The organism is Hymenobacter actinosclerus, from assembly GCF_900111515.1.
In the GTDB taxonomy this organism is placed as follows: Bacteria; Bacteroidota; Bacteroidia; order Cytophagales; family Hymenobacteraceae; genus Hymenobacter; species Hymenobacter actinosclerus.
In genome coordinates, this window is sequence record NZ_FOHS01000003.1 from 628061 (window position 1) to 683885 (window position 55825).

Genomic DNA, 55825 nt, shown 5'->3' on the forward strand with positions numbered 1-55825 from the left:
CGTGCTCAAGCGCGACGAGCTGGGCCGCGAGCGGTGCACCGCCTGCGGCCTGTGCGCCGTATCGTGCCCCGCCGAAGCCATTACCATGGTGGCCGGCGAGCGGAAAAAGGGCGAAGAGGGCCTCTACCGCGAGGAGAAGTACGCCATCAGCTACGAAATCAACATGCTGCGGTGCATCTTCTGCGGCCTGTGCGAGGAAGCCTGCCCCAAAGCCGCCATCTACCTCCAGCCCGACAAAATGGCGCCGCCGCGCTACGAGCGCGACGAGTTCGTGTACGGCAAGGACCGCCTTGTCGAGCCCGTGTCGCCCGACGAGCGAAGTGTAAAGGGCATCCAGCTCACGCCCGAGCAAGCCGATAAGCTGCGGGCGCGCATTGTATAGTTGTTCGTTTTTAGTTGTCAGTTGCTAGCCCTAACGGACTACTCTTGACTGCTAAATCATCACTAACAACTGCCAACCAAAAACTGACAACCACCAATGCATCCCTTATTCCTCTTCCTTTCGTTCGTGGCGCTGCTGAGCGCGCTGGGCGTGGTTTTCGCCAAGAACCCGGTGCACAGCGTGCTGTTCCTGATTCTGACATTCTTCTCGCTCTCGGGCCACTACCTGCTGCTGAATGCGCAGTTTCTGGCGGCCGTCAACATCATCGTGTACGCCGGCGCTATTATGGTGCTGTTCCTGTTCGTGATTATGTTCCTGAACCTGAACGTGGATACGGAACCCCACAAGCCGGCCCTGGCCAGGATTGCCGCCGCCGTGGCTGGCGGCTCGCTGCTGCTCATTCTGGTGGCTGCCCTCAAGGATATCGTGCCCACCGGCGTTGCCACTGGCACGCCCTTCAACTCGCAAATCGGCATGGTCGACCAACTCGGCCTCAAGCTCTACACCGACTTCCTGCTGCCCTTTGAGCTGGCCTCGGTGCTGTTCCTGATAGCGATGGTAGGCGCCGTGATGCTCGGCAAGCGCGAAACCGGCGAACGAAACTTCTAGCGTTTCTCTGCTGAGTTCAGCAAATAAAAAACGCGGCGGCTGATTCTTCAGCCGCCGCGTTTTTTATGTCTAACAAGTAAGAAAGTACGATGCATACTATAACCACCGATTTGGGCCGAATCAGTTTTCACGACTCATCTATCGAGAATACAAGTCGCAATTCTAATGAACTGACATTACACTTCGACTGGGCTAAGATTCAGGACTACGAGAAAGATTTCTACCCTATAGACATAGTTGTTGGCGAGTGCTACCTACTTCTGTCTGGAGTAACATCCGAGGTATTCCTAAAACACCAAGATACGCTTGGTCCGGGCCAAGCCGTAGGCCCGCCACAACTGCACGTTCCCACAGATGTTGAAACAGCCTTCAGCCTGATAAGCCTCAATAAGTTCAGTACAACTTACTCTGGCCAAATACTATCATTGGGTGGTGTATATGAAGGTATAGAGGGCGTATATTGGCTGGAGCAAATAATTCACTTTCAGACCGGTTACTTCTATTGGAACAATCATGTTACAGTTGCGGAGTGGCGGCAAGGCACCATCCCAGAATAAAGGCAGCAGCGGCACCTGATTTCTCAGATGCCGCTGCTGCCTTTATTCTGGCTCAACTGACAATGACCAGCCGCCCCTACTCGAAGTGGTAGAGGAAGGTGATAACGCCGGTATAGGCGGGCTTCTTGTTGCCTTCGATTTCCATTTTCACGCCGATGTTGGCCTTGGCAATGCCGCGCAGGTCCTTTACGGCCAGCAGCGTGGCGTGCAGGCGCACGGGTGTGTTCACGAGCACGGCCTGGTTGAAGCGGAATTCACTGATTTCGTAGTTCACCTGCATCTTCAGGTTTTCTACCTGCACCAGCTGGTTCCAGAAGTAGGGCAAGAGCGACAGCGTGAGGTAGCCGTGGGCAATGGTGCCGCCGAACGGCGACTCGGCCGCGGCCCGCTCGGGGTCGGTGTGAATCCACTGGAAGTCGAGGGTGGCGGCGGCGAACTGGTTGATTTGCTCCTGGGTGATGGTGTGCCAGGGCGTGATGCCCAGCTCCTGGCCCTCGTGCTGCTGAAGCTCGGCCAGGCTGCCAATGGTAATGCTCATAGGAAAAGGTAAACGGGGAAGAGAGGCCCGAAGATACAGTTTCGGGCCCGAAGCGCCAGTGCCTCCGGCTCCCCGGCGCGGGCCGGCGCCCCGCAGCACGGCTGTTACGCCGGCGCTTCGGGGCGGCTCGTTGCGGCCGCACCGCATAACAAAGAGTAACACGGCCCAAAGAACCCGCCTAAACAGTGGCCTTTTCCGATTTTCAGGATACCTTTGCCCTCCATTGCCCCGGTTGGCTCGCCGCCGGGGCCTTTGCTTGCCGTTAGCCCCTCCGCATGGACCAGAACATACCGCAGGTTATCCAGACGGTTCCCCTCCAGTACTACGTCTTCTTCGCCACCGCCCTCTTCAGCATCGGCGTGCTGGGCGTGCTTACCCGGCGCAACGCCATCATCATCTTCATGAGTGTCGAGCTGATGCTCAACGCCGTGAACGTGCTGCTGACGGCCTTTTCGGCCTTCCGCGCCGACCCCAACGGGCAGGTGTTCGTGTTCTTCATCATGGCCGTGGCCGCTGCCGAAGTGGCTGTGGGCCTGGCCATCATCGTGATGATTTACCGCAACATCCAGAGCACCGACGTAAATCTTTTGAGTCGCCTTAAGTTCTAGTCCCACCCCAACCCCTCCCCTGCGGGGGAGGGGCTTTAACTTTTAGCTTCTAGAATAACTAGAAAACTAGAAATTAAAGCTCCTCCCCCGCAGGGGAGGGGTTGGGGTGGGGCTCAGCCACCACACCATGCAAGAAACCGTTCTACCCGCCGCCGGCGCCCCGTACCCGACGCTGCTGTACGTGCTGATTCCGCTGCTGCCGTTTCTGGGCTTCCTGCTTAACGGCCTGCTCAACCGCCGGCTCTCGGCTACGGTGGCGGGCCTGATTGGCTCGGCCGCCGTGCTGGGCTCGTTCGCCATTTCGGTGTTTCTGTTCCTGAATTTTCAGTACCAGTACACCGTGCCGCTGTTCGACTGGATTTCGGTGGGCACCATGCAGATTCCGTTCAGCTACCAGATTGACCAGCTGAGCTTGATTATGCTGCTGCTGGTTACGGGCGTGGGCTTCCTGATTCACGTGTACAGCATCGGCTACATGGCTCACGACGAGAACGTGGGCAAGTTTTTCAGCTTCCTGAACCTGTTCGTGTTTTCGATGCTGGTGCTGGTGCTCGGCTCCAACTTCCTGATTCTGTTCATCGGCTGGGAAGGCGTGGGGCTGTGCTCCTACCTGCTCATCGGCTTCTGGAACAAGAACACCGCCTACAACAACGCCGCCAAAAAGGCCTTCATCATCAACCGCGTCGGCGACCTGGGCTTTCTGCTCGGCATCTTCCTGATATACCTCACCTTCAACTCGGTGCAGTTCGGCGAGGTGTTCCAGAAGGCCGCCCTGGGCCAGTTCGGCACCTACGGGCCGGGCGTGGTTACCGTCATTACGCTGCTGCTGTTCGTGGGCGCCACCGGCAAGTCGGCGCAGCTGCCGCTCTACACTTGGCTGCCTGATGCCATGGCCGGTCCCACCCCCGTTTCGGCCCTGATTCACGCCGCCACGATGGTTACGGCGGGCATCTACATGATTCTCCGGGCCAACGTGCTCTTCACCCTGGCCCCCGATACGCTCGAAGTTATTGCCATTATCGGCGCGGCTACGGCGTTGTTTGCGGCCACCATCGGACTGGCGCAGAACGACATCAAGAAGGTGCTGGCCTACTCCACCGTCTCGCAGCTGGGCTATATGTTTCTGGCGCTGGGCGTGCTGGGCTACAGCACTTCGCTGTTCCACGTGCTCACCCACGCCTTCTTCAAGGCTCTGATGTTCCTGGGCGCGGGCTCCGTGATTCATGCCATGAGCAACGAGCAGGACATGCGCCGCATGGGCGGCTTGCGCAAGACCCTGCCCATCACGTTCATCACCTTTCTGGTGGGCTGCCTGGCCATTGCCGGCATCCCGCCCTTCGCGGGCTTCTTCTCCAAGGATGAAATCCTGCTCCACGCCTTTCAGCATAGCAAAGTGCTCTACGGCGTGGGCTTGTTCACGGCGTTCCTGACGGCCTTCTACATGTTCCGGCTGCTGTTTCTCACGTTCTTCGGCGAGTTCCGGGGCACCGAGCAGCAGCGCCAGCACCTGCACGAGTCGCCCGCCTCTATGACGCTGCCGCTCATCGTGCTGGCCATCCTGGCGGCCGTGGGGGGCTTTATGAACGCGCCCTTCTTCCTGGGCGAGGACAACGCCTACCTCTCCAACTACCTCGCGCCGCTGTTCACCTACTCGCAGAAGATTAACCCGGCCGCTTTCGAGTTGGCCGTTGACCACGGCACCGAACTAATGCTCATCGGCCTCTCGGTGGGTGCGGGTGTGCTGGGCATCGTCTTCGCCTACGTGATGTACGTGAGCCGCGGCGTGCGCCCGGCCGAGGAAGATGCGCCCCGCGGCTTCCTCGACAACCTGGTGTACCACAAGTACTACATCGACGAGTTGTACAACGCCTTGCTGGTGCGCCCCGTCATGTGGCTCTCGCGCGGCCTCTACCGCTTCGTCGAAAACGGCGTCATCGACCCCATCGTCAACGGTTTCGGCCGCGTAACGCTCGGCGGCGGGCAGCTGCTCCGCGCCGTGCAAACCGGCTCCGTAGAAGTCTACCTCCTGCTGATGGTCGTAGCCATCGTGCTGGTCATGGCGCTGAACTTCGGGAAGTTTTAGATTATGTATTCCCTTAACAAACTATCATTTGCGGCATTTTTCATCCTACTCATTTCTTCTTGTTCTAATAAGGAAAAATATATTGGAGCGTGGAAAAAGGATAATATTATTGGCTCAGATAGCAAGATGACAATAGTTGAAGGGGATGATAATTATATAATTAACTACCCTGGAATGAATCTTATGCCTGCTTTTTTTGACGAGAAGTGTAATTGCTTATTGGTAGAATCACAGACCGAAAGAAACATGCATATTATGTATATAAGAAATGAAGACAAGTTATTAGTTACTCCAATGGGTACAACATTTATCCGAATAAAATAGGCAGACCTTTCGCCTTTGACATTCTTTAGGGAAACTCTCATTTACTGATGCTGACTGTCCTTCTTCTACTCTGGCCCGTAACGGCTGCCCTGCTGCTGCACTTCTTCAAGGGGAAGTCGGCGCGGGTGGCGGCGCTGGGCGCGGCCCTTCTCGAATTTGCGCTGGCCCTGTACGCCGCCGGCCTCTCCGGTGCCAACCTGACCCAAGGCGGCGACATCAGTCCCAAGTTCGAGGCCAACTACAGCTGGATTCCCTCGGCCGGCATCAGCTTCCACGTGGGCATGGATGGGCTCAGTTTGCTGCTGGTGCTGCTCACCACGCTGCTGGTGCCCATCATTCTGCTCAGCGCCTTCCGCCGCAATTTTGAGAACGAGTCGGTGTTTTACGCGCTGGTGCTGTTCATGCAGACCGGCCTGATTGGCGTGTTCACGGCCCAGGATGCCTTCCTGTTCTACTTTATGTGGGAGGTGGCCCTGATTCCGATTTACTTCCTGGCCGGCGTGTGGGGCGGGGTCGAGCGGGCGCGCATCACCTTCAAGTTTTTCCTCTACACCATCATCGGCTCGCTGTTTATGCTGGCCGGCTTCGTGTACCTGTACTTCCAGACCGGCCCCACGGTCGATGGCCTGTCGGCCCACAACGCCTCGCTCAGCGCCTTCTACAACCTCAACCTGCCCGCCGAAACCCAGCTGTGGGTGTTCTGGCTGATTTTCGCGGCCTTCGCCGTGAAGATGCCCCTCTTCCCCTTCCACACCTGGCAGCCCGATACCTACACCGATGCCCCCGCCCCGGCTACCATGCTGCTGGCCGGCATCATGCTGAAAATGGGCATCTACGGCTGCATGCGCTGGCTGCTGCCCGTCGTGCCCCTGGGGGTAGATTACTGGCAGAACCTGATTCTGATTCTGGCCGTCATCGGCATCATCTACGGGGCCATCATCGCCATCCGCCAGCCCGACATGAAGCGGCTCATCGCCTTCTCCTCGCTCTCGCACGTGGGTTTGATGATTGCCGGCGTGTTCTCGCTCACCCAGCTCGGCCTCCAGGGTGCCAGCATCCAGATGCTGGCCCACGGCATCAACGTAGTCGGCTTGTTCTTCATTGCCGACGCCATTGAGCGCCGCACCGGCACCCGTAATATTGCTGATTTGGGGGGGCTTACCCGCCAGGCCCCGGTGCTCACGGTGTGCTTTCTGGTGCTGCTGCTGGGTACGGTGGCGCTGCCGCTCACCAACGGTTTCGTGGGCGAGTTTCTGCTGCTGGCCGGCGTCTACCAGCACAACGCCTGGCTGGGCGCGGTGGCCGGCCTCACCATCATTCTGAGCGCCGTGTACCTGCTCCGCATGTTCCAGCGCGTCATGCTCGGCCCCGATTCGGCCCACTCGGCCACCTTCACCGACCTGAGCGGGGCCGAGCTGGCCGTGCTCGTGCCGCTCATCGTGCTCGTGTTCTGGATTGGCGTGTTCCCTAATATGTTCCTGCACCTGTCGGAAGGCAGCGTGCTGGGGATTCTGGGGGAAGTGGTGAAACGCTGACCCCACCCCAACCCCTCCCCTCCGGGGGAGGGGCTCTAGTTTTTAGTTTTCTAGCTTATAGTATCGGTTTGCCGGTTGAGAGCTTAAAACCCGTAGCTTCAAAAAAGAGCCCCGTTCGCCTTCGTCTGGCTCCCCCTCCCCACCGGGGAGGGGGCCGGGGGGTGGGGTCCCGATGATATGAATTCAATCATTCTGCTTTCTGCTTTGGGCCTGGGCAACCTGTTTCTGGGTTTCCGCCGCTCCAACCGGCTGCTGCTGCCCGTGATGATGCTCATCCTGGGCCTGGTGCTGACGGTGAACTTCCTCGACTGGAACCAGGGCCCGCAGTCGTTTTTCAGCGGCATGCTCACCATCGACAACTTCTCGGTGGCCTTCACCGGCATCGTGCTCCTGACGGCGCTGGTGCTCGTGCCCTTCTCGCAGAAGTACGTGCTCGACGAGGAGGCTAACCTGGCCGAGTACTACTCGCTGCTGCTGTTTTCGATGGTGGGCGCCATCATGCTGGTGAGCTACAACCACCTGCTGATGCTGTTTCTGGGCATTGAAATCCTGAGCGTGGCCATGTACGTGCTGGCGGGGTCCGACAAGCGCAACGTGCGCTCGAACGAGGCGGCCCTGAAGTACTTCCTGATGGGTGCTTTCTTCACCGGCATCCTGCTCTTCGGCATGGCCCTGGTGTACGGCGCCACCGGCACCTTCGAGCTGAGCAGCATCAGCTTCGCGGCCCAGAACCCCGTTAATGCCACCCTGCGGCCCATGCTCTACATCGGCATGCTGCTGATGCTGCTGGGCATGGCCTTCAAAGTCGGTGCCGCGCCGTTCCACTTCTGGACGCCCGACGTGTACGAGGGCACGCCGACGTTCTTCACGGCCTTCATGAGCACTGTCGTGAAGGTGGCCGGTTTTGCCGCCTGGCTGAAGCTGCTGGTGCAGGCCTTCCCGGCTGCTTCGGCCCAGGGCGTGTGGCTGCCTACGCTCACGGCTATGTGCGTACTCACGCTGCTGGTGGGCAACGTGGGCGCCGTGGCCCAGACCAGCGTCAAGCGCATGCTGGCCTACTCCAGCATCTCGCACGCCGGCTACCTGCTGGTGGCCCTGGTGGCCTTCAATGGCGCGCTCGAAGGTCCTACGGCTAATGGCATTATGTTCTACTTATTGGCCTACTCGGTGGCCACGGTAACCGCTTTTGCGGTGCTGAAGCTGGTAGCCGATGCCCGCCACCGCGAGGATTACGCCGGCTTCAACGGCCTGGCCAAAACCAATCCGCTGCTGGCCTTCTGCCTTACGATTTCCATGCTGAGCCTGGCCGGCATTCCGCTCACGGGCGGCTTCTTCGGCAAGTTCTTCGTGTTCATGGCCGCCGTCGAAAACGGCTACATCGGCCTCGTAGTCTTCGCCGTCGTTATGTCGATGGTGAGCATCTACTACTACCTGCGCCCCATCATCGCGATGTACATGCGCGACGCCGACGAAGAAACTGCCGTGCCCGTGCCGGTGACCACCTTCCAGTCGGGCGCGCTGCTGGTGCTGGCGCTGCTGACGGTGCTGCTGGGCGTGCTGCCGGGCCTGCTGGCCGGGGTACTGTAGCACGAGGTATCACGTTGGTTTTGAAGCGCCCCTGCCAGTTGGTAGGGGCGTTTCGCTTTACGGCTGTAGAGACGCATATTTGCGTCTCGGCGTTGAACGAACGGAACCGCATATCACAAGCGGCGCCGTTCAACGCCGAGACGCGAATATGCGTCTCTACAGCTTCTGCCAATGAAACTACCTGCTATACTGACGGCCACGCTGCTGAGCCTCTCGCTGGCCGGCAACGCCCAAACACCGGCTCCGCTCAGTTTGCCCGAGCAAAGCTTTGAGCTTTTCTGGCAGGCTTTCCGCGACAACTACGCTTTCTTTCCCCTCAAAAAAGTAGACTGGGATTCCACCTACCGCGTGTTTCGCCCGCAGGTAACGGCCCAGACACCGCCGGATTCGTTGGTAGCCGTGTTTGGCCGCATGGTGGCGCCGCTGCGCGATGGACACATTTCCATCTCCCGCGGAGAAACCATTCTGTTCAAGGGCGAGAGTGCCCGCAACTCGTTCAAGCAGCACTTTCGGGCGGTGCAGCCGGCGTTCTGGCAGGTGGCCTACGCACAGCTGCGGGCGGCCAGCTTCTCCCCTATTAAAGCCAGCGGCCCGCAGATCAAAGACAAGCAGTTGCTCTACGTCAGCCGTAATGGCCCCATCGGCTACCTGCACCTCAGCCGCAGCTTCGCCGATATTACCGGTGCCATTGGCACCGAGGAGCAGGAGCAAGCCGACCACCAGAAGCTGGAGAGGCTGTTCGCCAAAGCCCTCGGGCAGCTGGCCGGCTGCCAGGTGCTGCTGCTGGATTTGCGCGACAACGGCGGCGGCCACAGTGGCGTGGCGCTGGCCGGTCATTTTGCCCCGGCACGCTACCTGGCTAACTACAAAGCGCTACGCCAGCCCGGCGGCTACCAGCAGTTCACGGCCTCCGAACCCATCTACGTAACTCCTTCTGAAGGCCCGCGCTTTCTCGGCTCACTGGTACTCCTGACCTCCGACCAGACGGCCAGCGCCGCCGAGGACCTGACGCTTTCCCTGGCCCAACGGCCGGCAGTAACCCTGGTGGGCACTGCCACCAAGGGCATGCTCTCCGATATGTACGCCGTGCATCTGCCCAACGGCCTCGACGTTACGCTTTCCAACCAGCGCTACACCACGCCCCCCGGGCAGCTATTGGAAGATGTAGGCGTACAGCCGAACATAGCCGTAGAAAACACCCCCGCCGCCCTGAGCCAGGGCCACGACCCGGTGTTAAGCAGGGCGCTGGAAATAGCCCGCCAGCAAATCCGGCGGTGAGTAACCTGGAGCAAATTTCGAGTTCATAAGCAGGATGTAGAGACGCAACCTCTTGCGTCTCTACATCCTATACCGCAACCTGACAATTGCTGTAGAGCCGTTTTCAGGTAGTTGTACATGTAGCGCGAACTTGGTAGTTCGCGTCCTTGCACCGGTAGGGCTGCCCGAACAGCGCAGGGGCACGAACGACCAAGTTCGCGCTACTGCCGGCCGGCCCCACCAGCTGTATAATGACCTGAAAACCGGTGTCCAGGCAGTCGGGTAGTCTTCTTCCTGTTGATTGGGACGGGCTACCCGGTCGATAACCACAGAAAAGAAGCGCCGACCCAATGACTGGGTCGGCACTTCTTTTTACTGAGGAGCAGATTACTTCTTGGTTACCCGCACATCGACCCGGCGGTTCTGGGCCCGGCCTTCGGGGGTGTCGTTGGTGGTGAGCGGGTGCTCCTGGCCGTAGCCCTCGGCGGCCACGCGGCCGGCATCTACGCCATTGTCCATGAGCATTTTGCGGGCGGCATTGGCCCGGTCGGCGCTGAGGGTGAGGTTCGTATCAGCCTTGCCTACGTTGTCGGTGTAACCGCCAAACTTGATGGCCGAACCGGGGAAGGCTTTCATAATGGCGGCGATGTTGCGCAGCTGGGCCTGCGACTCGGCCGTGAGGTTGGCTTTGCCGGTTTCAAAATACACCCGGTCGAGGCTCATCCAGCCCTGGGTTTTGTCGTCGCTGACCGTGGCGTTGGCATCGTTGAGGAAGTTGAACAGGCGGCTTTCCACCGAGTTGGCTCCTACGTTGATGCTGGTGCCGTCGGGCAGGCTAATGTCGCTCAGCGCGCCCACATCGTACACGTAGTTGCCGGTGGCGTCGTCGTAGCGGCCGGTAGCGGCCATCGGTGCCGGGGCAGCGGCCACGTTGTTGTCGGCGGCGGGCATTTCGGTGGTCGTTGGCATAGCCGCGTCGGGCGTTTTGTCGCAGCTGCGCATAAAGTACCACACCGCCGCCAGGGCCGCTACCAGCAGCAGCAGCCAGGGCCAGCGGCTGGGCGCGGCAGCCACTGGCGCGGTGGCGCGGGCCGCCGTAGTGCCGGCCGACGCTGCCGTTTCGGCCACCTGGGCCTTGGCGTTGCTGATGGTGCTGCCCAGGCCGGTGGCGCCCAGGCCCGACAGGATGGCACCCAGGCCGCTTGGCAGGTTGCCCATGGCGCTCATCACGTTGCTGCGCTGGCCGCTCAGGTAGCTACCGAAGCCGTTGGCGTCAAGGTTGTTGGTGGCGGCGTGCTTGCCCAGCAGGCCCAGCACCACGGGCACGGCCATGCGCATCAGGTTGCCCACCAGCGACGAGCTGACGTTGGCCTGCTGGCTCACGCCCTCCACGGCCGGGGTATATTGGTTGCCGAAGATGGATTGCAGCAGGTCGGAACCCTTGCTGAGCAGGCTTTGGTCGGCGCCCGGAGTGGCGGTGCTGGCCCCCGTCAGGCCACCGAGCAGGCCGCCCAGGTTGCTCAGGATGCCGCTGCTGTGGGCCTGCTGAGCCATGCCGAACAGTTCGGAAGTGCCGCCCGGCTGCTGCGCCCGGCTGAACAGGCCGCCCAGCACCAGGGGCACCACGCTGCGCAGGGCGCTGCTAACGTTGCTTTCACTTTCGCCCAGCGACTCGCTGGTCTGGCGCATGGTGTCGCCGCCGAAAAAGTCCTGGACGTTCTCAAAGATATTCTGGCTCATGGGATTAGGGAGTTGGGTGAGAGATGAAAACGCTTACGGCATATTTTTACCGGCGTATAGCCAAACCGCTATTTATTTTCCCTACATATCCCCAAACTCTCTCGGCAGTCCGCCAAGCGGCCGCAACACCGGCTGCAACTGCCATAACATCTACTGCTAAACTACCACGGCGGCCCCTGATTCCTCAGAGGCCGCCGTGGTGGTTTTCGAAAACCGGGCTTGCTTATTTTCCAGCCGTTACGTCCGTCCTGATGCTCAGCTCCTTCAACTGCGCCTCCGAAATCGGCGAGGGCGAGTCAATCATCACATCACGCCCCGAGTTGTTTTTGGGGAAGGCAATGAAGTCGCGGATGGAGTCGGCGCCGCCGAAGAGGCTACAGAGGCGGTCGAAGCCGAAGGCGATGCCGCCGTGGGGCGGGGCGCCGTACTCGAAGGCATCGAGCAGGAAGCCGAACTGGGCCTGGGCTTCCGCATCCGAGAAACCGAGCAGGTTGAACATGCGGGCCTGCACGGCGCGGTCGTGGATGCGGATGGAGCCGCCCCCTACTTCCACGCCGTTTATCACCATATCGTAGGCGTTGGCGCGGGCCTGGCCGATGGTTTCGGGGTTGTCGAGCAGGGCCATGTCCTCGGGCTTGGGCGAGGTGAAGGGGTGGTGCATGGCGAAGTAACGGCCTTCCTCCTCCAGGTATTCGAGCAGCGGGAAATCGACCACCCACAGCGCCGAAAACGTGTCTTTGTCGCGCAGGCCGAGGCGCTGGCCCATTTCGAGGCGCAGTTCCGAGAGAGCCTTGCGTGTTTTGTCAGCCGGGCCGGCCAGCAGCAGCAGCAGGTCGCCGGGCTGGGCGTTGAAGGCGGCTTTCCACCGTTGCAGCGCCTCCTGGTCGTAGAACTTATCGACCGACGACTTCACGTTGCCATCAGCTTCGACGCGGGCGTACACGAGGCCGGTGGCCCCAATCTGGGGGCGCTTGACGTACTCGGTCAGCTCGTCGAGCTGCTTGCGGGTGTAGCTGGCGGCCCCGGTGGCGCAGATGCCTACCACCAGCTCGGCGGCCTCGAACACCGGGAAGTTGTGGCCCTTGGCCACGTCGTTCAACTCCACGAACTTCATTTCGAAGCGCGTGTCGGGCTTGTCGTTGCCGTAGAAGCGCATGGCGTCGGCGTAGGTCATGCGGGGCAGCCGGCCGATTTCCAGGTTTTTCACCTCTTTAAACAGGTACTGCACCAGGCCCTCGAAGGTGCTCAGGATGTCCTCCTGCTCCACGAACGACATTTCGCAGTCGATCTGGGTGAATTCGGGCTGGCGGTCGGCGCGCAGGTCTTCGTCGCGGAAGCACTTCACAATCTGGAAATACCTATCGAAGCCCGATACCATGAGCAGCTGCTTGAAGGTCTGGGGGCTCTGGGGCAGGGCGTAGAACTCGCCGGGGTTCATGCGCGAGGGCACCACGAAGTCGCGCGCGCCTTCGGGCGTGCTTTTGATGAGCACGGGCGTTTCCACTTCGATAAAGTCCTGACCGTCGAGGAAGCGGCGGGTAGCCTGGGCCACGCGGTGGCGCAGCATCAGGTTCTGGCGAACGGGGTTGCGGCGCAAATCCAAGTAGCGGTACTTCAGGCGCAGGTCGTCGCCGCCGTCGGTGTCGTCCTCAATCAGGAAGGGCGGCAGCTTGGCCGGGTTGAGCACTTCGAGGCTTTCCACCCGGATTTCGATGCCGCCGGTGGGCATTTTGTCGTTTTTGGAGTGGCGCTCGGCTACGGTGCCGGTCACGCAGAGCACGAACTCGCGGCCCAGCTGGCGGGCCTGTTCGCGCACTTCGGCGGTTTCCACGCCTTCTTCAAGGGCCAGCTGGGTCAGGCCGTACCGGTCGCGCAAATCCACCCACAAAATGCCGCCTTTGTCGCGGGTGCGCTGTACCCAGCCGCAGAGCGTAACCGTTTGGCCAATGTGTTCGGGGCGCAATTCGCCGCAGGTGTGGGTCCGGAGCATAAATCTAATTTTTGGCGAAGATACGACTTGGAAGGCGTCGTTTCCCGCAGAGGCGCGCAGAGAATGACGCAGAGGCACGCAGAGAACGACCTCCGCGAACCTCTGCGTCATCCTCTGCGCGCCTCTGCGGGAAATGCTACTTGCCCGACCCGTTAACCGCCACCAAGGCCCGGTTCGTTGAAAAGCCGCTCCCAATCACGCGGGTTTCTCTATGTTTGCTAAAACCCCTATCCCTATGGAATTACGCATCGAGCACCTTTCGAAAACCTACGCCAACGGCACCCAGGCCCTGCGCGACGTCAACCTCACCATCCCGACCGGCATGTTCGGGCTGCTGGGCCCCAACGGGGCGGGCAAATCGAGTTTGATGCGCACGATTTCTACGCTGCAGGAGGCCGACAGTGGCAGCATCAGGCTGGGCGATTTGGACGTGCTGCACGACAAGGATGCCGTGCGGCGGGTGCTGGGCTACCTGCCCCAGGAGTTCGGGGTGTACCCCAAGATTTCGGCCGAGCAGCTGCTCGACCATTTCGCGGTGCTCAAGGGCATCTCCGACAGCCGGCAGCGGCGCGAGGTGGTGGCGGGCCTCTTGCAGCGCACCAACCTCTACGAAGTGCGCAAGAAGAACCTGGGCGGCTACTCGGGCGGCATGAAACAGCGCTTCGGCATTGCCCAGGCCCTTTTGGGCAACCCCCGCCTGATTATCGTGGACGAGCCCACCGCCGGCCTCGACCCGGCCGAGCGCAACCGGTTCCACAACCTGCTGGCTGAAATCGGCGAGAACATCATCGTGATTCTGAGTACCCACATCGTGGGCGACGTGAGTGATTTGTGCCGCAACATGGCCATCATAAACAAGGGCCAGGTGCTGCTCACCGGCGACCCGCTGGTGGTGATGCAGGAGCTGCGCGGCCAGGTGTGGAGGCGCGAAGTCGACAAGGAGCAACTGCCCGCGCTGCTGCAGGAGCAGCAGGTGATTTCGACCCGCCTGTTCGCCGGCCGCACCATTGTGCACGTGGTGGCCCCCACCCAGCCCGGCTCCGACTACGACGCCGTGGAACCGACGCTGGAAGACGTGTATTTCGCCCGCATCGCCCAGGCCGAGCAGGCGGTGGGGGTAGAGGGCTAGCAACTAGCTCCCCTCCTTGGAAAGGAGGGGTTGGGGGTGGTTGAATACGCCGACACGATTGCTAAATCTAAAACCAGCTTCTAGTTGCTGTTCAACAATTGTCAACCACCCCCAGCCCCTTCTTTCCAAGGAGGGGAGCTAGTTGCTAGTTTCTCAAACCCCTCCCGCCTTCTAACTCCTAGCTTCCTCAGCTCCTAGCTCCTAGCTCCTCAAAAAATGTTTCTACAGATATTCAAGTTTGAAATCTGGTACCGGCTGCGGCGGCCGGCTACCTACATTTACTTCGGCATTCTTCTGGCGCTTTCGTTGCTGATTACCCTCATGACGGGCGGCTTTTTCGAGAGCCTGACGGCCGTGGTGGGCGTCGGCAAGGTGCATCTGAACTCGCCTTACACCATTAACAGCCTCACCAACGCCCTGGTGCTGCTGCCAGGCATTCTGCTGGTGTCGGCCATGTTCGGGCCGGCGGTACTGCGCGACTTCGATTCGCAGATGCACCCGCTGCTCTATACCTCGCCCATCAGCAAGTGGGGCTACCTGGGCGGGCGGTTTTTTGGTACGCTGGTCGTTACGCTGCTGCTGATGAGCGGCATTGCGCTGGGCCAAATCATCGGGGCCCTGTTTCCGGGCATTCCGGCCGACCGGCTGGGGCCGTTTCAGCTCAGTTACTACCTGGTTCCCTACCTGACGTTTGTGCTGCCCAACGTGCTGCTGACGGGCGCTATTTTCTTTGCGCTGGCCACCCTTACGCGGCAGGCGCTGAGCACTTACGTGGGCAGCATCGTGTTTCTGGTGCTCTACATAATGGCCCAGAGCCAGCTCTCCGACCTCGATAACCAGACCGTGGCGTCGCTGCTCGACCCGCTGGGCAGCGGCGCAACCCAGCTGCTGACCAAGTACTGGACGCCCGTGGAGAAAAACGTGCGCCTCATCTGGCCTACCGGGCTGCTGGGCCTCAACCGGCTGCTTTGGCTGGGCGTGGGTTTGCTGCTGGTGGGCTTCTGCTACGTGCGCTTCCGCTTCGAGCAGGGCGCTACGGGCAGCGCGGCCCCGCGGCGGGCCAGGCCGGGCGGGGCGGCGCTGGGCGTAGTGGCCCCGGCCCCGGTGGCCGTGGCCCTGCCGGCCGTCGACCAGCACTTTGGCTTCGCCCAGTATTTCAACCAGTACCTGCGCCTGACCTGGCTGAGTTTGCGCGACGTGCTGCGGAGCCCCTACTTTATTGCCATTGTAGTGGCCGGACTGGCGTTTTTGCTGGCGGCGGCGCTGCAAATCGGCAAGATCTTCGACACCACCACGTTCCCGATTACGGCCCAGGTAATTGAGATTCTGTCGGGCTCGTTCTCGCTGTTCGTGCTGGCCATCGTTACGTTTTACGCCGGCGAGCTGGTGTGGAAAGAGCGCGATGCCCGCCTCAATCAGATGCACGACGCGCTGCCCATTCCGAACTGGGTGCCGTTTTCCAGCAAGCTCACGGCCCTGCTGCTGGTGCCGGTGGTGCTGCTGCTGGTGGTGATGATGTTTGGCATCATCACCCAGCTTTCCAGCGGCTATACCAACCTCGAAATCGGGCTGTACGTGCGCTGGCTGTTTGGGCTGAAGCTCATCGACTATTGGCTGCTGGTGGTGCTGGCCGTGGTGGTGCAGGTCGTGGTGAACAACAAGTACCTGGGCCATTTCGTGATGGTGCTTTACTACGTGTTCAGCCTGTTTGCCGGGCAGCTGGGGCTGGAGCACAACCTGCTCATTTACGGCGGCGACTCCGGCATCCGCTACTCCGACATGAACGGCTTCGGCCATTTCGTGGGGCCTTACCTGTGGTTTAAACTGTACTGGGCGCTGCTGGCCGTGGCGTTGGCCGTAGGGGCCAACCTGCTGTGGGTGCGTGGCACCGAAACCGACTGGCGCACCCGGCAGCACCTGGCGGGCCGCCGCTTTTCGGGTCCGGCCCGCGCGGCGCTGGCTCTGGCGCTGCTGGGCTTCGTGGCTGTGGGCGGCTGGATTTTCTACAACACCAACGTGCTCAACCACTACCGCGGCAGCAAGGCCCGGCAGCAGCTCACCGTCGATTACGAAAAGAACTACGGCCGCTTCCGCCATACGCCCCAGCCCCGCATTGTGGCCGTAGATGTGAACGTGGATTTGTACCCGACCCGGCAGGAAGCCCGGGTGCGGGGCCAGTACTGGCTGCGCAACAAAACGGGCCAGCCGCTCGACACCATAATTCTCAACCTGCCCTCCAACGAGGACGTGCGCATCCGCAAGATGCAGCTCGGCCCGGGCGGCGCCACCACCGTGCTGGCCGACTCGCTCATGGGCTTCTACGTGCAGCGCCTGCCCCGGCCCCTGGCCCCCGGCGATTCGCTGCCGCTGGCGTTTGATATGTACTACGCCGCGCCCGGCTTCGAGCAAAGCACCGGCCGCACCAGCATTGTGGCCAACGGCACGTTCATCAACAACGGCAACCTGCCCCACCTCGGCTACAGCGAAAATGCCGAACTGAGTGAGCCCAGCGCCCGCAAGAAGTTTGGCCTCAAGCCCAAGCCCCGCGTGGCCCGCCTCGAAGACACTACCGCCCGCGCCAACACCTACATTGCCTCCGATGCCGACTGGGTCCGCTTTGCCGCCACCGTAAGCACCGTGCCCGACCAGATTGCCCTGGCGCCCGGCTACCTGCAAAAGGAGTGGACCGAAAACGGCCGCCGCTACTTCCGCTACGCCATGGACGCCCCGATTCTGGATTTCTACTCGTTCCAGTCGGCGCGCTACGCCGAGCGCCACGCCAAGTGGAACGATGTGGACATTACGATTTACTACCAGCCGGGCCACGAGTACAACCTGGGCCGCATGGTGCGCGGCGTGCAGGATGCCCTCAGCTACTACACCAAGAACTTCGGGCCCTACCAGCACCGGCAGGTGCGCATCGTGGAGTTTCCGGGCTACTCGGCTTTTGCCCAGGCCTTTCCGAACACCATTCCGTTCTCCGAAAACATCGGTTTCATTGCCAAAGTCGACACCACCGACCCCAAGGACGTGGACTACCCCTACTACGTGACGGCCCACGAGGTGGCGCACCAGTGGTGGGCCCACCAGGTAATCGGGGCGGCGGCCCAGGGCGGCACGCTGCTTTCCGAAACCCTGTCGCAATACTCGGCCCTGATGGTGATGAAGCAGAAATATGGCCCCGAGCGCATGCGCAAGTTCCTCAAGTACGAGCTGGATGCCTACCTGCGCGGCCGGGCCACCGAGCGCATTGCCGAGCAGCCGCTCTACCGCGTCGAGAACCAGCAGTACATCCACTACCGCAAGGGTTCGGTGGTGATGTACGCGCTGGCCAACTACCTGGGCGAAGACAAGGTGAACCAAGCACTGAGCCAGTATCTGCAGGAAGTGAAGTTCCAGCAGCCGCCCTACACCACCTCGCTCGACCTGCTGCGCGACCTGCGCCAGGCCACACCCGACTCGCTGCAATACTTGCTCACGGATATGTTTGAGCGCATCACGCTGTATGAGAACAAGGCCGATTCGGTAACGGCCCGCAAGCTGCCCGACGGCCGCTACCGGGTGGATATGGTGCTGAGCGCGAAGAAGGTGTACGCCGACAGCGCCGGCAACGAAACGCCGGCCAAGCGTATGAACGACCTGATTGACGTGGCCGTACTCGGCCAGCAGAAAATCAACGGCAACTGGCAGGACGTGCCCCTGTACCGCCAGAAACGCCGCTTCCGCGCCGGTACCACCCGCCTAAGCGTCATCGTGCCTTCCAAACCCGCCAAAGCCGGCATCGACCCCTACAACCTGCTCATCGACCGCACCCCGGATGACAACGTAAAGGCGGTAGTGGTGAAATGATATTTTGAGCTGCAAGCCACAAGCCGCAAGCTACAAGCTGACGTTCAATGTTAGCTTGTAGCTTGCGGCTTGTGGCTTGCAGCTCAAACTTGGCCTGACTTCTGTATTAGGCCCGTCAGTCCAATTCCTGACTCCGATTTTCTCTGCCATGCACCGCCCTCTCCTCCTCGCCTTCGCGGCCTCCCTGCTCACCTTCGCTACCGCCCAGGCCCAGACAGCCACCAAAATCAAGACCAAAACCAAGGAGGCCAACGGCACCGAGGTAAAGACCAAAACCGACGTGGAGCCGCTCGTGCTCGACGGGCCGATCCGGCGGGTGGAAACCTTGTCGGGCATTGATATTTTCCCGGGCACGGGCGGCAAGAGCATCATGCTCAGCTTCACCCAGCAGTTCACCCAGCCCGGCACGCTCACGGTCACCAACTATAAGAAGCAGGCCATCTACTCCACGGCGCTCGACCCGCAAAGCAACACCGGCGCGCCCGTCGATTTGGGTCGGATTCCGGCCGGCAGCTATTTGGTGGAGGCCAAAACCGGCAATTACGTGTACTGGAAAAAGGTGATGGTAAAGTACCCTGCCGCACCCGTGGCCCGCAAAAAGCGGCGCTAATGGCCTATGCGTCCCGGCCTTTTCGGCGAGACGGGCAACTGTTTAAGGCTCCGAAGTCGTTTGGGCTTCGGAGCTTTGCGTTTCTGGTGGGCCCGGTCGGGCCGGCCTTCTTCTTTCTTCTGCTATGAATTCTGTTTCGCGTTTTTTCCGCCTGCTGCCGCTGCTGGGGCTTATGCTCGGGTTGCTGGCCTTTGCCGGGCCCGGCCTCAAAAAGACCACTATTGCCAAGAACCTGACCATGGGCGTACCCGACGGCTTTACACCCCTGCCCGACGACGGTATTGCCGCCAAATACCCGGCCCAGCGCCGCCCGCTGGCCGTTTTCACCAGTCCCAACGGCCAGGTGGGCCTGAGCGTGACCCAGAAACCCACCAACTTCACGAGCCGCGACTACGCCCTGCTGCTCAAGGTGTACAAGGCCAGCGTGCAGAACATGTACGGCAAGGTGCAGTTTCTGCGCGAAGACATCCACACCATCAACAAGCGCGACTTCGTGGTGCTGGAGTTCGTCTCGACCGTGGCCGACAACCGCCGCGGGGGCGGCAACCTGGCCCCCATCCGCAAGTACCAGCTGGTGCAGTACGCCATCGAGGCTGATCAGCTGTACGTGTTCACCTTCGATGCGCCCGCCAGCGAGCAGGCCAAGTGGCAGCCCGTCGCCCAGGCCGCCATGGAGAGTGTGGTGATGAAGTAGTTTGGCTTTTGAGAGCTTAAAAACCAAGTGTCATCCTCTCAATCCTTAATCCCCCTAGCTCCCAGAAATGCCCCTTTCCCTGTATTCCGACGAGCAGTATATGCGGGAGGCGCTCAAGCAGGCGCGCTACGCGCTGGCCGAGGACGAAATTCCGATTGGCGCCGTGGTGGTGCTCGACAAGCGCATTATTGCCCGCGCCTACAACCAGACCGAGCGGCTCCAGGACGTAACGGCCCACGCCGAAATGCTGGCCCTGACGGCGGCGGCCAATCATTTGGGTAACAAGTATTTGCAGGAATGCATGCTGTACGTAACCGTGGAGCCCTGCGTGATGTGCGCCGGGGCCAGTGCCTGGGCCCAGGTGCGGCGGGTGGTGTTCGGGGCCCCCGAGCCCAAGTTTGGCTACCGCCGCCACGGCCGGCTGCTGCACCCCAAAGCCGAAGTGGTGAGCGGCGTGCTGGCCGCTGAGAGCGAGGAGCTGATGCGGGAGTTTTTCGCCCAGAAGCGGAAATAGGCTACTTTTAGCCCGATGCCGTAACCCTGGCCCCCGCGCCGGGGTTGTATATGGTAGGATAACTGATGGAAGGATAAGGAGTGGAAGACCAGGAGAAGCTCGACGCGCTTTTGGTATCCCTCTCTCGTCCTTCCTGATTTACCTTTTCACCCCTCATCTCTTTCCCTAACCCTTAACCACCTTTACTATGGCTTTCGAACTGCCCGCCCTTCCGTACGCTTTCGATGCACTGGAGCCGCACATTGATGCGCAAACCATGCAGATTCACCACGACAAGCACCACCAGGCCTACGTCACCAACCTCAACAATGCCATTGCCGGCACTGATATGGAAGGCAAGAGCCTCGATGAGCTGATGCACAACATTGCGGCCGCTCCTGTGGCCGTGCGCAACAACGGCGGTGGCCACTGGAACCACTCCATGTTCTGGCAGGTGCTGAGCCCCAAGGGCGGCGGCGAGCCTACCGGCGCCGTAGCTGAGGCCATCAATAAGTCGTTTGGCTCGTACGAGAAGTTCAAAGAGGAATTCACCAAGGCGGCCGGTACGCGCTTCGGCTCGGGCTGGGCCTGGCTCTGCAAGCAAACCGACGGCTCGCTAAGCATCTGCTCGACGCCCAACCAGGACAACCCGCTCATGCCCGACGCCGGCTGCAAAGGCACTCCGGTGCTGGGCCTGGATGTGTGGGAGCACGCCTACTACCTTAAGTACCAGAACAAGCGCCCCGACTACGTGGCCGCCTTCTATAACCTCATCAACTGGGATGAGGTAAATAAGCGCTTTCAAGCCGCTTAATAGCGTTTTTCGTTCCTGGTTTTTCGTTTTTCGGCTGAGGTATACCGACCGTTAAAACAGCCCGGCCGGCAACGCCATTCGGAAAGCCTCCGCTCCTGTTTGGGGCGGAGGCTTTTTTGTGACCAACTTTTTAAGGCGGATTAAGAAACCTTTTCGGCTTGGCAGACTTTAAAGCAATCCAATGTATCTACATCATTTTAACTCCAATGTCTGACCTTCTCTTTTCACCCGCTCAGCTCGGGTCGCTCACCCTTCGCAACAAAGTAGTAATGGCTCCCATGACGCGGAGCCGCGCGCTGGGCAATGTGCCTGGCCCACTGATAGCCGAGTACTACGCTCAGCGCGCCTCGGCCGGCCTTATCATTACCGAGGGCACTGCCCCGGCCGCCAGCGGTTTGGGCTACGCCCGTATTCCGGGGCTGTTTAATGCCGAGCAGGTGGCGGGCTGGAAGCTGGTCACCGACGCCGTGCATGCCCGCGAGGGCCGCATTTTCGTGCAGTTTATGCACACCGGCCGCATCAGCCACGACCTGAACCTGCCCGAGGGCGAGGAAACGGTGGCTCCTTCGGCCGTAGCCGCCGCCGGCCAGATGTGGACCGACCAGCAGCAGATGCAGCCCCACCCCACACCCCGCGCCCTGACTACGGCCGAGGTAAAACAGTTGGTGCAGGACTTCGCCAAGGCCGCTAAACTGGCTATCGAAGCCGGTTTCGACGGTGTGGAGCTCCACGCGGCCAACGGCTACCTGCTCGAACAGTTCCTCAACCCCCATACCAACCAGCGCACCGACGAGTACGGCGGCTCGGCCGAAAACCGCGCCCGTTTTGTGCTGGAAGTAGCCGATGCCACGGTGGCGGCCATCGGGGCCGGGCGTACCGGCATCCGCATCTCGCCCTGGGGCACGTTCAACGATATGGGCACCTACGAGGGCGTGAGCGACTTTTATGAGTACCTCGCCACCGAGCTGCAACGCCGTAACCTGGTGTACCTGCACCTCATCAACCCCGAAACCACCGGAGCTCCGGCTGCCTCGGCCGATACCGTACCGCGCATCCGCCGCGCGTTCACCAACACGCTCATCCTGAGCGCCGACTACGACGCAGCCAAGGCCGAAGCTGAACTCCAGAGCGGCCGCGCCGACCTCGTGGCTTTCGGCCGCCCCTTCATCAGCAACCCCGACCTGGTAGAGCGCATGCAGGCTGGCGCCGGGTTGGCCAAGGGCGACCCGGCCACTTTCTACGCCCCCGCTCCCGAGGGTTTCCACGTAGGCTATACCGACTATCCGGCTCTGGCCGAATCGCAGCTAGCGTAGCTGTTAGCTGTTAGCTGTTAGCTGTTAGCTGAAAAACGTCATCCTGAGCAGCGCGAAGGACCTTACCACGTTAAAACGACAATCGTTACAACGACTCGTTTTAACGTGGTAAGGTCCTTCGCGCTGTTCAGGATGACGTTTTATTTGAGTGGCCGCTTTACTTGGGGCAGGCGCCGCGCAGGTCGATGAACACGATGCGCCAGCGGCCACCCGCCCCGGCCGATTTAGAGAAGTGGAACTGGTAGCCGGTGCTGGTTTGCAGCACACCGCGCACGCAGCGGCCCACCGCGGCCTGGGCCTGGTTGCGGGTGGCCTGGCGCAGGGTGGCCGTCTGCCAGAAATCCTGGGCCCGGAACTGGGTGGACGGGCCGTTGAAGCAGCCTTGCCGGGCGAAGGTGCCGGCCGGACAGTTAGGTGCGGGCAGGCGCTCCACCACCTGGGGCTTGGGGCAGTCCATCAGCTTTTTATCGAGGCTGAACAGGGGCTGCTCCTTTTGGGTGAGCAGGTTTTTCACGTCGGCTACCCGCGTAATTACGGGCTTGCCATCGGCCTGCTCCAGCAGCCAGAGGCCGTACTCGGGGTCGATGAGCTGGTTGAAGGTAGCCGCGTCGTGGCCGCGCAGGCTGCCTTCCAGAATAACCCAGGCGCCGGCCAGGCTGGTATCGGCGGGCATTATGGCTTTTTCGGTGCCGGCGATGGCCGGGTCGGGGTTGGGCACGTCGGCCGAGGTCAGCACCTGGGCTTCCTGGCCCGAGGCACGGGGCTGATCGGGCATGCCGTTGGGGTTTTTCACGTCGCCGCAGGCAGCGAGAAGCAGGGCAGCCAGCGCCGGGAAGAGCAGAGGAAAGCGCATAGATAATGGTTGAGAGGTCGAAGGGAATGAAGAAGGGTAATGACGGAACAAAAAGAACGGTCATGCTGAGCATAGCAGTTCTTTTTCATCCACTTAAGCACTAACAACTAAGAACTAAAACCTCGACTACGCCCACTCTACCCCCTGGCGCAGCCAGGCCTGGGTGGCGGCTTCGGGCGAGTTGGGGGCGGGCTGGAAATCGTAGTGCCACTCGCACTGGGGCGGCAGGCTCATGAGGATGCTTTCGGTGCGGCCGCCGGTTTCGAGGCCGAAGCGGGTGCCGCGGTCGATGGCCAGGTTGAACTCGGCGTAGCGGCCGCGGCGCACCAGCTGCCACTGCTTCTGGGCTTCGGTGTGGGGCTGGTCGCGGTTGCGGCGCATGAGCTCGGCATAGGTGCGGCCGTACACCTCGCCCACGTCCTGCACGAAGGCAAACAGCTCCTCGAACGAGCCGTCGCGGCCGACAGTGAGGCGGTCGAAGAAGATACCGCCCACGCCGCGGGTTTCCTGGCGGTGGGGCAGGTAGAAATACTCGTCGGCCCACTGCTTGAAGCGCGGATAGTAGCTGGCATCGTGCCGGTCGCAGCTGATTTTGATTTGCTCGTGAAACCAGCGGGCCTGGGCCTCATCCACGTAAATCGGGGTCAAATCGAGCCCGCCGCCGAACCAAGCTTCGCCGTTGCCGGCCTCGAAGTAGCGCACGTTCATGTGCGAGATGGGCACCAGCGGGCTGCGCGGGTGTTGCACCACGCTCACGCCGGTGGCGAAGTAGCCGGGGTCGGGCATGAGCAGCTGCCGGGCGGCAGCCTCGCTCATGCGGCCCGATACGGCCGAGAAGTTCACGCCGCCCTTTTCCAGCACGTCGCCGTTGCCGATAACGTGGGTCAGGCCGCCCCCGCCGCCTGCGTGCTCCCAGGCGTCCTGCCGGAAAGTAGCGCCCCCATCGGCCGTTTCAAGCTGCCGGCACAGCCAGTTCTGGAATTCGCGCATCCAGCTTTCCACCGTAGTACGGGCCGGAATAAGTTCGTGGGCGGGAGTGGTGACGATTGACATAACGCACTGTTTTTTTTGGGTGATAGAATATTCAGGCCGGTGTAGAGACGCATATTTGCGTCTCGTCGTTGAACGACAGGCAGCGGAACGACTGGCCCTGGAATGGCTGAAGTCAGCAACGACGAGACGCGAATACGCGTCTCTACAACCCAGCTATCTTGGCCAGCGTGCGCGGCGTTTGGGCCTCCGTCTGGCCGAGGCGCTCGGCACACTTGTCGCAGCAGGTGACGCTGGCGGCGGGCGCGGTAGAGGGTAGCACCAGCACCGGAATGCGGGTGTGGTAGGCGCGGGTGGCCGTGTAGCAGGCATCGAAGTAGCGCAGCAGCTCGGCTTGATTGGTGGGCGCGATGAGCAGCAGCTGGGCCTTGGTGCGGGCGCAGAAGTCGCCGGTGCCTTCCAGCGGGGCGTCGTCTTCGAGCAGGTGGGTAGCTACTTCGGGCCAGGTGAGCTGGGCGGCGGCCCGGCCCAGGGCCAGCTTCAGGGCCCGGCGGCGGCTCCGCTCCTGAGGGGCGTAAAACTGCACCAGCTCCAATGGGGCCGGAAACGCTTCGGCCAGGGCCGAGGCCCGCGGCAGCACGGCCAGCGGCAGGGTGCTGAAATCGGCCGAGAACACCAGGTGGTTGGGCAGCGACCGGCGACCGGGCGGCACTAGCAGCACCGGGCAATCGACCAGCGCGCGGATAGCGGCGGCGTGGTTGCCGGGGGCTTCGGCGCGGCCGCAGTCTACGTGTTCGAGGCTCATAACCAGCATATCGGCCCCGCAGCGGGCGGCTTCGGCGCGTACGTGGTCGTGCAGGCAACCGGTGTGCAGGCGGTAGCTGTAGCGGATGCGGCGGCCATCCTGGCGAGTAAGCTGCTGGTAGCGCAGGCGCTCGACCAGGCCCCGCAGGCGCTGCTCCTCGGTGGCCAGCACCGCCGCCGTGGCAGCATCCGACAGCGGCTCGGCAGGCGTAGGGTGGCAGTAGAGCAGCACGATTTCGGCCGGCCAGCGCACGGCCAGCTTGTTGGCGTAGGCCAGGGTGTGCTCGGTGGCGGCAGTGTGATCAAGGGAAACGAGCAGGGTTTTCATGGGCTGGCGGGAAAGGATGTTCGGGAGGGAGAAACGGGTAGCGTTGGACGGAGTGCGGCCACCAGCGGCCGGAACTATATCAGTGGCAGAGCGTGACGGTAGTAGCGGGTCGTTCGGCCGGGGCAGTCGTGGCGGTGGGCAGTTGCGGGCTCAGGTAGGGGATGCCCAGGCCCAGGCCGCGCACGATAAACAGCGCGGCCAGGCCCAGGGCCAGCACCGGCACAGCCCGCCGCAGCCGGCCGCGCCACACCAGCGGCACGAGTTGCCCGGTGAGCGAGAGGGCCAGCATCAGCGGCAGCGTACCCAGCCCGAACAGGGCCATGTAGGCCGCGCCGCCCGCCAGGCCAGGCGCACTCAGGGCCCCGGCCAGCGCCAGGTACACCAGTCCGCAGGGCAGCAGGCCGTTGAGCAGGCCGGTGGTGTACAGCGCGCCCAGCGTGGGCTTCTGGTAGAAATAGGCCAGTCGGTTTTTCACCTTCGCCAGCACCGGCGCGAGGCCCAGCGCCCCGGCGGCGCGGCCCAACTGCCGTTCGGGCGTGGCCACCAGTACCAGAATCAGCAGGCCCGAGAGCAGCGAGAGGCTTTGCTGCCAGCCGGCCAGTTGCAGCCCCTGCCCCACCCCGCCGGCCACCGCCCCGAGCGTGGCATAAGTAGTTACCCGGCCCAGGTTGTAGAGCACCCGCCCCAGCACGTAACGCCCGCGCGGCTGCCCCGCGCCCGGCAACGCCAGCGCAATGGCCCCGCACATGCCCACGCAGTGGAAGCTGCCAATCAACCCGAATAGAAAACCGGCCCAGAGCATGCGGTGAGTTGGTGATTTGGTGAGGTGGTGAGTGATGTTCCAGGGTAAGGAGAACGGTCATGCTGAGCGCAGGCAAAGCATCTCTACCGCCATGCTAATCCTGTCGTCTGCCCACCATTGCAACGAAGCGGTAGAGATGCTTCGGCTTCGCTCAGCATGACCGTTCTTTTTGGCAAGCACCTCCCGCTCCTACTCTTCAATCGACAGCACTTCTTCCAGGAAATAGGGCTGGTTGCTGGCGGTGAACTCGATGCGGAGGCGCCAGAGGCCGGGAGCTAGGCGGCTGGTGTTGAGCTGCTGGCGGGCCGGCTCGCTGGTGGGCTGGAAGGGCAGCTTGAAATCGAGCTCCTGGTTGGAAGGGCGGAAGAAGAGCAGCGTACCCTGCACGGCCTGGCCACGCAGGGCAGCGGGCAGCTCCAGCGTGAGACGGTGAGCGGCCGCATCAAGCGTCACCTGCACGGGGGCGGGCAGGGCGTTGGTGCGGGCCACGGCGGCCATGCGCTGACCGTGGCGCAGCTCCTGCTGGTAATAGTCGGCACTCACCAGATCCACGCTGGTGCGCATGGCCTGCTGCACCATGTAGCCGATGTAGCCGGCAAACAGCACGAACGTGGCAATGATGTAGTAAGGCCAGTAGGAAGTTTTTTGCTGAGCCATGAGGCTGGGGGAAGTGGGATGTTGGGACATGGGATAGGGAGATAGAGTAATGTGTAGTTAAAGAAGGCGGGTCATGCTGAGCGAAGCCGAAGCACCTCTACCGCTTCGTTGCAATGGTGGGCAATCGACAGGGTTAGCATGGCGGTAGAGATGCTTCGACTCCGCTCCGCTTCACTCAGCATGACACGTTCTTTTCACCGCATCACCACCTCACCAAATCACCGCATCACCGGGCCCAGGAACTTGGTGCTGGTTTCGGCGATGAGCTCGTCGCCGCTGTAGATGCCGATGCGCAGGGGCTGGTTGGTTTCGTGCAGGGCGGCGCGGGGCAGCTCCACGAAGAACACGCTTTCGGTGAGGCCCTGGGCGGGCAGGCGCAGGCCGGTTTCGGGGGCCCCGATGACCGTGAGCGTGCCGCCGGCCGGCTCCAGCACCCGCAGCGAAATCGGGTAGGGCTGGTTGGTTTTGTTGATGACGGAGATGTTGTAGAGGTTGCGGATGGCGCCCTGCTCGGTTTTCTGGTAGAGCTGGCCCGGCGTGCGCAGCACGGTGGCCGCCACGTTGGAGCGCGACGTGAGCAGCAAAGCCAGCGCAATCGTGAGCACACCCAGCACCCCCGACAGCGCCTTCATGCGGCCGGTGAGGCGGAACTTGCTGCCGCGGGCAATATCGTTTTCCGAGGCGTGGCGGATGAGGTTGGGCGGCAGGTTCACCAGTTCCATGATGTTGTTGCAGGCGTCGATGCAGGCCGTGCAGTTGGTGCATTCGAGCTGCTGGGCGCCGTTGCGGATGTCGATGCCGGTGGGGCACACCTGCACGCACTGGTGGCAGTCGATGCAGTCGCCGGCGAGGCGCTCCTCGTTTTTGCGCAGCTTGGCGCGGGGCTCGCCGCGCTGGTAATCATACGCTACCACGAGGCTGTCCTTATCGAGCAAAACGCCCTGGAGGCGGCCGTAGGGGCAGGCAATGGTGCACACCTGCTCGCGGAACCGGGCAAACACCGCGTAGAACACCCCCGTGAACAGCACCATCGACGACAGGCCGCCCACGTGGGCCGTTATGGGGTCGGTAACGATTTTGATGAGCTCTTCGGTGCCGATGATGTAGGCCAGGAACGTGTTGGCAATCAGGAAGGAAATAACCAGGAAGATGACGTGCTTGGCCGTTTTGCGCCAGAGCTTGTCCCAGTCCAGCGCCCGGCGGTCCAGGGCCTTTTGCTGGGGCGCGTCGCCTTCAATCCAGTACTCGATGCGCCGGAACACCATCTCCATGAAGATGGTCTGGGGGCACACCCAGCCGCAGAACACCCTGCCGTACACGATGGTGAACAGGTAGATGAACAGGATAAAGGCCATGGCCGCAATCAGCAGGATAAAGAAATCCTGGGGCCAGAAGATTTGGCCGAAGATGATGAACTTCCGGTCGGGGAAGTTGAGCATCAGCACCGGCAGGCCCTTGATGCGCAGCCAAGGACCGGCAAAGAGCAGCGCCAGCAGGCCGTAGCTTATCCATTTGCGGGCTTCGTAGAGACGGCCGCTGGGCTTTTTGGGGTACAGCCACACACGCTTGCCCTCGGCATCCACCGTCGAGATGGTGTCGCGGAACGAGTCGTCGGGCTGATAAGGAGCGGTGGACATGGTTTTTTGGGATTAAGAGGCAAGCGGGGACTTGCGTGCCGGGGACAAGAACTGTCATGCTGAGCATGTGGCGCATCAAGCCAGGGTGCGGAGCCGAACCTGGCGTCTGGTCTACTTTGGCAGAGTCAGCACGCGAGATGCTTCGACTCCGCTCCGCTTCGCTCAGCATGACCGTTCTTGAGTATCGTTCTACTTAGCGGCCAGCGGGGGGCCGGAGGGGGCTTCTTTCTCGCCCTGGGGCTCTTTGGCGTTGGGCGGGTTGGTGCCGTGCAACGACTCGATGTAGGAGGCTACTTGCAGTATTTGCTTGCCCGAGAGCTTGCCTTTCCAGGCCACCATGCCCTTGCTGGTGACGCCGAACTTGATGGTTTTGTAGACGTGGTTGACGTCGCCGCCGTGCAGCCAGTAGTCGTCCGTCAGGTTGGGGCCGACTTTGCCCTCGCCCTCAGTGCCGTGGCAGGCCGCGCAGTTAGTGATGAACAGGGCCTTACCGGCTTCCAGGTCGGGGCCCGCGGTGAGGGCCGTGTAGGTGGTCAGCTTGTTGGGGTCGTCGTCGTCGGCCGACACGAGCAGGGCGGCCTGCTGCATTTCGGTTTCGTACTCGGCCAGTTGCAGGTCGCCGGTGTAGGTGACGTGGTAGAAGACCATGTAGCCGATGGCAAAGACGATGGTGAAGTAGAAGCCGTACTTCCACCACGGCGGCAGGTCGTTGTCGAATTCCGTGATACCGTCGTAGTCGTGGCCCATGAGCTCGTCCTTGTCCTTGCCGGTAATCAGGGCGGCGTCGCCCACCAGCAGGCCCAGCACCTTGCCGCTCCAGGTGTCGTGCACCGTGGGCAGCTCGTAGAGGGCGCGCAACTGGGGCTTCATCTTGATGACCAGCAGCACGAAGAGCAGCCCGAACACGAGCAGCACCAGCGCCAGCGTGGCCAGCAGAAACCAGAACATGAACATCTGGGCGCCCGTGTCGGCGGCCGGCGCGGCCGCGGCGGCGGCGGCATCAGCGGCCGGCGCGGCCGCGTCCTGGGCCACGGCCGCCAGGGCCGGGGCCAGCAGGGCAACCGGCAGCAGCGCCCGGCGGATAGATAGAAGCGTTAGCATAAAACAGGTTCCTCGACAGATGAATAAACGGGCACGGCGGCCGGAGCCGGCCAGGCAGCCACCGGAGCGACTGGGGCAACCGGCGCAACTACCGGTGCGGCCTCGGCGGCAATGGGGGCAGCTTCGGCAGCTACCGGGGCAGCTACTTCAGCGGCCGGGGCGGCTTCGGCAGCGGCGGCGGCCTGCTCGGCCGACCAGCGCATGGCCGAGGCAGCCGAGGCAACCGTCATGATGAGCATCAGGCCGATGATGCCCAGGCCGGCCAGCAGCAGCCAGAGCAGCGGGTTGGGTTGGTTGGCGGCAGCGGTAGCGGGGGCCGACTGGGCGGCGGCACCGAGGCTGGCCAGCAGCCCGGCCGCCAGCAGCAGGGCGCGGCGGGGGCGAATGGCGGAGGTGAGGGTAGTGGCTACCATAGCTTGGAGTCGGAAAGGGCGGTGGCCTCGTCGGCCGTGTCGGGCTGGAGGGGTATCTCGCTCATTTCGCGCAGGTGCTGGCGGTTGGCCACGAACACGTACACAATCAAACCCAGGAAAAACAGGAAGAAAATGCCAAACGAGATGAGCGGATATATCTCGATGCCGGCAATCGAACGCAACACTTCTTTGTGCATGACGAAGGGGGCTAAAGGTCTGGAGGGAGGATGGGAAGGAACGTCATTCAGAGCATGTGGCGCATCAAGCCAGGGACGAAGCATCTCGCGTGGCGTCGTTGCAATGGCTTCGAGCGAGATTCTTCGCTACGCTCTGAATGACGTTCTTTTGTTCTCATAAGTCCCGGCCCGCAGGCCGGGACTACCGGTTACTGGCCGGCCGTTTCGGCTTCGGGCTTCACCTTGATGTCGGTGCCGAGGCGTTGCAGGTAGGCAATCAGGGCCACAATTTCCCGGTCCGATTTCACGTCGATGTCTTCCTTTTTCAGGTCGGCCGCAATCTGGTCGGCCTGGCGGCGGGCATCGGCTTCGGCCTGCTTGTCGTAGCCGGCGCGGTAGGGCGTTCCCAGCGTTTGCAGCGCCCGGATTTTGGCCGGCAGCGCGGCGTAGTCCGTCACGTTATCATACAGCCACGGGTAGGGCGGCATGATGGAGCCCGGCGACATGCTGGTGGGGTCGAGCATGTGGTTGTAGTGCCAGGAGTGCGGGTACTTGCCGCCGAGGCGGTGCAAATCGGGCCCGGTGCGCTTGCTGCCCCACAGGAAGGGCCGGTCGTACACGAACTCGCCCGCCTTGGAGTACTCGCCGTAGCGCTCGGTTTCGGAGCGGAACGGGCGCACCATCTGGGTGTGGCAGTTCGAGCAGCCCTCCTTGATGTACAGGTCGCGGCCCTGCAATTCGAGCGCCGAATACGGCTTCACGGCGTCAATAGTGGGCACGTTGCTCTTGATGAGGAAGGTGGGCACCATCTCCACGGCCCCGCCGATGGCAATGGCCACGGTGGCCCAGATGGCCAGCTGGAAGGGGCGACGCTCAATCCAGCGGTGCCAGTGGCCCTCGTTGGCGTGGGGGTCCTGGTCGGCGGGCAGCAGCGGGGCGGCCGTGGCCTTCTCCTCGGCCAGCAGCGTGCCGGCTTTGGCGGTTTTCACCAGGTTGAACACCATCAGGAAAACACCGCTCAGGTACATGATGCCGCCGATACCGCGCAGGTAGTACATAGGCACGATTTGCAGCACGGTTTCGAGGAAGTTGGGGTATTGCAGCATCCCCTCGGCGTTGAACTGCTTCCACATCAGGCCCTGGGTGAAGCCGGCCCAGTACATCGGGATGGCGTAGAACAGGATGCCCAGCGTGCCAATCAGGAAGTGGGCGTTGGCCAGCTTCTTGGAGTAGAGCGGGGTGCGGTACAGGCGCGGCCACAGCCAGTATAGCATGGCAAACGTGAGGAAGCCGTTCCAGCCCAGCGCGCCCACGTGCACGTGCGCTACAATCCAGTCGGTAAAGTGGGCAATGGCGTTTACGTTCTTCAAACTCAGCATTGGCCCCTCGAAAGTGGCCATGCCGTAGGTGGTAATGGCCACTACCATAAACTTGAGCACCGGCTCCTCGCGCACCCGGTCCCAGGCGCCGCGCAGCGTCAGCAGACCGTTAATCATGCCGCCCCAGCTGGGCGCAATCAGCATCACGGAGAAGGCCACGCCCAGGCTTTGCGCCCAGTCGGGCAGCGAGGTGTAGAGCAGGTGGTGCGGTCCGGCCCAGATGTAGATGAAAATCAGAGACCAGAAGTGAATGATACTCAGGCGGTACGAGTACACCGGCCGGCCGGCAGCCTTGGGCAGGAAGTAGTACATCAGGCCCAGGTAGGGCGTGGTCAGGAAGAAGGCCACGGCGTTGTGGCCGTACCACCACTGCACCAGCGCATCCTGCACCCCGGCGTAGGCCGAGTAGCTCTTCATAAAGCTCACGGGCAGGGCCGCCGAGTTGACGATGTGCAGCACCGCCACCGTCAGGAACGTGGCGATGTAGAACCAGATGCCCACGTACAGGTGCCGCTCGCGCCGCTTGGCAATGGTGCCGAACATGTTCCAGCCGAACACCACCCAGATAACGGTAATCAGGATGTCGATGGGCCACTCCAGCTCGGCGTATTCCTTGCTGGTGGTGAAGCCCATGGGCAGGGAAATAAGCGCGCTCAGAATAACCAGCTGCCAGCCCCAGAAATGGATTTTACTTAGAGCCTTGGAGTACATGGGCGTTTTGCACAGGCGTTGCAGCGAGTAGTAAACGCCCATGAAAATGCCGTTGCCCACGAAGGCGAAAATCACGGCGTTGGTGTGCAGCGGCCGAATCCGCCCGAAGGTGGTAAACGAGGTGTGCAGGTTGGCATCGGGCATGGCCAGCTGGAAAGCGGCCAGAATGCCAACTAGCATGCCCGCAACGCCCCAGAAAACCGTGGCCATGCCAAAGTTGCGGACGATGCGGTTGTCGTAGAAGAAGGTATCCAGGGCCCGTCCCTGGTCGGGGTGAACCAGGACGGAGTCGGGCGCGGCCGGCGGTAGCGGAGTTGCGGCTTGCATGGAGGACATGTGACTAATTAGAGATGTCTCAAAGGTCCCCCACGCGCCTTTCCGGCGGCATGACGCCGGTTAGCCGCCCGCTTGATTTGTGTCAGGAAAGGCCCCCGACGTCTTCGCTAGCTGTGCAAGGCTGCTTCCACTAATTCAACAACGCGCGGCCACCCAATGCCCTGCTTTTGCTCCAGGACCAACGGGTGGTTTTCATCCATAATTTCAACCCTGGGGATGAGGCCTACCGCTTGCGTATGGACTGCTGTTTTGAGATTAAGGGTTTCCGGATAGCCCGGCAAGGAAGTTTGCAGCCACCCGAAGTACGCGGGTTCATTCACCCGCTCGGGGTCGTTCCAAACCGTGTTGGTTTGAATGAAATTGTCCTTGCTGAGTGTCGTCCAGACGTTCCAGCAAAAGATTTCCTCCGAGTTCAGAACGGGTAACTCAATCCGCCCCCGCACAAAAAAGTGCTCCTCATCTATAACACACAGACTTTCGGCTATTTCAACGCGCCTTGCCCGTTCATTTATCGGGATGCTGAAATAGTAATCGGGAAATTCCGCCCCGAAGCACATTGGCAGTTCCGCATGAAACTCGCCGCAGCGGGAGCAAACAAAGCCATCAGGCACATCAGTAGCCATAAAGCATATTTTTAGGCCGCCAAGATACTTTGCGGAGGCTTGTTGCTACTGAAGCTGTTTAAAAAGTCGTCAACTGCCCCCTAAACGTCATGCAGAGCGGAGCGAAGCATCTCGCTCGCATCATAAAGGCTACTCAACAGCGCAGAGCGAGATGCTTCGCTCCGCTCTGCATGACGTCCTTTTGACTTTCTAAACAGCTTCACTCTTTCATTTTGATGCCGGTTAAGTGAGCAAACATCGAAACGGCTTCTATTTGATGTCTGTCCGAAACGGTCCTAGCGCAACGGCGGCTCCTCATCCTCGAACAACATCCGTACGGAAGGCGTGTATGTGTCGTCGTACTGGCCCGAGCGCACCGACCACAGAAAGGCCCCCAGGAAGAGCAGCGCCACCAGCAGGCTGATACCGATAAGCAAATAGATGATAGTCATGGCAGAAGCGGGAAAGAGTGTAGAGACGCGACCCATCGCGTCTCATCGTTGCTGATGTTGCTCGTCAGGCGTCGCCGTTCAACGCCGAGACGCGATGGGTCGCGTCTCTACAGCGGGCGGAATAGCGTCAGCTCATAAAGACAGTTTCGCCGCCGCCCGGCGCACCAGCAGGGTGGCCACCAGCATCACGCTCAGCGAGCTGATGGGCATGAGGATGGCCGAGACGATGGGCGTAAACAAGCCCTGCACGGCCAGTGCCAGCCCGATGCCGTTGTAGCAGAACGAGAGCACGAAGGTGGCCAGCACGGCCCGCAGGCAGGTTCGCGAGAAGCGCATAAACGTGGCCAGCCGGCCGAACTCGGCCGCGTCGAGGATGGCGTCGCAGGCGGGCGAGAAGTTGGTGAGCGTGTCGGTGAGGGCCAGGCCGGCGTCGGCGGCGTGCAGGGCGCCGGCGTCGTTGAGGCCGTCGCCCACCATCACCACGGTGTGGCCCTGGGCGCGCTCGGCGGCAATGTAGGCCAGCTTATCGGCCGGCGACTGGCGGAAGTGCAGCGCGGCGGCTGGCCCGAGCATTTCGCGCAGGCGCGTTTCCTCGGCGGCCGTATCGCCCGAAAGCACGGCCAAGCGGTAATGCCCGCCCAGGCCGGAGAGCACCTTCGGCAGGTCGGGCCGGTACACGTTGGGGAAGGTGTAGTAGCCCGCCGGCTCGCCCTCAAACGCCACGTACACGCGGGTTTCGGGCGCGTCGAAGTAGCGCGAAGCTTCTGCTTCGCGCCCGTCAGGCGCCGTGTCGCTCAACAAGTCGCGAAGCGGAAGCTTCGCGCTACTATCGTTCAACGAGTCGCGAAGCGGGAGCTTCGCGGTACTGCCGGTGAACCCGGCCGCCCCCAGGCGCACCGTTTCGCCCGTTTCGGCGGTGGCTTCGAGGCCCTGGCCGGGGGTTTCGTGGCAGTGGCGCAGGGGCCGGGCCGGGCCGCTGGCCTCGCGGGCCAGCCGCTGGCTCAGCGGGTGGGTTGACTGGGCGGCGGCCGTGGTGAGCAGGCTCAGCTCGGGGGCCGTGAGGGGGCGGCCGTGGTACTGCACGGCGGCTTGGTGGGGGTCGGTGAGGGTGCCGGTTTTGTCGAAGACCAGCGTATCGGCGCGGGCCAGGGTTTCCACCACGGCCGAGTTTTTCAGGTAGAACTTGTGGCGGCCCAGCACCCGCACGGCCGCGCCCAGGGCAAACGGGGTGGCCAGCGAAAGGGCGCAGGGGCAGGCAATAATCAATACCGAGGTAAAGGCCCGCCACATCATAGCCTGGTCGCGCGGACCCCAGTAGAGCAGCGTGCCCAGGGCCAGGGCCAGCGTGATGGCCACGAAGTAGCGGCCCACCCGGTTGGCGTAGGTTTCCAGGCCCCGGTGGCGGCTTTCCTTAGCGAAGGCCGGGTTGTTCCAGAGCTGGGTCAGGTAGCCCTGGCTGACTTCGCGCACCACCTCCAGCTCCACGGCCTCGCCCAGCTGCCGGCCGCCGGCGTACACCAGCTCGCCCGAGGCCCGCGCCACCGGCGTACTCTCGCCCGACACGAACGAGTAGTCCAGCTGCCCGTCGCCGCGCAGCAGCACCGCGTCGGCCGGCACCACCTCCTGGTGGCGCACCCGAATCCGGTGGCCCACCCGCAGCTCGCGCACCGAGATGGACTTGTCGCCTTCGGGCGTAAGCTGGGTGACGGCCACCGGGAAGTAGGACGTAAAGTCGCGGTCGAAGCGCAGCGCGTCGTAGGTGCGCTGCTGCACCCAGCGGCCAATCAGCATGAAGAACACGAGGCCCGTAAACGAGTCGAAGTAGCCCGGCCCCTGGCCGCTCAGCGCCTCCCAGGCACTCACCCCAAACAGGGAAAGCAGCCCCAGGCTAATCGGGAAATCGAGGTTGATATACCGCTGCCGCAGCCCCTGCCAGGCCGAGCGGAAAAAGTCGCGGGCACTGTACAGCAGCACCGGCAGCGCCAAGGCCAGACTCAAAAGCCCAAAGAATCCCCCGAACCCGGCCTGCAAATCCTCCACGAACGAGAAGTAGTCGGGCAGGGCCAGCAGCATCACGTTGCCGAAGGCGAAGGCCGCCAGCCCGAGCTGGTAGTACAGGGTGCGGCTGGCACGGTGGGGCTGGGCGCCCAGCTCGGCCAGCGTAATCTGGGGCTCGTAGCCCACCGACGCCAGCAGGGCCACCACGTCCTTGAGGCTGGTGTGGGCGGTGAGGTAGGTGATGGTGATTTCCTTGCGCAGGAACTGCACCCGCGCCTCAGCTATGCCGGCATTCAGCTTGGGCAGATGCTCCAGCAGCCAGATGCAGGAGGTGCAGTGCATCTGGGGCACGCTGAGCGTGAGGCGGGCGCGCTGCTCGGAGCGGAAGCTGAGCAGCTGGGCCTGCACGGTTTCCGAGTCGAGGTAGTCGAAGCGGCCGGGCAGCTCTACTTCCTTTACTTTGAGGCCGGGGCGCTCGTCGAGGTTGTAGTAGGTGCACAGGTTATTGGCCGCCAGCAGCTCGTACACCGTGCGGCAGCCGGCGCAGCAGAAGGGCAGCCCCGCCAGCGCCAAGGGCTCGGGTGGGCAGGCGTCGCCGCAGTGGGCGCAGGCAACGTCGGTAACAGTAGCTTCTTCGAGGACGGTGGGCATATAGTGAACGGTTAGCTGATAGCTTTTAGCGGTTGGCTTTTTTTCTATCGGCTGAGGCGAACAAGCGGGCGGCGGTACAACTGACAGGTTGCCCGCTCGTGCTTTCTACAAAGCTCGCCCCGCCCCCGCCGCCCTCCGATGACCAACCTCATATCGGGGCTTGATTTGCATCAGGGCACCCGCACCGTTTGGCCGACACCTTTGTTTGGCTGGTGTAGCGACGCGACCCATCGCGTCTCATCGTTGAACGGGCTACCCAGACGACAGCGGCAATGGCCTGAATCAACCACATCAGCAACGTAGAGACGCGATGGGTCGCGTCGCTACGCCGTTCAACCCACCCATCCGTACCCCTTCCCCCATGTTCTCTCGTCATTCCTGGTCGTTTCTGCTGGTGGCCGCGCTGTTGTTCTGGGCGGGGCTGGTGGCGGGCATTTCGTTTCTGGAAGCGCCCTTGAAGTTCACCGCCCCGGGCATCACCATCCCGCTGGGGCTGGGCATCGGCCGGCTGGTGTTCCAGGCCCTCAACAAGGTCGAAATCGGGCTGGCAGTGCTGGCCCTGGTGGCCGCCTTCCGCCTGAAGGTGCCGCAGAATCTGGTGCTGCCGCTGGGGCTGCTGGCCGCCGTACTGGCCGCCCAGACGCTCTGGTTGCTGCCAGCCCTGGATGTGCGGGCCCTGGCGCTGCTGGCCGGCCGCACCCCGCCCGCCAGCAATCTGCACTACGTTTATATCGGCGCCGAGGTGTTCAAGCTGCTCCTGCTGCTGGGCACCGCCAACCGCGCTTTCGCGTTGCTAAGCCGGCCGGCGCTACCCCACCCCCAGCCCACGCCGCTTGATGCGCGGAATCCTCCGGGGGAGGGGTGCGTTCTTCTATATCTGTTAGCTAATAGCCCTCAACTAACGGCTCACGACAGAACGCACCCCTCCCCCGGAGGATTCCGCGCATCAAGCGGCGTGGGCCGGGGGTGGGGTAGCGCCTACCAAACTTTCAACTTCTCTCTTCCCGCTCATGCCCTCTAACAACACGCTGCCCGATATCCAGACCGAAGCCGACATCAAGGTGCTGGTTGATAGTTTTTACGACCGCGTGAATGCCGACCCGCTGCTGGGGCCCGTTTTCAATGAGGTGGCCCAGGTGAACTGGGCGGCCCACCTGCCGCGCATGTACGATTTCTGGAGTGGCCTGCTGCTGCACACCAACCGCTACCAGGGCCAGCCCTTTGCCAAGCACATTCCGCTACCCATCGGCAGCGGCCATTTCCAGCAGTGGCTGCACCTGTTCTGCCGCACCGTCGACTCATTGTTTGCCGGCCCGGTGGCCAACGAGGCCCGGCTCCGCGCCGGCAGCATCGCCCACGTGTTCGAGAGCCGCATGCGAATCGTGAACACCCCGCTTTCTACCCGCTAAGCCGTTACCGGTGGCCCGTTTTAAGTGGGTGGGCAGCGCCCCGTTGATAGAACGAACTATCAACGGGGCGCTGCCCACCCGCGCAAAACGGGCCACTGAATTTACCCGATGCGTAGCCGGGCCTCGATGGCGTCGGCCTGGGGCAGGCCGGGCTGGCGCCAGAGCTCCACGCCCTGGCGTACGAGCACGCAGGCGGGCAGCGCGGCGGGCTGGCCGCTGAAGCTGTGCACCACCGTGGGGTGGCTGGCCTCATCTACCCGCAGCACCCGTACGTTTGGCCCCAGGCGGGCTTGCAGCGCCCGCAACGCCCCCAGGCTCAGGGCCGGCGCCTGGCCCGCCACTGCCGGGGGCAGCAGCACCAGCAGCACGGTGGCCTCGGGCGACAGCGTAGTAGGAGAAGCAACGACCGGCATAAGTCAGAACGGGTAGCGTAGGAGTTGTAAAAGTACCGGCCCGCCCCCCTCCCACTCCATGAGGTTGGTCAGCCCTGCGCTTGACCTTCCTCAGAAAGCCCGCCGCCGCCGCTTATTTTTGCCGAACTTCGCCCTGCACCTCTTTATAAGGTGTCCGCCCCGCCGGGCCGGCTGGCTGCTCAGCTGCCGGGGCGGGCGGCTACTCTGCCTTACCCGCCCTACCTGCCCCGCCGCCATGTTCTCTCACGCCCTGGCCGACCTGCTGCTCACCCAAACCCCCGACTTCGCGGGGCTGGCCGACCCGGTCAGTGGCCGGCTGCTGCGCGTAAACCAGGCGGGCGTGCAGCTGCTGGGCTACAGCTCCGAAGCCGAACTACTGGCGCTGCCCGCCTCGCCCCTGCCGCCCGAGTGGCCCACGTTGCTGGCCGAAGCCCGCGGCAAGGGTACCGCCGAGGCCACCGTGCAGCTCGGGCGGGCCGGCGCCCCCAGCTTTGCGGCCCGCCTCACGCTGCTGCCCCTGGCCCCCGCCGACCCCACCGCGCCGCTGCTGCTGCGGCTGCAACCCCTCCCCACCGGCGGCTGCCCCATGATGCCCCAGGGCCTGCGCCTGCAACGCGCCGAGCAGGCCCTGGCCCACAGCCACGGCCGTTTCGAGGCCGTGGTGTCGCACGCCACCATCGGCATTATCGTCTGCGACCGGGCGGGCATCATCGTGTCGGCCAACCACATGGCCCACCAGCAGTTCGGCTACCCGCCCGAGGGCCTGCCGGGTGTTAATATTGATGCGCTGGTGCCGCCGGCGCCCGGCCGCAACCACCAGCAGCTGCGCGAGTCGTTCAACGCCGACCCCCAGGTGCACGCCCTCAACTCGCACCGCGGCGACCTGGAGGCCCAGCGGGCCGACAACTCGGTTTTTCCGGTGGAAGTGAGTTTGAGCTACTTCTACCAGGACGACGAGCTGTACGTGGTGTCCTACGTCATCGACATAACCGAGAAGCAGCAGGCCCGGGAGGCGCTGGTGGCCGAGCGCCGGCGCGTCGAGCTGCTCAACGCCGACCTGGAGCAGAAAGTAGCCGACCGCACCCACGCCCTGCTGAGCACCCTGGAGCAGCTGGAGCAGCGCAAAGACGAGCTGGCCAGAGCCTTGCAGGCCGAGCAGGAGCTGGGCGAGCTCAAGTCGCGCTTCGTGAGCATGGCCTCGCACGAGTTCCGCACCCCCCTCACGGCCGTGCTTACGTCGGCCTCGCTCATCGAGCAGTACCCGGCCGGCGAGCAGCAGCCCAAGCGCCTGCGCCACCTCGAACGCATCCGCCAGTCGGTCAACCACCTCAACGATATTCTGGAGGAGTTCCTGTCGGTGGGCCGCATTGAGGAGGGCAAGGTGGCCGCCCACGCCGCCCGCCTGCACCTGCCCACGCTGGTACAGGAAACCATCCTCGATGTGCAGGGCCTGCACAAGCCCGGCCAGCGCATCGCCGCCGACCTGAGCGCCTGCTCCCACGACATCTGGCTCGACGCCTCGCTGCTGCGCAAAATTCTGGTCAACCTGCTTTCCAACGCCCTCAAATACTCGCACGACGGGGCCCTGGTGCGCCTGCACGCGGCCTGCGCCGGCGGCTGGCTCACGCTGCGCATCGAGGACGAAGGCGTGGGCATTTCCGAAGAAGACCAGCAGCATTTGTTCGAGCGGTTTTTCCGGGCCCGCAACGTCAGCAACCTGCCCGGCACCGGCCTGGGCCTGTATATTGTGGGCCGCTACGCCGAGCTGATGGGCGGCACCATCGACCTGCGAAGCGCACTGGACCAGGGCACCACCGTCACGCTAACCATTCCCTATGAAAGTCATTCTGCTGATTGAGGACCACGATTTTATCCGGGAAAACACGGCCGAGCTGCTGGAGCTGGCCGGCTACGAGGTGCTCACGGCGGCCAACGGCAAGCTGGGCGTGGAGCAGGCCCTGGCCACCCGCCCCGACCTGGTTATCTGCGACATTATGATGCCCGTGCTCGACGGCTACGGGGTGCTGCACATCTTCAACCAGAACGAGGAGCTGCGCGGCATCCCGTTCATCTTCCTCACCGCCAAAACCGAGCGCCAGGACCTGCGCCGCGGCATGGAGCTGGGTGCCGACGACTACCTGACCAAGCCCTTCGACAGCAACGAGCTGCTGAACGCCGTGGCCGGCCGGCTGGCCCGCTTCCGGCAGCTGCGCCCCGAGTACGAGGCCACACCTGCGGGCCTCGATGCCTTTCTGCACGACGCCCAGGCCGTGGGCCACCTCGATACGCTCGAAAGCCTGGCCGCCGACCGCCGCACCCACGAGCTGCCCCGCAAGCAGATTATTTACGCCGAGGGCGACGAGGCCAACCGGCTGTATTTCGTGGAGGCGGGCCGGGTGAAAACCACCAAAACCACCGCCGCCGGCAAGGAGCTCATCACCGGCCTCTACGGCCCGGGCGACTTCTTCGGCTACCAGCCCCTGCTCGAACAAACCGCCCACCACGACGCGGCCGTAACCCTCGACGACACCGTGCTGCGCTACATTCCGGCCGCCGATTTTGCCCAGCTGCTCACCCGCAACCCCGAAGTGGGCCGGCAGTTTGTGCGGCTGCTGGCCGGCCGGGTGCGCGAGCAGGAAGAGCTGCTGCTCGACATGGCCTACAATTCGCTGCGCAAGCGCGTGGCCGACACCCTGCTGCGCCTGCACGAGCAGCAAGCCGCCGCCCACCCCCAAGCCGACCCGCTTATCCAGCTCTCCCGCGAAGACATGGCCGCCCTCATCGGCACCGCCCCCGAGTCGCTGAGCCGCATCCTGAGCGAGCTGCGCCAGGATGGCACCCTCGAACTCACCAACCGTGACATTCGCGTGCTCCAGCCCGAGAAGCTGCGCCGCGCCAACTGGTAGGCTGGTTAGGGATTAGGGATTAGGGAAAGAACGTCATTCAGAGCGAAGCGAAGAATCTTGCGTGCTACTGTTGAACGACAACCGTTAGAACGACTCCGAGCGAGATTCTTCGCTTCGCTCTGAATGACGTTCTTTTCTGAATGACGTTCTTTTCGGCTCCTGCTGACATTACCGGCCAACCGCTCTCAACTTTACTTATATTTGAAGCCCTGAGCCGGACCCACCCGGCTCAGGCAGCCGACCGGCTTTTTTTAACGTCTTCGGCGCCCCCTCCCACTTTTCAAACTGCCCCCACCGCATGAGTACCAAGCTGCGTCTCATTATTCTGAGTTTCCTTCAGTTTTTTATCTGGGGCTCGTGGCTGATTACCATCGGGGCCTACTGGTTCCAGACCAAGCAGTGGTCGGGCTCGGAGTTCGGGGCCATTTTCTCCACGATGGGCATTGCCTCCATCTTCATGCCCTCGCTCATGGGCATCGTGGCCGATAAGTACATCAACGCCGAAAAACTCTACGGCGTGCTGCACCTGCTGGGCGGCGTGGTGCTGTGCACGATTCCGCTGGTAACCGACCCGAGCACCTTTTTCTGGGTGATTCTGCTGAACATGGTGTTCTACATGCCCACGCTGGCCCTCTCCATTGCCGTGTCGTACTCGGTGCTCAAGCGCGAGGGGCTCGATGTGGTGAAGGACTACCCCCCCATCCGCGTCTGGGGCACCATTGGCTTCATCGTGGCCATGTGGACGGTGAGTTTGCTGGGCTTCGAGAAGTCGGCCAGCCAGTTCTACGTGGCGGCCGGCGCGGCCTTCCTGCTGGGCTTCTACTCGTTCACGCTGCCCAAGTGCCCGCCGCTGGCCAAAGACACGCCCGGCCGCTCGGTGGTCGATGCGCTGGGCCTCAAGTCGTTTGCCCTGCTGCGCGACTCCAAGATGCTGGTGTTCTTCCTGTTCGCGCTGCTGCTGGGCGCCGCCTTGCAGCTCACCAACGCCTACGGCGACACCTTCCTGCACGATTTCGACCAGAACCCGGCCTATAAAGACACGCTGGCCGTAAAGTACCCGGCCATTATCATGTCGATTTCCCAGATTTCGGAAACGCTGTTCATTCTGGCCATTCCGTTTTTTCTGCGGCGCTTCGGCATCAAGCAGGTCATGTTTTTCAGCATGATTGCCTGGGTTTTGCGCTTCGGCCTCTTCGCCTACGGCGACCCCGGCTCGGGCCTCTGGATGATTATCCTCTCCTGCATCGTGTACGGCATGGCCTTCGACTTCTTCAACATCTCCGGCTCGCTGTTCGTCGAAACCCAGACTACGCCCTCCATCCGGGCCAGCGCCCAGGGCCTGTTCATGATGATGACCAACGGCTTCGGCGCGGTGCTGGGCAGTTCGGTCAGCGGCGTGGTGATTGAGCGTTACTTCACCGACGCCAACGGCGTGAAGGACTGGCACAACATCTGGCTGACTTTCGCGGCCTACGCGCTGGTGATTGCCGTGCTGTTCATCTTCCTCTTCAAGCACAAGCACAACCCCAACCTGGTAGCCGACAACGTGGATGAAGTAGAACCCCTGCTCAGCATCGAGCAGGCGTAACCCAGCGGCTCTATGCGCCCTTTCCAGTTTGCACTGATTGCGGCGGGCCTGGGCCTATTGCTCCCCTTCATGCTTGTTGTGGGGAAGAAAATCCAGCTGTGGGGCGGCTCGGAGGCGGCCGTGGCGACGGTCGTACGCTACGAAGCGGAAGGCGGCCAGAACCGGCGCAACAGCAAGCCGGCCCTGTTTCCGGTAGTACGCTTCACTACCGTCCGGGGCGAAATCGTCGTCGTCAAAAGCCCCACCGGAACGAATCCGCCCGCTTATCAGGTGGGCGAGCAGGTCCGGCTGCGCTACGACCCTGCCAGCCCGCAAACAGTAGAGTTGCCCGACTTTTCCAGCCAATGGCTCGGCACACTGGGCACCGGCCTTTTTGCCCTGCTGGGCGGCTGGCTGCTACGGGCCGCGCTCCGCCAGGACCCGCGAGAACATAAGAAGCAGGCTCAACGGGGATACAATGCGCGCTAACTCCCTGGTATTCGCGGTTATTGGCCTGGGCCTGCTGGCGGCGGCAGCCTACGTGCTGGGCCAGAAAGCTCTGTTTTGGTATCAGGTCGAGGTAGTTACAGCTTCCGTAGTTGGCCACCGGATGGAATCGTCTGATTCCGAAAATGGCTATAGCACACTGGTTAAGCATCCGGTGCTGGCCTTTACCGCGCCCGGGGGCCAGGTAATAGAAGTGCTGGGGCCGGGCGGTAGTGCCGTGCCGGACTACGAAATTGGCAAGCAGGTCCGATTAAGGTTTAACCCCAACAAGCCGAACCAGGTAGAACTGCCCGACTTTTTCAGCCGCTGGGGCGCCCTGCTGCTTTCCGCGGTACTGGCCCTGATGGGCACGCTCACGCTGTGGGTAGTGGCGGTATTCGACAGAAGCAGCCGGCAGTAATGGCCGCCGCCCCGCAAATGAAGCAAAGCGCCAACGGCGGTTTCCACTTAGCATGCAATACAAAAGCCCCGTTTGGCAATATGCCAAACGGGGCTTTTTACGAAAAACGATTCTGCTGCCGCCTCCGCTATGAGCACTGAAAAATCAGCGCAATCAGTGCAGAAATCAGCGCGAATCCGTGATTAACCGAAGTAGAACTCGCCTTCAATCTGGGCGTTTTCGTCGGAGTCGGAGCCATGCACGGCATTGGCTTCGATGCTCTTGGCGTACTTCTTCCGGATGGTGCCCTCCTCGGCGTTGGCCGGGTTGGTGGCGCCAATCAGGGTGCGGAAATCGGCCACGGCGTTGTCCTTTTCGAGGATGGCGGCCACGATGGGGCCCGACGACATGTACTTCACGAGGTCCTGGTAGAAGGGGCGCTCCTTGTGCACTTCGTAGAACTGGCCGGCCCGCTCGGGGGTCAGCTGCACTTTCTGGAGCTCCACGATGCGGAAACCGGCGGCCTCAATCATGCCGAGGATACCACCGATGTGGTTGTCCTGCACGGCATCAGGCTTAATCATGGTGAAGGTGCGGTTGGTAGCCATAGGGCGAGGTATTTTAGTTGAAAACGATGGTGCGTATTTGCGGCCGCAAAAGTAGCAGGAAATAGTGAGTTGGCTGTTGCTGGTACCCACCCGGGATTGCCAGGGCTGAAGCCCTGGGCTATGGAGCGGATAGCTGAAGCTCTGATTAGCCCAGGGCTTCAGCCCTGGGAACCCTAGCACCCCTGGCACCCCTGGCAACCGGACACTGGCAACTGATATCCCCTACCTTTGCGCACCTTTCCGGAAGGCGGTTTGTTGGAGAGCGGAATATTTCCGAATTTTGCCGCCTTTGTATTTGGCCTAACTGGCCCACTTTCAGTTACCTGCCCCGTAGGAAATGTCGCAAATTGCTGAGTTAAAGGAACTGCTGGCTCAACCCCGGCAGGTATTCATTACCACCCACCACAAACCCGATGCCGATGCGCTGGGCTCGTCGCTGGGCCTGGCTGGCTACCTGCGCAAGAAAGGCCATCAGGTGACCGTCGTGACTCCTTCCGATTATCCCGATTTTCTGGCCTGGATGCCCGGCAACGACGAGGTAGTGGTCTACGACCCGCGCCGCAACGATGCCCGGGTGCGCCAGCTGATTGCCGAAGCCGAGGTGCTGTTCTGCCTTGATTTCTCCTGCCTGAGCCGCATCAACGAGCTGGGCGAGTACGTGCGGGCCGCCCAGGGCACCAAGGTGCTCATCGACCACCACCAGGAGCCCGAGGACTTTGCCCAGCTGGATTTCTCCAATCCTAAAGCGGCGGCCGCATCCGAGTTGGTGTTTGAGGTCATTCGCGACCTGGGCGACCAGGACCTGATTGACGCTGGCATCGGTGAGTGCCTGTACGCGGGCATCATGACCGATACGGGGTCGTTCCGCCACCCCAGCACCTCGCGCAACGTGCACCTCATTATTGCCGAGCTGCTCAGCGCCGGCATCAACACCTCGGAGGTACACCGCCGCATCTACGACTCGCACTCGGAGGAGCGGCTGCGCTTTCTGGGCTTCGTGCTGAAGGATAAGCTAACCGTGCTGCGCGAGTACAACACGGCCTACATTGCCATTACCGCCGCCGAGCTGCGCCAGTACCACTCCAAAACCGGCGACACCGAAGGGCTGGTCAACTTCGCGCTCAGCATCGAAGGCATCGTGTTTGCCGCCATCTTCATCGACCGCACCCAGGCCGTGAAAATCTCCTTCCGCTCGGTGGGCGACTTCTCGGCCAGCGAGTTTTCGCGCCGCCACTTCAGCGGCGGCGGCCACCACAACGCCGCCGGTGGCATCAGCCACGAGCCGCTGCCCGCTACGCTCGACCGTTTCCTGGAGCTGCTGCCCGACTACCAGGTGCAGCTGCTGGGGGCGCCACTGGCCAGCCCGGCCCCGGTGGCGTAATTCGCCGTAACTTCGCCGCTGTTTTTGCACCCTCACTCCTCTCAAACCCCTTCATGTTTTTTCAACGCAACTTTCTGAGCCTGGCCCTGGCGGCCGGCATCCTGGGCCTGGCTTCCTGCAACAAAAGCGGAGATTTCAGCAAGACGCCTTCGGGGATTGAGTACAAGGTTTTCAAGAGCACCGGCGCCGGCAAGTACGAAGCCAAGGACGTAAGCAAAGACGGCGACGCAACCTACAAGGACCGCATCGGCAAAATAATTGCCCTGCACGTGGAGTACCGCACGGCCAAAGACTCCATCCTGTTCAACTCGCGCAAGCAGCAGATGGGCTTCCCGGTGCGCGTGCCGCTCGATTCCGTACGCAAAGCCCAGCGCGGTGGCCTCGAGGAAGCCATCAGTATGCTGGAGCCCGGCGACTCGGCCGTGTTCCGCTTCAACGTGGACACTATTTTTGCCAAGTCGTTCCGCCAGCCCGTGCCGCCGTTCATGAGCAAGGCCGGCAAAACCATGACCATGTACGTGAAGGTGGACAAGGTGCAGGCCCAGGCCGAAGCCATGGCCGACGTGCAGAAAATGCAGGTGGAGCAGCAGGCTAAAATGGCCGCGCACGCCGAGGAGCAGCTTAAAAAGGACGACGTAGCGCTGCAGGCCTACGCCAAAAAGAACAACCTCACCGTTCAGAAAGACCCGTCGGGCGTGTACTACGCCATCACGACGGCCGGCTCGGGCCCCAAGCCCAAAGCGGGTCAGGTAGTGTCGGTACTCTACAAGGGCTCGTTGCTCGAAAACGGTAAAGTGTTCGACTCGTCGGAGAAAATGGGCAACAAGCCCTTCGACTTTGCTATCGGCCAGGGCCAGGTGATTCCGGGATGGGACGCGGGCATTGCCCAGTTCCCGAAAGGCTCGAAAGGCGTGCTGCTGGTACCCTCGTCGCTGGCCTACGGGCAGCGCGGCGCCGGCGCCGACATCCCGGCCGATGCCATCCTGCGCTTCGACGTAGAGCTGGTCGACATCAAGAATGCCCCCGCGCAGCCGGCCGCTGGTCCGCAGATGGATGAGGCGGAGCTCCGCCGCCAGATTGAAGCCATGCAGCAGCAGCAGCAGGGCAAATAATAGCGGGCAGCCGCTCGTTTACCTTACGCCCCCGGCCCTGTGTTGCAACCCGGCCGGGGGTTTTTGTATCCTGCCGTTACGGCCCGAACCCTCATTTCCTCTTTTACCCATGTCTTTTTCCTTTCATTCCCGGCTGCGCAGCGCCGGCCAGCGGCTGGCTTTGCTGCTGCCCCTGTTGCTGCTGTTGGCGGCCTGCCAGTCGAACGAGCCCGCCCCGGACAACACCGACTACCCCGCCCGCGACGAAAAGCTCATCACCGACTACATCAAGGCCAATAGCCTGACGGGCTTCGTGCGGCAGCCTTCGGGCCTGTATGTGGCCGTAACCCAGCCCGGCACCGGCGACCCGGCCCGCGCCGGCCAGCTGCTGACGGCCCTTTACACCGGCCTCACCCTCGACGGCCGGATTTTTGACTCGACGGCCAGCCGCAACAACCAACCGATTACCTTTACAGTGGGCCAGGGTCAGGTTATTCAGGGCTGGGATGAGGGCTTCATTGGCCTGCGCCCCGGCAGCAAGGCCATCCTGCTCATTCCATCGGATTTGGCCTACGGCGCCCGCGCCAACGGGCCCATTTCGGCCCACGCAGTGCTGCGCTTCGATGTGGAACTGCTGGGGGCTCAATAATTTCTTTTCACACGTAAATTCCAGTATATGAAACTCCGGCTTTCCCTGCTTCCTGCTTTTCTGGTGATGCTGCTTTTCGCCTTCGGAGCCTGCAAAAAAGGGACTGATGCTGAACCTGCCACCAACTACATCGCCCGCGACGAAACCCTGATTACCGATTACATCAAGGCCAATAACCTGACGGGTTTCGTGCGCGATTCGGTGGTTTATGTGGGTATCACGAAGCCCGGCACCGGACCGCTGGCCAAAATAGGTCAGACGCTCGTTGTTAAGTATACGGGTACTACGCTCGATGGCAAAGTGTTCGACCAGACCAAGGAAACCACCATCGGATTCCCGTTTGTATTGCGCGACGTGTTGGATCCGCAGCTGGATGTTATCAAGGGCTGGGCTATTGGTTTCCGCAACCTCAACAAGGGCAGCCAGGCCACGCTTCTTATTCCGTCGGAGCTGGCTTACGGGGGCACTGCCACGGGCAGCATACCGGCCCACGCGGTGCTGCGTTTCGATGTGGAGGTAATTAATATCAAGTAAGCTGACCGGCCCCCTATGGGCGGCGGTTACTCTTTTGCTGTATGATGATGAAAAAACTGACCTTACTTCTGTCGCTGCTTACGCTGCTGGTGGGTGGCGCGCTTGTAGGTGGCTGCAAGCAACCAACGAACCCCTACACCATCGACCCCAAGCTCATCGAGGCCCAGAAAAAAGCCGACGATGATACCATTCAGGCCTACCTGACCCGCCACGCCATCAAGACCTACCGGCGGCTCGATTCGGGTATCTACCTGGTGCCCGTCACCGATGGCCCAGCCGCCAACCCGCTGATTAAGGCCGGCCAGAAAGTGACCGTCAACTACGTTGGCAAGTTTATCAATAAGCGCAAAGAGTCGCAGGTATTCGAAGCTTCCAGCGCCAACCGCACCGACTGCGGCTGTTATACTTTCTACGTAGGCCAGGCAAGTCAGCAAGCTCCTACCGGAGTTCAACAGGCCATTACTGAAATGCGGCAGGGTGATAGAAAGCAGATGCTGATTCCATCGTACTTGGCATACGACTTTAGTGGGGCAGGTGCCGTACCCGCCAGCACACCGGTGCTGTTTGATGAAGAAATCCTGAGCGTAGAATAACTGACAGCGCAATGTGGCAGGTGATACGCTGGGCTACTTTGTTGCTGCTGGGCGGCGTGCCCCTGGCAGGCCACGCCCAGCGTACCCTCTCGGCCAGCGCCGCCCCGCCGGCCCCCGCCGACAGCCTGCTGGCGCGGGCTACCACTACGGCCTCGGGCCTGCGCTACGCCCTGCGGCTGCCGGGCGCCGGCCCGTTGCCCACACCCGGCAGCCGCGTTACGGTTCACTACACCGGTTTTCTGGCCGCCGACGGCGCTATTTTCGATACGTCGGTGCAGCAGGGCGGGCCGCTGAAGGTGCGGGTGGGCCAGCGCGAGGTTATCAAGGGCTTCGACGAGGCGCTGCTGCTACTGCCCGCCGGCAGCCGGGCCCGCATCTGGATACCGGCCCGGCTGGCCTACGGCGCCAAAGGCCGCCCCGACCCCGACGATGATACCGGCCGCCGCTACCTCATCCCACCCAACGCCGACCTTATTTTCGAGCTGGAAGTGTTGAAGGTGAAGTGAGAAGTGAGAAGTGAGAAGTGAGTAACGGTACGACGGTCATTCGGCTTTGGCAGAATGACCGTCTTTTTTCTTCCTTTCTTTGTAGCAGTGCTTTTGCGGCGCGCTTTTTTTTCTGCAGTTGATTTTGAGTATGGCTTATTCTGTTCGGATGCGCGTGCTGGGGTTGGTGAGTGCCGGGCTGCTGGCCACGGTGGGGCTGGTTTCGTTTCAGGGCAAGCCCGTGCCGTTCAATAAGTTGAAATCGGGGCTGGAGTACCGCATTTACCGGCTCGAAAAGGGCCGTTACGTGCTGCGGCCCGCCCTGCCCGCCACCGGCGACCCCACCTATGCCAGCCGGGTGGGCCGCATCCTGAGCCTGCACCTGCAGTTCCGCACGGCCAAGGACTCGGTGCTCATGCACTCGCGCCGCCAAAACGAGAACCAGCCCGTGCGCGTCCCGCTCGACACCATCCGGCCTAGCCAGGGCGGCAGCGTCGAGCAGGCGCTGGCCCTGCTGCAGCCCGGCGACTCGGGCGTGTTCCGGCTCAACCTCGATACGGTGTTTCGCAAGTCGTTTCAGCAGCCCGTGCCCGGCTTTATCCGCCGCGCCGGCCCTACCATGCTGGTATTTGCCAAGGCCGTGAGCGTGCAGACCCCGGCCGAAGTGGAGGCGCAGATGCGCCAGGAGGAAGCCAGCCAGCAGGCAACGGCCAGTGCTAAAGCCGCCGAGCAGGCCCGCCGCGACGAGGCCCTGATTCTGGCCTACGCCAAGGAGCACCAGCTGCAGCCCCAAAAAACACCCCGGGGCGTGTACTACGTGGTTACCCGCCCCGGCAGCGGCCCGCTGGCCCAGCCCGGCCAGACGGTTTCGGTGCTCTACCGGGGCCAGCTGCTGAGCGGCCAGGAGTTTGATGCCTCGGCCAACCACGGCAACAAGCCCATCGAGTTTCCGCTGGGCGCCGGCCGCGTGATTCCGGGCTGGGACGAGGGCCTGGCCCAGCTTTCCAAGGGCGCCAAAGCCACGCTGCTCATCCCCTCGGCCCTGGCCTACGGCCCCCGCAGCCCCGGCGAGTCCATCCCCGCCAACAGCGTATTGCTCTTCGACGTGGAGCTGGTGGATGTGAAGTGAGAGGTGAGCCGTTTGTCATTCTGAGCAGAGCGAAGAATCTCGCATGCCAAAGTAATTCCTGATGCCAGGGTTACCACTGCACGCGAGATTCTTCGACTGCGGCTGCGCACCCTGGCTCAATTCGCCACATGCTCAGAATGACAATCGGCTCACTTCTCACCTCTCTGTACTCACTTCTCTTCTCTCCCTACAACTCCGCCAGCACTTCCGACAGCACGGCCAGGGAGCGGATGTCGCCGAGGCGCTCAACGTGGAGCTGGTAGTAGCGGATGAGCACGCCCAGCAGCTCGCGCCGGACGCGGCCGTTGGGAATGGAGACGGAGGCCGGCGTTTTAATCAGCTCGTCGAGGTACTGGTCGAACTCGCGGCGCAGGGCGGTGGGGCCGCGGTTGGTACCGGCGGCGGCATCGGTGGCGAAGGCCACCTGGGTGGTAACCTCCTCGCCCGTTTCGGGCCCGAAGCCCAGGTAGTGGCTCAGTTGCAGCAGGAACACCAGCGCAAAGTTCTCGAAGCCCGTTTCCTGCCGGTCGAAGGCCAGCACCGAATCGTGCAGAAACGTGAACATGGGCTCGTTCTCCTCCTCTTCCAGCAGCACCCGGCTCACAATTTCCGACAGCAGCAGCGCGATGCTGCTCTTGCGCACATCGTAGGGCAGCGTGCGGAAGGGCTCGGCGCAGCGGAACTCGGAGAGGCGCGTGAGGCCACCGTTGCGCGAGGTGTAAGCTACCAGCTCCAGCAGCGTGAGGGGCTGAAACAGGGCAATGCGGCCGGGTGGCTTGGCCTTGCGCACCCCGTTCACCAGGTAGCTCTGCAGGCCCAGCCGCTCAGTATAAATGCGGGCAATAATGCTGGTTTCGCGGTAGCGAATGTGGCTCAGCACGATACCCCGGGTTTTGATGAGCATTTCTTTGGAGAAGCTAGGAGATAGAAATTAGGAGTTAGGAGCCAGGAGTTAGAAGAACGTCATTCAGAGCGCAGCGAAGAATCTCGCGTGCTGATGTTGTAACAAGTAACCCGACATCAGCACGCGAGATTCTTCGCTGCGCTCTGAATGACGTTCTTCTAGCTTCCAGCTCCTACTTACTCACTACGGCAATCTTGCTCACGCAGCCGTTCTTGCCGTCGGCATCGGCCGAGAGCACCAGGTACACGCCCGAGCGCACACGCTGACCGTTATAGTCGGCCAGGTTCCAGCTCACGGTGCCGCCGTTGGCGCGGGTCTGGTACACGAGCCGGCCCGCCACATCGGTAATTTTCACGCTGGCGTTGTTGGCCAGGCCCGAAATGCTCACCGGCCCGGCGTACTCGGGGCGCACCGGGTTGGGGAACACGCTGGCGCAGCTGGGCTTGCCCTCGGTGATGGTAGCGTCGCCGCGGTAGCTGACCACGCCGGCATCCGTCACGGCGAATACCTGGCCGGTTTTGTCGTTCACGGCCACATCCACGATGGTATTGGAGGGCAGCGGACTGTTGGCGGTGGTGAAGTGCAGCAGCACCTCGTTGGCATCGGCCGTGAACAGCCACAGGCCGTTGTCGGTGGCAAACCATTTGCGGTTGGCCCCATCAATGGCAATAGCACTGATTTTCTGTTTGTCCAGCGTCGGGAAGCCTTGCTCGTTCTTGCCGCCTCTATCGATATACGGCAACTGGAAACCTACGTCCTGCTGCAGGTCGAAAGCGCCGCCGGGGTTGGGAAAGTAGGCCGGGCCTTTGTTGGTGCCAATCCAGATGTCGCCCGCGCGGTCTTTTACCACGTCGTAGATGTCGTTGATGTCGCGCACTGTGGTATTACCGCCCTCGTCCTTTCGGCCCACAGCCTGGATGTAGTAGCGGGTTTCGCGGGTTTCGGGGTTGTGGGCCACCAGGCCCAGGCCGCTGTTGGGGGCCCGGGCCCGCGACACCCACGCTGCGCCGGCGTCGTCGAGGGCAATGCGGTCGAGGTTTTCGCTGCCCGCGAAGTAGTCGATAATGCGCCAGCTGCTGGCCACCGGATCGAACACGAACAGGCCCGACTGCCCGGCTATCTGGTGGCGGTTCACCACCCACACGTGGTTTTCTGCATCCGTCGTTACGTCGGTAACGCGGGTGTAGATGGGTTCGGCAATGGCGCTGCGCAGGGGGTTGGGCTGGTTGCTGGTGGGGTTGAAAAGCCGGAACTCGCCCGGAGCCTTCCATTCCAGCAGGCCGTCGCCGTAGCTGCCCACGTAAAGCGTGCCATCGGCGGTGCGCGTGCCCCGGGTAAGGTCGCGGGGGTTGGGGTACTGAGCCGGGTCGGGCAGGGTAATGGGCGTGATGTTGGTCCACTGCCCCTGCTGGAATTCATAAAAGCCGCGGAAGAAGCCGCGCTGCAGATAACGGTCGGTGTGCCCCCCCGTGAAAACGTCCACGGTGTTGGTGCGCGCGTCGGCCAGCACGCTGAAGGCCTGGGCCCCGGCGGGCGCATTGGTCAGAAACTGCTCGGCCTGCTGGCCATCGGCGGCCACGCGCAGCAGCCCGTTCTCAAAATCGGCCACGTAAAAGCTTCCCTCCCGGCTACGCAGGCTGGCCTGCGGATTGCGCAGCAGGGCCGGCCGCAGGGTTGCCCGCCGGGCACCGGTAGCCACATCGAGCACCGATACCTGGGCTTGCTCGGTTACCAGCAGCCCGGCCGAAGAGGGCATCAGCTGCCGGAAAGCAACGCCCACCGGCGAGCCGGCCAGCGGCTGCCAGCTGCCGGGCCCGGCGTAGGCATACAGCCGGTCGCCGCTGACGCCGGCCACCACCCGGCCCTGCTGCACGGCCAGCGTACGGTAGGGGTCGCCGCCGCGGGCGGGCAGGTCGGTGGTCCAGGTGCGGTAGTCGATTGGGTTGCCCGCCAGGCTCGTGCGCATCAGCCCGTTGGAGGTGGCGGCGAACAGCGTGCCGCCCGCCACGGCCGTAGCGTACACCCGCACCACCGCGCCACCGGGGCCGATGTTGGTGTACGAGTCGCGGATTTCGCGCTTGTCGAGGTCGAGCACCACAATGCCGAAGCTGGCCGCCAGGTACGCCCGCCGGCCGGTAATCTGCACCTGGTACACGGTTTTTCCGCCGCTGATATCCTTGCGAAAAATGTCGTTGAGGTTGCTGATTTTGCCGTCCTGCAGGCGCAGCAGGTCGAGGTTGCCGTTCTGGTAAGCTACCAGCAGCTGCTGGCCCACCGAGTCGTAGGCCAGCGTGCTTACGCCCACATCGTTGAGGCCGTCGCGGCGGGAAAGCAGCGTGGTGGTGCCCAGCTCCTTATCGAAGTAGAAAAAAGCGTCCTGGGCGGCTACGTACACCCGGTTACCGGCCTCGGCCAGGGCCAGGGCGCGGTTGGTGGGCAGGTGTAGCTGCCACTCGCCATAGCCCGCCGCCGATGCGGCCTGCGCCCGAACCGGGCCGGCCGGCAGCAGGCTTATAAGCGGCAACAGAAAAACCAGCAGCCGCGCCGGGCTCAGGCGTAATATTCGCATCATCGACGGAGAGGTAAAGCACAACGGATTGACTGGCAAGATAACGACCCCGGAGGTGAAATGGGGAAGCAACCAGCTGCGGAGTTTAACGTGCGAGGAGCCTTATCATTGCAGCACGCCCACCCATCATCTCACCCGCTCACTATTTCACCTTGTCGCGCATGCCCTCCTGAAAACAAACGCGGCAGCGGGCTTCGTAGGCGTCGGTTTCGCCGAGCAGAATCTTGTCTTCGGCGGCCGTTACGCGAAACGAGTACGAGGCCAGCTCGCCGCAGCACACGCAGATGGCGTGCACTTTGGTTACGAACTCGGCCACGGCCATCAGCGCGGGCATGGGGCCGAAGGGTTGGCCCTGGAAGTCCATGTCGAGGCCGGCCACAATCACGCGGGTACCCCTGTTGGCCAGCTGCACGCACACCTCCACCAGCGACTCGTCGAAAAACTGCGCCTCATCAATGCCCACCACGTCGCAGTTGGTGGCCAGCAGCAGGATTTCCTGGGCCACCGGCACGGGCGTGCTCCGGATGCTGTTCTGGTTGTGCGACACGACGTCCTCGGCGTGGTAGCGCGTATCGAGGGCGGGTTTGAAGATTTCCACGCGCTGCCGGGCAATTTCGGCCCGTTTCAGCCGCCGGATAAGCTCCTCGGTTTTGCCCGAGAACATGGAGCCGCAGACAACTTCAATCCAGCCCCGGCGGGCATTGCTGCCGAGGCGCGTACCAACGCGGGGTTCAATAAACACGGGCGAATAAGTGAATGAGTGACTCGGTGAATGAGTGAAGGAGGCAAAGGTAGTGTCAATAACGAACGTCATTCTGAGCGGAGCGAAGAATCTCGCGTGAAGTCGTTCAACGGCTGTTAGGAGCGAAATTCTTCGCTTCGCTCCTAATGACGCCCTGTTTCACTCATTCCCCAAGTCACTCATTCACCGAGTCACTCATTCACTCAGTATAGAAAACGTGCGGGAGCTGGGTGGCGCGGGGCACGCGGGCGCTTACCTGGCCGGCGGGCAGGCGGGCCTGGCAGCTCAGGCGCTCGTCGGGGCGGAGGCGGCCGGCGGCGCGGTAGCGCAGCTCGGGGGCGGTGGGTTCGGTGAGCAGTTCGGCCCCGCTGGTGATGCGCAGCCGGCACGTTACGCAGCGGCCCCGCGCCCCGCAGGCGTGCTGCCAGTCGTGGCCTGCCGCCTGAATGGCGGCCAGCAGCGTGGCCCCGGCGGGCACCGGAATGGCCACGCCGGCCAGATTTTCGACAATCAGAGTGGGCATCTTTCTGTAAATTGCTCGCTGAACCAGGCTTTCGAATGAATACCAAATATAGCCACGCTCAGCGTGAACAATACGGCCGGCTGCTGGCAGCGCGGCTCTGCGACCAACATTTCGGGGCCCGCCCCACGGCCACGCTCGACGGTCCGGCAGTGCTGCGCTTCACCCCCATCCGGCAGGTAAACCTGTTTGTGGTGCAGGAGCTGCTGGGCAAGTGGACCGCCGAAATGGCCCAGCTGCGCAGCGCGTATTTCGACTTCGAAGATGCCGACGTGCGCCAGGCCCTCACCCAGTTCATGAACGTACTTTCGCGGCGCATTCGCCTGAGCCGGCCCACCTACGAGCCCCTGCTGGCCCAGGCCGTGGCCGACACGCTGGCCGGCGCCCTCAGCCCGGCCGATACGCTGGCCACCAAGCTGCTGCCCGCCGAGGCCGGCCCGCGCACGCCCGAGCAGCTGCGCGAGGGCCTGCGCTACCTCGACACCAACAAGACGCTGTTTGAGCGCTTCGTTGATGCGCTGCCCGCCGGCCAGGAGCAGCCCCGCGACTACCTCATCAGCCATTTCCGCCAGCACCTGGAAAACCACCCGGACCAGGTTGCGCCCGTCACGGCGCTGGTGGCCCAGTTCAACGAGCTGCTGCCACTCACCGAGGCCGACCTGCGCGAAGCCTCCCCGGCCGCCGCTGCCGCCACCCCGGCTCAGCCGGCCCCCGTTGCCACCACGCCTGCCCCCCCGGCCCCCCCCGTAGCGGTTGCCGCGGCTCCGGCTGCGCCAACCCCGGCTGCGCCAGTGGCTCCGGTAGCACCGGTGGCCAAAGCGCCGGCCGCCGAACCGGAAACCACGGCCGCTGTGCCGCTGTACGCCAAGCTGAAGGCCGAAAACGCGGGCGCGCCGTCGCTGAGCGACACGCTGCGCGCCGCCGACCGCAGCACCTCGCTGGCCGAAAAGCCCCAGCACGTCGAGTCGTTGCGCGAGGCTATATCCATCAACCAGCGCTTCAGCTTCATCAACGAGCTGTTCGGGGGCGAGAATATGCGCTACCACGCCGCCATCCAGCACCTCGACACGCTGCCCGACGCCGATGCGGCCAAGCGCTACGTAACCGACAACCTGGCCGCCGAACAGCAGTGGGTGCGCAAAGACGAGCACGTAAACAAGCTGTTGCGCCTGATTGACCGCAAGTTCAGCGCCTGATTTCCCCAGCCAGTGCCCCGGCGCAACCCGGCGTCCCGTCAGCATCCGCCAGGGCGGGGCCAGCGGGGCCTGCGTTGCGCCGGGGTATCGGTTTTACCCGTCTGCCCGCCGCCCATGTCCTCACTCGCCCTTCCTTCTTTGCGCTGGCCGCACTGGCTGCTGGTGTATCTGCTGGGCCTGGGCCTGGTGGCTGGGCCGGCCTACCCCATGTACCGGCACTACGATTTCTCGCACTCGCTCG

General features: G+C 62.5%; 53 protein-coding genes (2 of these 53 cut by a window edge). 31 read left to right on the top strand and 22 right to left on the bottom strand.

Translation table 11 applies throughout. The features are described from left to right. Together BMY67_RS14270 and BMY67_RS14275 are read left to right on the top strand one after the other, a co-directional pair. Window positions 1–382: the 3' portion of a NuoI/complex I 23 kDa subunit family protein gene (locus BMY67_RS14270; protein ID WP_092772720.1), read on the top strand. It extends 182 nt beyond the left edge of the window; 382 of the gene's 564 nt are visible here — the last part of the coding sequence; its start codon lies off the left edge, out of view; its stop codon occupies window positions 380–382. 96 nt (window positions 383–478) lie between these two features. Next, a complete protein-coding gene (locus BMY67_RS14275) occupies window positions 479–991 on the top strand; it encodes an NADH-quinone oxidoreductase subunit J family protein (protein ID WP_092772721.1) in 513 nt (170 codons plus the stop codon). A gap of 633 nt (window positions 992–1624) precedes the next feature. Here the strand turns inward: BMY67_RS14275 and BMY67_RS14285 are convergent. Then, window positions 1625–2086 carry a MaoC family dehydratase gene (locus tag BMY67_RS14285; RefSeq protein ID WP_092772725.1) on the bottom strand — a complete coding sequence of 154 codons (462 nt, stop codon included), beginning with the start codon at window positions 2084–2086 and terminating at the stop codon, window positions 1625–1627. Window positions 2087–2361: 275 nt separating this feature from the next. Here BMY67_RS14285 and nuoK point away from each other — a divergent pair, with 275 nt between their 5' ends. The 6 genes from nuoK (at window position 2362) to BMY67_RS14310 (ending at window position 9501) form a co-directional block, all read left to right on the top strand. Beyond that, window positions 2362–2694, top strand: a complete 333-nt coding sequence (nuoK, locus tag BMY67_RS14290) for an NADH-quinone oxidoreductase subunit NuoK (protein WP_092772727.1) — start codon at window positions 2362–2364, stop codon at window positions 2692–2694. 127 nt (window positions 2695–2821) lie between these two features. Beyond that, window positions 2822–4777 (top strand): NADH-quinone oxidoreductase subunit L, encoded by a 1956-nt coding sequence (gene nuoL / locus BMY67_RS14295; RefSeq protein ID WP_092772729.1) that lies wholly within the window; start codon window positions 2822–2824, stop codon window positions 4775–4777. A 3-nt stretch (window positions 4778–4780) separates the two neighbouring features. After that, on the top strand, window positions 4781–5101 hold the full coding sequence (locus tag BMY67_RS19040; protein WP_143069838.1) for a hypothetical protein: 321 nt from the start codon (window positions 4781–4783) through the stop codon (window positions 5099–5101). Window positions 5102–5148: 47 nt separating this feature from the next. Continuing rightward, entirely contained in the window at window positions 5149–6636 is a 1488-nt protein-coding gene (locus BMY67_RS14300; RefSeq protein ID WP_092772731.1) for a complex I subunit 4 family protein, read from the top strand. Window positions 6637–6813: 177 nt separating this feature from the next. Next, window positions 6814–8223, top strand: a complete 1410-nt coding sequence (locus BMY67_RS14305) for an NADH-quinone oxidoreductase subunit N (protein ID WP_092772733.1) — start codon at window positions 6814–6816, stop codon at window positions 8221–8223. A 171-nt stretch (window positions 8224–8394) separates the two neighbouring features. After that, on the top strand, window positions 8395–9501 hold the full coding sequence (locus BMY67_RS14310; protein WP_092772735.1) for a S41 family peptidase: 1107 nt from the start codon (window positions 8395–8397) through the stop codon (window positions 9499–9501). A gap of 366 nt (window positions 9502–9867) precedes the next feature. Here BMY67_RS14310 and BMY67_RS14315 read toward each other — a convergent pair whose 3' ends face one another. Both BMY67_RS14315 and aspS read right to left on the bottom strand, forming a co-directional pair. Beyond that, the gene (locus BMY67_RS14315) at window positions 9868–11220 is read right to left on the bottom strand and encodes an OmpA family protein (RefSeq protein ID WP_092772737.1); all 1353 of its coding nucleotides are present in this window, start codon (window positions 11218–11220) and stop codon (window positions 9868–9870) included. Between the two features lie 223 nt (window positions 11221–11443). Further along, the gene (aspS, locus tag BMY67_RS14320) at window positions 11444–13210 is read right to left on the bottom strand and encodes an aspartate--tRNA ligase (protein WP_092772739.1); all 1767 of its coding nucleotides are present in this window, start codon (window positions 13208–13210) and stop codon (window positions 11444–11446) included. 235 nt (window positions 13211–13445) lie between these two features. Between aspS and BMY67_RS14325 the strand changes: the two genes are divergently transcribed. From BMY67_RS14325 to BMY67_RS14355, 7 genes are all read left to right on the top strand, one after another. Continuing rightward, window positions 13446–14339: an ABC transporter ATP-binding protein gene (locus BMY67_RS14325; RefSeq protein WP_092772741.1), complete on the top strand. Its 894-nt coding sequence runs from the start codon at window positions 13446–13448 to the stop codon at window positions 14337–14339. Between the two features lie 216 nt (window positions 14340–14555). Further along, on the top strand, window positions 14556–18188 hold the full coding sequence (locus BMY67_RS14330) for an ABC transporter permease/M1 family aminopeptidase (protein WP_092772743.1): 3633 nt from the start codon (window positions 14556–14558) through the stop codon (window positions 18186–18188). A gap of 148 nt (window positions 18189–18336) precedes the next feature. Further along, the gene (locus BMY67_RS14335; RefSeq protein ID WP_092772745.1) at window positions 18337–18798 is read left to right on the top strand and encodes a hypothetical protein; all 462 of its coding nucleotides are present in this window, start codon (window positions 18337–18339) and stop codon (window positions 18796–18798) included. 124 nt (window positions 18799–18922) lie between these two features. Then, entirely contained in the window at window positions 18923–19492 is a 570-nt protein-coding gene (locus tag BMY67_RS14340) for a hypothetical protein (protein WP_092772747.1), read from the top strand. 67 nt (window positions 19493–19559) lie between these two features. Further along, complete coding sequence (locus BMY67_RS14345; protein WP_092772750.1) at window positions 19560–20006, top strand: nucleoside deaminase; 447 nt, start codon at window positions 19560–19562, stop codon at window positions 20004–20006. A gap of 187 nt (window positions 20007–20193) precedes the next feature. After that, a complete protein-coding gene (locus BMY67_RS14350; protein ID WP_092772752.1) occupies window positions 20194–20799 on the top strand; it encodes a superoxide dismutase in 606 nt (201 codons plus the stop codon). A 206-nt stretch (window positions 20800–21005) separates the two neighbouring features. After that, window positions 21006–22112, top strand: coding sequence for an alkene reductase (locus BMY67_RS14355; protein WP_092772754.1), 1107 nt, complete (start codon window positions 21006–21008; stop codon window positions 22110–22112). 157 nt (window positions 22113–22269) lie between these two features. Here the strand turns inward: BMY67_RS14355 and BMY67_RS14360 are convergent, their stop codons facing one another. The 13 genes from BMY67_RS14360 to BMY67_RS14420 form a co-directional block, all read right to left on the bottom strand. Beyond that, entirely contained in the window at window positions 22270–22965 is a 696-nt protein-coding gene (locus tag BMY67_RS14360; protein ID WP_092772756.1) for a hypothetical protein, read from the bottom strand. 126 nt (window positions 22966–23091) lie between these two features. Further along, window positions 23092–24018, bottom strand: a complete 927-nt coding sequence (hemF, locus tag BMY67_RS14365; RefSeq protein WP_092772758.1) for an oxygen-dependent coproporphyrinogen oxidase — start codon at window positions 24016–24018, stop codon at window positions 23092–23094. Between the two features lie 142 nt (window positions 24019–24160). Next, window positions 24161–25087, bottom strand: a complete 927-nt coding sequence (locus BMY67_RS14370; protein ID WP_092772760.1) for a universal stress protein — start codon at window positions 25085–25087, stop codon at window positions 24161–24163. A 79-nt stretch (window positions 25088–25166) separates the two neighbouring features. Next, window positions 25167–25889, bottom strand: a complete 723-nt coding sequence (locus tag BMY67_RS14375; RefSeq protein WP_092772762.1) for a sulfite exporter TauE/SafE family protein — start codon at window positions 25887–25889, stop codon at window positions 25167–25169. Window positions 25890–26078: 189 nt separating this feature from the next. Further along, on the bottom strand, window positions 26079–26576 hold the full coding sequence (locus BMY67_RS14380) for a FixH family protein (protein ID WP_092772764.1): 498 nt from the start codon (window positions 26574–26576) through the stop codon (window positions 26079–26081). A 188-nt stretch (window positions 26577–26764) separates the two neighbouring features. Next, window positions 26765–28183 (bottom strand): cytochrome c oxidase accessory protein CcoG, encoded by a 1419-nt coding sequence (ccoG, locus tag BMY67_RS14385; protein ID WP_092772766.1) that lies wholly within the window; start codon window positions 28181–28183, stop codon window positions 26765–26767. 189 nt (window positions 28184–28372) lie between these two features. Next, the gene (locus BMY67_RS14390) at window positions 28373–29284 is read right to left on the bottom strand and encodes a cbb3-type cytochrome c oxidase N-terminal domain-containing protein (RefSeq protein WP_092772768.1); all 912 of its coding nucleotides are present in this window, start codon (window positions 29282–29284) and stop codon (window positions 28373–28375) included. Continuing rightward, window positions 29278–29697 carry a hypothetical protein gene (locus BMY67_RS14395; protein WP_092772770.1) on the bottom strand — a complete coding sequence of 140 codons (420 nt, stop codon included), beginning with the start codon at window positions 29695–29697 and terminating at the stop codon, window positions 29278–29280. The genes BMY67_RS14390 and BMY67_RS14395 overlap by 7 nt, the downstream gene beginning before the upstream one ends. Continuing rightward, window positions 29691–29894 (bottom strand): hypothetical protein, encoded by a 204-nt coding sequence (locus BMY67_RS14400; RefSeq protein ID WP_092772772.1) that lies wholly within the window; start codon window positions 29892–29894, stop codon window positions 29691–29693. Before BMY67_RS14400 ends, BMY67_RS14395 begins: the two co-directional genes overlap by 7 nt. Window positions 29895–30082: 188 nt before the next feature. Continuing rightward, complete coding sequence (gene ccoN / locus BMY67_RS14405) at window positions 30083–32173, bottom strand: cytochrome-c oxidase, cbb3-type subunit I (protein WP_245745064.1); 2091 nt, start codon at window positions 32171–32173, stop codon at window positions 30083–30085. A gap of 233 nt (window positions 32174–32406) precedes the next feature. After that, entirely contained in the window at window positions 32407–32922 is a 516-nt protein-coding gene (locus tag BMY67_RS14410) for a DUF2199 domain-containing protein (protein ID WP_092772774.1), read from the bottom strand. Between the two features lie 275 nt (window positions 32923–33197). Further along, entirely contained in the window at window positions 33198–33353 is a 156-nt protein-coding gene (gene ccoS / locus BMY67_RS14415) for a cbb3-type cytochrome oxidase assembly protein CcoS (protein WP_019947383.1), read from the bottom strand. A gap of 132 nt (window positions 33354–33485) precedes the next feature. Further along, the gene (locus BMY67_RS14420) at window positions 33486–36002 is read right to left on the bottom strand and encodes a heavy metal translocating P-type ATPase (protein WP_092772776.1); all 2517 of its coding nucleotides are present in this window, start codon (window positions 36000–36002) and stop codon (window positions 33486–33488) included. Between the two features lie 361 nt (window positions 36003–36363). Here BMY67_RS14420 and BMY67_RS19500 point away from each other — a divergent pair, with 361 nt between their 5' ends. Both BMY67_RS19500 and BMY67_RS14430 read left to right on the top strand, forming a co-directional pair. Then, window positions 36364–37023: a hypothetical protein gene (locus BMY67_RS19500; protein WP_218144622.1), complete on the top strand. Its 660-nt coding sequence runs from the start codon at window positions 36364–36366 to the stop codon at window positions 37021–37023. Continuing rightward, window positions 37013–37411, top strand: a complete 399-nt coding sequence (locus BMY67_RS14430) for a group III truncated hemoglobin (RefSeq protein WP_092772778.1) — start codon at window positions 37013–37015, stop codon at window positions 37409–37411. The genes BMY67_RS19500 and BMY67_RS14430 overlap by 11 nt, the downstream gene beginning before the upstream one ends. Before the next feature lie 101 nt (window positions 37412–37512). Here BMY67_RS14430 and BMY67_RS19370 read toward each other — a convergent pair whose 3' ends face one another. Then, a complete protein-coding gene (locus tag BMY67_RS19370) occupies window positions 37513–37824 on the bottom strand; it encodes a hypothetical protein (protein ID WP_092772780.1) in 312 nt (103 codons plus the stop codon). A gap of 235 nt (window positions 37825–38059) precedes the next feature. Here BMY67_RS19370 and BMY67_RS14440 point away from each other — a divergent pair, with 235 nt between their 5' ends. From BMY67_RS14440 to BMY67_RS14460, 5 genes are all read left to right on the top strand, one after another. Then, window positions 38060–39682 (top strand): sensor histidine kinase, encoded by a 1623-nt coding sequence (locus BMY67_RS14440; RefSeq protein ID WP_092772782.1) that lies wholly within the window; start codon window positions 38060–38062, stop codon window positions 39680–39682. Beyond that, complete coding sequence (locus BMY67_RS14445; RefSeq protein ID WP_092772784.1) at window positions 39660–40730, top strand: response regulator; 1071 nt, start codon at window positions 39660–39662, stop codon at window positions 40728–40730. The genes BMY67_RS14440 and BMY67_RS14445 overlap by 23 nt, the downstream gene beginning before the upstream one ends. 298 nt (window positions 40731–41028) lie before the next feature. Further along, on the top strand, window positions 41029–42318 hold the full coding sequence (locus BMY67_RS14450; protein ID WP_092772786.1) for a nucleoside permease: 1290 nt from the start codon (window positions 41029–41031) through the stop codon (window positions 42316–42318). 12 nt (window positions 42319–42330) lie between these two features. Then, the gene (locus tag BMY67_RS14455) at window positions 42331–42786 is read left to right on the top strand and encodes a DUF3592 domain-containing protein (RefSeq protein ID WP_092772789.1); all 456 of its coding nucleotides are present in this window, start codon (window positions 42331–42333) and stop codon (window positions 42784–42786) included. Then, a complete protein-coding gene (locus BMY67_RS14460) occupies window positions 42776–43204 on the top strand; it encodes a DUF3592 domain-containing protein (protein ID WP_092772791.1) in 429 nt (142 codons plus the stop codon). The genes BMY67_RS14455 and BMY67_RS14460 overlap by 11 nt, the downstream gene beginning before the upstream one ends. 182 nt (window positions 43205–43386) lie before the next feature. Here BMY67_RS14460 and BMY67_RS14465 read toward each other — a convergent pair whose 3' ends face one another. Next, on the bottom strand, window positions 43387–43791 hold the full coding sequence (locus BMY67_RS14465; protein WP_019947375.1) for a nucleoside-diphosphate kinase: 405 nt from the start codon (window positions 43789–43791) through the stop codon (window positions 43387–43389). Between the two features lie 337 nt (window positions 43792–44128). Between BMY67_RS14465 and BMY67_RS14470 the strand changes: the two genes are divergently transcribed. From BMY67_RS14470 to BMY67_RS14500, 7 genes are all read left to right on the top strand, one after another. Continuing rightward, window positions 44129–45172 carry a DHH family phosphoesterase gene (locus BMY67_RS14470; protein ID WP_092772793.1) on the top strand — a complete coding sequence of 348 codons (1044 nt, stop codon included), beginning with the start codon at window positions 44129–44131 and terminating at the stop codon, window positions 45170–45172. Between the two features lie 53 nt (window positions 45173–45225). Then, entirely contained in the window at window positions 45226–46284 is a 1059-nt protein-coding gene (locus BMY67_RS14475; RefSeq protein ID WP_092772795.1) for an FKBP-type peptidyl-prolyl cis-trans isomerase, read from the top strand. Between the two features lie 109 nt (window positions 46285–46393). Beyond that, the gene (locus BMY67_RS14480; protein WP_177189838.1) at window positions 46394–46912 is read left to right on the top strand and encodes an FKBP-type peptidyl-prolyl cis-trans isomerase; all 519 of its coding nucleotides are present in this window, start codon (window positions 46394–46396) and stop codon (window positions 46910–46912) included. A gap of 27 nt (window positions 46913–46939) precedes the next feature. Then, window positions 46940–47446, top strand: a complete 507-nt coding sequence (locus BMY67_RS14485; RefSeq protein ID WP_092772797.1) for an FKBP-type peptidyl-prolyl cis-trans isomerase — start codon at window positions 46940–46942, stop codon at window positions 47444–47446. A gap of 47 nt (window positions 47447–47493) precedes the next feature. Further along, the gene (locus BMY67_RS14490) at window positions 47494–48039 is read left to right on the top strand and encodes an FKBP-type peptidyl-prolyl cis-trans isomerase (RefSeq protein WP_177189839.1); all 546 of its coding nucleotides are present in this window, start codon (window positions 47494–47496) and stop codon (window positions 48037–48039) included. 11 nt (window positions 48040–48050) lie between these two features. Further along, the gene (locus tag BMY67_RS14495) at window positions 48051–48545 is read left to right on the top strand and encodes an FKBP-type peptidyl-prolyl cis-trans isomerase (RefSeq protein ID WP_092772801.1); all 495 of its coding nucleotides are present in this window, start codon (window positions 48051–48053) and stop codon (window positions 48543–48545) included. A 130-nt stretch (window positions 48546–48675) separates the two neighbouring features. After that, window positions 48676–49653: an FKBP-type peptidyl-prolyl cis-trans isomerase gene (locus tag BMY67_RS14500; RefSeq protein ID WP_245745057.1), complete on the top strand. Its 978-nt coding sequence runs from the start codon at window positions 48676–48678 to the stop codon at window positions 49651–49653. Window positions 49654–49840: 187 nt separating this feature from the next. Here the strand turns inward: BMY67_RS14500 and recO are convergent, their stop codons facing one another. The 4 genes from recO to BMY67_RS14520 all read right to left on the bottom strand — a co-directional run bounded on the left by recO (window position 49841) and on the right by BMY67_RS14520 (window position 54391). After that, window positions 49841–50557, bottom strand: a complete 717-nt coding sequence (gene recO, locus BMY67_RS14505) for a DNA repair protein RecO (RefSeq protein WP_092772803.1) — start codon at window positions 50555–50557, stop codon at window positions 49841–49843. Between the two features lie 172 nt (window positions 50558–50729). Then, window positions 50730–53129 carry a type IX secretion system anionic LPS delivery protein PorZ gene (porZ, locus tag BMY67_RS14510; protein WP_092772805.1) on the bottom strand — a complete coding sequence of 800 codons (2400 nt, stop codon included), beginning with the start codon at window positions 53127–53129 and terminating at the stop codon, window positions 50730–50732. Between the two features lie 139 nt (window positions 53130–53268). After that, window positions 53269–53868, bottom strand: a complete 600-nt coding sequence (locus tag BMY67_RS14515) for a thymidine kinase (protein WP_092772807.1) — start codon at window positions 53866–53868, stop codon at window positions 53269–53271. Window positions 53869–54067: 199 nt separating this feature from the next. Then, the gene (locus tag BMY67_RS14520; RefSeq protein WP_092772809.1) at window positions 54068–54391 is read right to left on the bottom strand and encodes a 2Fe-2S iron-sulfur cluster-binding protein; all 324 of its coding nucleotides are present in this window, start codon (window positions 54389–54391) and stop codon (window positions 54068–54070) included. Between the two features lie 35 nt (window positions 54392–54426). On the opposite strand from BMY67_RS14520, the gene BMY67_RS14525 reads away from it, so the two are divergent. Both BMY67_RS14525 and BMY67_RS14530 read left to right on the top strand, forming a co-directional pair. Next, window positions 54427–55584 (top strand): hypothetical protein, encoded by a 1158-nt coding sequence (locus BMY67_RS14525; RefSeq protein ID WP_092772811.1) that lies wholly within the window; start codon window positions 54427–54429, stop codon window positions 55582–55584. A 114-nt stretch (window positions 55585–55698) separates the two neighbouring features. Then, window positions 55699–55825: the 5' portion of a hypothetical protein gene (locus BMY67_RS14530; RefSeq protein WP_143069839.1), read on the top strand. Its footprint extends 920 nt past the window's final position; only the first 127 of its 1047 coding nucleotides appear in the window; it begins with the start codon at window positions 55699–55701; its stop codon lies beyond the right edge, outside the window.

Bases quoted from the DNA above. Each gene is read 5' to 3' on its own strand.
- BMY67_RS14275 (WP_092772721.1), top strand. From the start codon at position 479: ATGCATCCCTTATTCCTCTTCCTTTCGTTCGTGGCGCTGCTGAGCGCG.
- BMY67_RS14285 (WP_092772725.1), bottom strand. From the start codon at position 2,086: ATGAGCATTACCATTGGCAGCCTGGCCGAGCTTCAGCAGCACGAGGGC.
- nuoK (WP_092772727.1), top strand. From the start codon at position 2,362: ATGGACCAGAACATACCGCAGGTTATCCAGACGGTTCCCCTCCAGTAC.
- nuoL (WP_092772729.1), top strand. From the start codon at position 2,822: ATGCAAGAAACCGTTCTACCCGCCGCCGGCGCCCCGTACCCGACGCTG.
- BMY67_RS19040 (WP_143069838.1), top strand. From the start codon at position 4,781: ATGTATTCCCTTAACAAACTATCATTTGCGGCATTTTTCATCCTACTC.
- BMY67_RS14300 (WP_092772731.1), top strand. From the start codon at position 5,149: ATGCTGACTGTCCTTCTTCTACTCTGGCCCGTAACGGCTGCCCTGCTG.
- BMY67_RS14305 (WP_092772733.1), top strand. From the start codon at position 6,814: ATGAATTCAATCATTCTGCTTTCTGCTTTGGGCCTGGGCAACCTGTTT.
- BMY67_RS14310 (WP_092772735.1), top strand. From the start codon at position 8,395: ATGAAACTACCTGCTATACTGACGGCCACGCTGCTGAGCCTCTCGCTG.
- BMY67_RS14315 (WP_092772737.1), bottom strand. From the start codon at position 11,220: ATGAGCCAGAATATCTTTGAGAACGTCCAGGACTTTTTCGGCGGCGAC.
- aspS (WP_092772739.1), bottom strand. From the start codon at position 13,210: ATGCTCCGGACCCACACCTGCGGCGAATTGCGCCCCGAACACATTGGC.
- BMY67_RS14325 (WP_092772741.1), top strand. From the start codon at position 13,446: ATGGAATTACGCATCGAGCACCTTTCGAAAACCTACGCCAACGGCACC.
- BMY67_RS14330 (WP_092772743.1), top strand. From the start codon at position 14,556: ATGTTTCTACAGATATTCAAGTTTGAAATCTGGTACCGGCTGCGGCGG.
- BMY67_RS14335 (WP_092772745.1), top strand. From the start codon at position 18,337: ATGCACCGCCCTCTCCTCCTCGCCTTCGCGGCCTCCCTGCTCACCTTC.
- BMY67_RS14340 (WP_092772747.1), top strand. From the start codon at position 18,923: ATGAATTCTGTTTCGCGTTTTTTCCGCCTGCTGCCGCTGCTGGGGCTT.
- BMY67_RS14345 (WP_092772750.1), top strand. From the start codon at position 19,560: ATGCCCCTTTCCCTGTATTCCGACGAGCAGTATATGCGGGAGGCGCTC.
- BMY67_RS14350 (WP_092772752.1), top strand. From the start codon at position 20,194: ATGGCTTTCGAACTGCCCGCCCTTCCGTACGCTTTCGATGCACTGGAG.
- BMY67_RS14355 (WP_092772754.1), top strand. From the start codon at position 21,006: ATGTCTGACCTTCTCTTTTCACCCGCTCAGCTCGGGTCGCTCACCCTT.
- BMY67_RS14360 (WP_092772756.1), bottom strand. From the start codon at position 22,965: ATGCGCTTTCCTCTGCTCTTCCCGGCGCTGGCTGCCCTGCTTCTCGCT.
- hemF (WP_092772758.1), bottom strand. From the start codon at position 24,018: ATGTCAATCGTCACCACTCCCGCCCACGAACTTATTCCGGCCCGTACT.
- BMY67_RS14370 (WP_092772760.1), bottom strand. From the start codon at position 25,087: ATGAAAACCCTGCTCGTTTCCCTTGATCACACTGCCGCCACCGAGCAC.
- BMY67_RS14375 (WP_092772762.1), bottom strand. From the start codon at position 25,889: ATGCTCTGGGCCGGTTTTCTATTCGGGTTGATTGGCAGCTTCCACTGC.
- BMY67_RS14380 (WP_092772764.1), bottom strand. From the start codon at position 26,576: ATGTCCCAACATCCCACTTCCCCCAGCCTCATGGCTCAGCAAAAAACT.
- ccoG (WP_092772766.1), bottom strand. From the start codon at position 28,183: ATGTCCACCGCTCCTTATCAGCCCGACGACTCGTTCCGCGACACCATC.
- BMY67_RS14390 (WP_092772768.1), bottom strand. From the start codon at position 29,284: ATGCTAACGCTTCTATCTATCCGCCGGGCGCTGCTGCCGGTTGCCCTG.
- BMY67_RS14395 (WP_092772770.1), bottom strand. From the start codon at position 29,697: ATGGTAGCCACTACCCTCACCTCCGCCATTCGCCCCCGCCGCGCCCTG.
- BMY67_RS14400 (WP_092772772.1), bottom strand. From the start codon at position 29,894: ATGCACAAAGAAGTGTTGCGTTCGATTGCCGGCATCGAGATATATCCG.
- ccoN (WP_245745064.1), bottom strand. From the start codon at position 32,173: ATGGCCACGGTTTTCTGGGGCGTTGCGGGCATGCTAGTTGGCATTCTG.
- BMY67_RS14410 (WP_092772774.1), bottom strand. From the start codon at position 32,922: ATGGCTACTGATGTGCCTGATGGCTTTGTTTGCTCCCGCTGCGGCGAG.
- ccoS (WP_019947383.1), bottom strand. From the start codon at position 33,353: ATGACTATCATCTATTTGCTTATCGGTATCAGCCTGCTGGTGGCGCTG.
- BMY67_RS14420 (WP_092772776.1), bottom strand. From the start codon at position 36,002: ATGCCCACCGTCCTCGAAGAAGCTACTGTTACCGACGTTGCCTGCGCC.
- BMY67_RS19500 (WP_218144622.1), top strand. From the start codon at position 36,364: ATGTTCTCTCGTCATTCCTGGTCGTTTCTGCTGGTGGCCGCGCTGTTG.
- BMY67_RS14430 (WP_092772778.1), top strand. From the start codon at position 37,013: ATGCCCTCTAACAACACGCTGCCCGATATCCAGACCGAAGCCGACATC.
- BMY67_RS19370 (WP_092772780.1), bottom strand. From the start codon at position 37,824: ATGCCGGTCGTTGCTTCTCCTACTACGCTGTCGCCCGAGGCCACCGTG.
- BMY67_RS14440 (WP_092772782.1), top strand. From the start codon at position 38,060: ATGTTCTCTCACGCCCTGGCCGACCTGCTGCTCACCCAAACCCCCGAC.
- BMY67_RS14445 (WP_092772784.1), top strand. From the start codon at position 39,660: ATGAAAGTCATTCTGCTGATTGAGGACCACGATTTTATCCGGGAAAAC.
- BMY67_RS14450 (WP_092772786.1), top strand. From the start codon at position 41,029: ATGAGTACCAAGCTGCGTCTCATTATTCTGAGTTTCCTTCAGTTTTTT.
- BMY67_RS14455 (WP_092772789.1), top strand. From the start codon at position 42,331: ATGCGCCCTTTCCAGTTTGCACTGATTGCGGCGGGCCTGGGCCTATTG.
- BMY67_RS14460 (WP_092772791.1), top strand. From the start codon at position 42,776: ATGCGCGCTAACTCCCTGGTATTCGCGGTTATTGGCCTGGGCCTGCTG.
- BMY67_RS14465 (WP_019947375.1), bottom strand. From the start codon at position 43,791: ATGGCTACCAACCGCACCTTCACCATGATTAAGCCTGATGCCGTGCAG.
- BMY67_RS14470 (WP_092772793.1), top strand. From the start codon at position 44,129: ATGTCGCAAATTGCTGAGTTAAAGGAACTGCTGGCTCAACCCCGGCAG.
- BMY67_RS14475 (WP_092772795.1), top strand. From the start codon at position 45,226: ATGTTTTTTCAACGCAACTTTCTGAGCCTGGCCCTGGCGGCCGGCATC.
- BMY67_RS14480 (WP_177189838.1), top strand. From the start codon at position 46,394: ATGTCTTTTTCCTTTCATTCCCGGCTGCGCAGCGCCGGCCAGCGGCTG.
- BMY67_RS14485 (WP_092772797.1), top strand. From the start codon at position 46,940: ATGAAACTCCGGCTTTCCCTGCTTCCTGCTTTTCTGGTGATGCTGCTT.
- BMY67_RS14490 (WP_177189839.1), top strand. From the start codon at position 47,494: ATGAAAAAACTGACCTTACTTCTGTCGCTGCTTACGCTGCTGGTGGGT.
- BMY67_RS14495 (WP_092772801.1), top strand. From the start codon at position 48,051: ATGTGGCAGGTGATACGCTGGGCTACTTTGTTGCTGCTGGGCGGCGTG.
- BMY67_RS14500 (WP_245745057.1), top strand. From the start codon at position 48,676: ATGGCTTATTCTGTTCGGATGCGCGTGCTGGGGTTGGTGAGTGCCGGG.
- recO (WP_092772803.1), bottom strand. From the start codon at position 50,557: ATGCTCATCAAAACCCGGGGTATCGTGCTGAGCCACATTCGCTACCGC.
- porZ (WP_092772805.1), bottom strand. From the start codon at position 53,129: ATGATGCGAATATTACGCCTGAGCCCGGCGCGGCTGCTGGTTTTTCTG.
- BMY67_RS14520 (WP_092772809.1), bottom strand. From the start codon at position 54,391: ATGCCCACTCTGATTGTCGAAAATCTGGCCGGCGTGGCCATTCCGGTG.
- BMY67_RS14525 (WP_092772811.1), top strand. From the start codon at position 54,427: ATGAATACCAAATATAGCCACGCTCAGCGTGAACAATACGGCCGGCTG.